At 71.9% G+C, this 56,617-nt stretch carries 50 protein-coding genes (1 of these 50 cut by a window edge); 9 read left to right on the top strand and 41 right to left on the bottom strand.

Annotated features, from left to right (window positions below; translation table 11 throughout):
* Together mftD and ABZ193_RS04340 are read left to right on the top strand one after the other, a co-directional pair.
* Nucleotides 1-876, top strand: the 3' portion of a protein-coding gene (gene mftD / locus ABZ193_RS04345) for a pre-mycofactocin synthase MftD (protein ID WP_020418891.1). Its footprint begins 306 nt before the window's first position; only the last 876 of its 1,182 coding nucleotides appear in the window; the start codon falls outside the window, past its left edge; the stop codon is at nt 874-876.
* A 230-nt stretch (nt 877-1,106) separates the two neighbouring features.
* Nucleotides 1,107-1,304, top strand: a complete 198-nt coding sequence (locus ABZ193_RS04340) for a hypothetical protein (RefSeq protein ID WP_237339113.1) — start codon at nt 1,107-1,109, stop codon at nt 1,302-1,304.
* Here ABZ193_RS04340 and ABZ193_RS04335 read toward each other — a convergent pair.
* Nucleotides 1,301-2,872, bottom strand: coding sequence for an SIR2 family protein (locus tag ABZ193_RS04335; protein WP_237339112.1), 1,572 nt, complete (start codon nt 2,870-2,872; stop codon nt 1,301-1,303). The two genes, ABZ193_RS04340 and ABZ193_RS04335, sit on opposite strands and share 4 nt — an antisense overlap.
* Before the next feature lie 177 nt (nt 2,873-3,049).
* On the opposite strand from ABZ193_RS04335, the gene ABZ193_RS04330 reads away from it, so the two are divergent.
* Nucleotides 3,050-4,918, top strand: a complete 1,869-nt coding sequence (locus tag ABZ193_RS04330) for an MFS transporter (protein WP_237339111.1) — start codon at nt 3,050-3,052, stop codon at nt 4,916-4,918.
* On the opposite strand, the gene ABZ193_RS04325 is transcribed toward ABZ193_RS04330, so the two are convergent.
* Complete coding sequence (locus tag ABZ193_RS04325; RefSeq protein WP_354708862.1) at nt 4,908-6,068, bottom strand: MFS transporter; 1,161 nt, start codon at nt 6,066-6,068, stop codon at nt 4,908-4,910. The genes ABZ193_RS04330 and ABZ193_RS04325 overlap by 11 nt on opposite strands.
* A gap of 59 nt (nt 6,069-6,127) precedes the next feature.
* Here ABZ193_RS04325 and ABZ193_RS04320 point away from each other — a divergent pair, with 59 nt between their 5' ends.
* Nucleotides 6,128-6,505, top strand: a complete 378-nt coding sequence (locus tag ABZ193_RS04320; protein ID WP_020418888.1) for a MerR family transcriptional regulator — start codon at nt 6,128-6,130, stop codon at nt 6,503-6,505.
* Here ABZ193_RS04320 and ABZ193_RS04315 read toward each other — a convergent pair.
* Nucleotides 6,487-6,993 carry a DinB family protein gene (locus ABZ193_RS04315; protein WP_237339110.1) on the bottom strand — a complete coding sequence of 169 codons (507 nt, stop codon included), beginning with the start codon at nt 6,991-6,993 and terminating at the stop codon, nt 6,487-6,489. The two genes, ABZ193_RS04320 and ABZ193_RS04315, sit on opposite strands and share 19 nt — an antisense overlap.
* Before the next feature lie 63 nt (nt 6,994-7,056).
* Between ABZ193_RS04315 and ABZ193_RS04310 the strand changes: the two genes are divergently transcribed.
* Nucleotides 7,057-7,932 carry an NAD-dependent protein deacetylase gene (locus ABZ193_RS04310; RefSeq protein ID WP_237339109.1) on the top strand — a complete coding sequence of 292 codons (876 nt, stop codon included), beginning with the start codon at nt 7,057-7,059 and terminating at the stop codon, nt 7,930-7,932.
* On the opposite strand, the gene ABZ193_RS04305 is transcribed toward ABZ193_RS04310, so the two are convergent.
* Nucleotides 7,929-8,543, bottom strand: a complete 615-nt coding sequence (locus ABZ193_RS04305; protein ID WP_237339108.1) for a class I SAM-dependent methyltransferase — start codon at nt 8,541-8,543, stop codon at nt 7,929-7,931. The genes ABZ193_RS04310 and ABZ193_RS04305 overlap by 4 nt on opposite strands.
* A 47-nt stretch (nt 8,544-8,590) precedes the next feature.
* On the opposite strand from ABZ193_RS04305, the gene ABZ193_RS04300 reads away from it, so the two are divergent.
* Nucleotides 8,591-9,388: an IclR family transcriptional regulator C-terminal domain-containing protein gene (locus tag ABZ193_RS04300; protein ID WP_354708860.1), complete on the top strand. Its 798-nt coding sequence runs from the start codon at nt 8,591-8,593 to the stop codon at nt 9,386-9,388.
* Between the two features lie 36 nt (nt 9,389-9,424).
* Here ABZ193_RS04300 and ABZ193_RS04295 read toward each other — a convergent pair whose 3' ends face one another.
* The 16 genes from ABZ193_RS04295 to ABZ193_RS04220 all read right to left on the bottom strand — a co-directional run bounded on the left by ABZ193_RS04295 (nt 9,425) and on the right by ABZ193_RS04220 (nt 31,436).
* Nucleotides 9,425-9,799: a VOC family protein gene (locus tag ABZ193_RS04295; RefSeq protein WP_354708858.1), complete on the bottom strand. Its 375-nt coding sequence runs from the start codon at nt 9,797-9,799 to the stop codon at nt 9,425-9,427.
* Between the two features lie 134 nt (nt 9,800-9,933).
* A complete protein-coding gene (locus ABZ193_RS04290) occupies nt 9,934-10,293 on the bottom strand; it encodes a hypothetical protein (RefSeq protein WP_020418882.1) in 360 nt (119 codons plus the stop codon).
* Nucleotides 10,290-11,150, bottom strand: a complete 861-nt coding sequence (locus tag ABZ193_RS04285) for an extradiol ring-cleavage dioxygenase (protein ID WP_020418881.1) — start codon at nt 11,148-11,150, stop codon at nt 10,290-10,292. The genes ABZ193_RS04290 and ABZ193_RS04285 overlap by 4 nt, the downstream gene beginning before the upstream one ends.
* A complete protein-coding gene (locus tag ABZ193_RS04280) occupies nt 11,143-11,937 on the bottom strand; it encodes a citryl-CoA lyase (protein WP_354708857.1) in 795 nt (264 codons plus the stop codon). The genes ABZ193_RS04285 and ABZ193_RS04280 overlap by 8 nt, the downstream gene beginning before the upstream one ends.
* Entirely contained in the window at nt 11,930-13,072 is a 1,143-nt protein-coding gene (locus ABZ193_RS04275; protein ID WP_354708956.1) for a CaiB/BaiF CoA-transferase family protein, read from the bottom strand. Before ABZ193_RS04275 ends, ABZ193_RS04280 begins: the two co-directional genes overlap by 8 nt.
* 5 nt (nt 13,073-13,077) lie before the next feature.
* A complete protein-coding gene (locus ABZ193_RS04270) occupies nt 13,078-14,517 on the bottom strand; it encodes an amidohydrolase family protein (protein WP_354708856.1) in 1,440 nt (479 codons plus the stop codon).
* Between the two features lie 3 nt (nt 14,518-14,520).
* On the bottom strand, nt 14,521-15,030 hold the full coding sequence (locus tag ABZ193_RS04265; protein WP_354708855.1) for a DoxX family membrane protein: 510 nt from the start codon (nt 15,028-15,030) through the stop codon (nt 14,521-14,523).
* 179 nt (nt 15,031-15,209) lie between these two features.
* Nucleotides 15,210-15,551: a hypothetical protein gene (locus ABZ193_RS04260; RefSeq protein ID WP_354708853.1), complete on the bottom strand. Its 342-nt coding sequence runs from the start codon at nt 15,549-15,551 to the stop codon at nt 15,210-15,212.
* A complete protein-coding gene (locus ABZ193_RS04255) occupies nt 15,551-16,081 on the bottom strand; it encodes a hypothetical protein (RefSeq protein WP_354708851.1) in 531 nt (176 codons plus the stop codon). Before ABZ193_RS04255 ends, ABZ193_RS04260 begins: the two co-directional genes overlap by 1 nt.
* A 73-nt stretch (nt 16,082-16,154) precedes the next feature.
* Nucleotides 16,155-17,444, bottom strand: coding sequence for an NAD(P)/FAD-dependent oxidoreductase (locus ABZ193_RS04250; protein WP_354708849.1), 1,290 nt, complete (start codon nt 17,442-17,444; stop codon nt 16,155-16,157).
* Between the two features lie 18 nt (nt 17,445-17,462).
* Nucleotides 17,463-18,257: an SDR family oxidoreductase gene (locus ABZ193_RS04245; RefSeq protein WP_354708848.1), complete on the bottom strand. Its 795-nt coding sequence runs from the start codon at nt 18,255-18,257 to the stop codon at nt 17,463-17,465.
* A 39-nt stretch (nt 18,258-18,296) separates the two neighbouring features.
* Nucleotides 18,297-18,779, bottom strand: coding sequence for a DUF1203 domain-containing protein (locus ABZ193_RS04240; RefSeq protein WP_354708847.1), 483 nt, complete (start codon nt 18,777-18,779; stop codon nt 18,297-18,299).
* Between the two features lie 54 nt (nt 18,780-18,833).
* Nucleotides 18,834-21,278: a beta-L-arabinofuranosidase domain-containing protein gene (locus ABZ193_RS04235; protein WP_354708845.1), complete on the bottom strand. Its 2,445-nt coding sequence runs from the start codon at nt 21,276-21,278 to the stop codon at nt 18,834-18,836.
* A gap of 326 nt (nt 21,279-21,604) precedes the next feature.
* A complete protein-coding gene (locus ABZ193_RS04230; protein ID WP_354708844.1) occupies nt 21,605-24,511 on the bottom strand; it encodes a glycosyl hydrolase in 2,907 nt (968 codons plus the stop codon).
* 307 nt (nt 24,512-24,818) lie between these two features.
* A complete protein-coding gene (locus tag ABZ193_RS04225; protein WP_354708843.1) occupies nt 24,819-28,142 on the bottom strand; it encodes a glycosyl hydrolase in 3,324 nt (1,107 codons plus the stop codon).
* A gap of 12 nt (nt 28,143-28,154) precedes the next feature.
* On the bottom strand, nt 28,155-31,436 hold the full coding sequence (locus ABZ193_RS04220; RefSeq protein WP_354708842.1) for a family 78 glycoside hydrolase catalytic domain: 3,282 nt from the start codon (nt 31,434-31,436) through the stop codon (nt 28,155-28,157).
* Between the two features lie 256 nt (nt 31,437-31,692).
* On the opposite strand from ABZ193_RS04220, the gene ABZ193_RS04215 reads away from it, so the two are divergent.
* Nucleotides 31,693-31,974: a hypothetical protein gene (locus tag ABZ193_RS04215; protein WP_354708841.1), complete on the top strand. Its 282-nt coding sequence runs from the start codon at nt 31,693-31,695 to the stop codon at nt 31,972-31,974.
* Nucleotides 31,975-31,995: 21 nt separating this feature from the next.
* Here the strand turns inward: ABZ193_RS04215 and ABZ193_RS04210 are convergent, their stop codons facing one another.
* The 13 genes from ABZ193_RS04210 to ABZ193_RS04150 are packed head-to-tail and all read right to left on the bottom strand — an operon-like array spanning nt 31,996 to nt 46,112.
* Nucleotides 31,996-32,208, bottom strand: coding sequence for a LuxR C-terminal-related transcriptional regulator (locus tag ABZ193_RS04210; protein WP_237339094.1), 213 nt, complete (start codon nt 32,206-32,208; stop codon nt 31,996-31,998).
* On the bottom strand, nt 32,205-32,801 hold the full coding sequence (locus ABZ193_RS04205; RefSeq protein ID WP_354708840.1) for a lactate utilization protein C: 597 nt from the start codon (nt 32,799-32,801) through the stop codon (nt 32,205-32,207). The genes ABZ193_RS04210 and ABZ193_RS04205 overlap by 4 nt, the downstream gene beginning before the upstream one ends.
* Nucleotides 32,798-34,258 (bottom strand): lactate utilization protein B, encoded by a 1,461-nt coding sequence (locus ABZ193_RS04200; protein ID WP_354708839.1) that lies wholly within the window; start codon nt 34,256-34,258, stop codon nt 32,798-32,800. The genes ABZ193_RS04205 and ABZ193_RS04200 overlap by 4 nt, the downstream gene beginning before the upstream one ends.
* Nucleotides 34,255-34,989 carry a (Fe-S)-binding protein gene (locus ABZ193_RS04195; RefSeq protein WP_354708837.1) on the bottom strand — a complete coding sequence of 245 codons (735 nt, stop codon included), beginning with the start codon at nt 34,987-34,989 and terminating at the stop codon, nt 34,255-34,257. The genes ABZ193_RS04200 and ABZ193_RS04195 overlap by 4 nt, the downstream gene beginning before the upstream one ends.
* Nucleotides 34,986-36,455: an FGGY-family carbohydrate kinase gene (locus tag ABZ193_RS04190; protein WP_354708954.1), complete on the bottom strand. Its 1,470-nt coding sequence runs from the start codon at nt 36,453-36,455 to the stop codon at nt 34,986-34,988. The genes ABZ193_RS04195 and ABZ193_RS04190 overlap by 4 nt, the downstream gene beginning before the upstream one ends.
* A complete protein-coding gene (locus ABZ193_RS04185; RefSeq protein ID WP_354708836.1) occupies nt 36,455-37,876 on the bottom strand; it encodes an L-fucose/L-arabinose isomerase family protein in 1,422 nt (473 codons plus the stop codon). Before ABZ193_RS04185 ends, ABZ193_RS04190 begins: the two co-directional genes overlap by 1 nt.
* 20 nt (nt 37,877-37,896) lie before the next feature.
* Nucleotides 37,897-39,933, bottom strand: a complete 2,037-nt coding sequence (locus tag ABZ193_RS04180; RefSeq protein WP_354708834.1) for a bifunctional aldolase/short-chain dehydrogenase — start codon at nt 39,931-39,933, stop codon at nt 37,897-37,899.
* A gap of 6 nt (nt 39,934-39,939) precedes the next feature.
* Nucleotides 39,940-41,115, bottom strand: a complete 1,176-nt coding sequence (gene rhaI, locus ABZ193_RS04175; RefSeq protein WP_354708833.1) for an L-rhamnose isomerase — start codon at nt 41,113-41,115, stop codon at nt 39,940-39,942.
* Complete coding sequence (locus ABZ193_RS04170) at nt 41,112-41,438, bottom strand: L-rhamnose mutarotase (RefSeq protein WP_354708832.1); 327 nt, start codon at nt 41,436-41,438, stop codon at nt 41,112-41,114. Before ABZ193_RS04170 ends, rhaI begins: the two co-directional genes overlap by 4 nt.
* Before the next feature lie 57 nt (nt 41,439-41,495).
* The gene (gene rhaS, locus ABZ193_RS04165) at nt 41,496-42,563 is read right to left on the bottom strand and encodes a rhamnose ABC transporter substrate-binding protein (protein WP_237339086.1); all 1,068 of its coding nucleotides are present in this window, start codon (nt 42,561-42,563) and stop codon (nt 41,496-41,498) included.
* A 15-nt stretch (nt 42,564-42,578) separates the two neighbouring features.
* Complete coding sequence (locus ABZ193_RS04160) at nt 42,579-43,565, bottom strand: ABC transporter permease (protein ID WP_020418859.1); 987 nt, start codon at nt 43,563-43,565, stop codon at nt 42,579-42,581.
* Nucleotides 43,558-44,580 (bottom strand): ABC transporter permease, encoded by a 1,023-nt coding sequence (locus tag ABZ193_RS04155; protein ID WP_237339128.1) that lies wholly within the window; start codon nt 44,578-44,580, stop codon nt 43,558-43,560. Before ABZ193_RS04155 ends, ABZ193_RS04160 begins: the two co-directional genes overlap by 8 nt.
* A gap of 14 nt (nt 44,581-44,594) precedes the next feature.
* Nucleotides 44,595-46,112: a sugar ABC transporter ATP-binding protein gene (locus tag ABZ193_RS04150; protein WP_237339084.1), complete on the bottom strand. Its 1,518-nt coding sequence runs from the start codon at nt 46,110-46,112 to the stop codon at nt 44,595-44,597.
* A 215-nt stretch (nt 46,113-46,327) separates the two neighbouring features.
* Between ABZ193_RS04150 and ABZ193_RS04145 the strand changes: the two genes are divergently transcribed.
* Nucleotides 46,328-47,329: a LacI family DNA-binding transcriptional regulator gene (locus tag ABZ193_RS04145; RefSeq protein ID WP_354708953.1), complete on the top strand. Its 1,002-nt coding sequence runs from the start codon at nt 46,328-46,330 to the stop codon at nt 47,327-47,329.
* Nucleotides 47,330-47,599: 270 nt separating this feature from the next.
* Here the strand turns inward: ABZ193_RS04145 and ABZ193_RS04140 are convergent, their stop codons facing one another.
* Nucleotides 47,600-48,478: a MurR/RpiR family transcriptional regulator gene (locus tag ABZ193_RS04140; RefSeq protein WP_354708831.1), complete on the bottom strand. Its 879-nt coding sequence runs from the start codon at nt 48,476-48,478 to the stop codon at nt 47,600-47,602.
* 38 nt (nt 48,479-48,516) lie between these two features.
* On the opposite strand from ABZ193_RS04140, the gene ABZ193_RS04135 reads away from it, so the two are divergent.
* Nucleotides 48,517-49,248 carry an Asp/Glu racemase gene (locus tag ABZ193_RS04135; RefSeq protein ID WP_354708830.1) on the top strand — a complete coding sequence of 244 codons (732 nt, stop codon included), beginning with the start codon at nt 48,517-48,519 and terminating at the stop codon, nt 49,246-49,248.
* On the opposite strand, the gene ABZ193_RS04130 is transcribed toward ABZ193_RS04135, so the two are convergent.
* The 7 genes from ABZ193_RS04130 to ABZ193_RS04100 are packed head-to-tail and all read right to left on the bottom strand — an operon-like array spanning nt 49,245 to nt 56,335.
* Complete coding sequence (locus ABZ193_RS04130; RefSeq protein ID WP_354708829.1) at nt 49,245-50,021, bottom strand: class I SAM-dependent methyltransferase; 777 nt, start codon at nt 50,019-50,021, stop codon at nt 49,245-49,247. The genes ABZ193_RS04135 and ABZ193_RS04130 overlap by 4 nt on opposite strands.
* Nucleotides 50,018-50,869: a sulfotransferase domain-containing protein gene (locus ABZ193_RS04125; RefSeq protein WP_157358582.1), complete on the bottom strand. Its 852-nt coding sequence runs from the start codon at nt 50,867-50,869 to the stop codon at nt 50,018-50,020. Before ABZ193_RS04125 ends, ABZ193_RS04130 begins: the two co-directional genes overlap by 4 nt.
* On the bottom strand, nt 50,866-52,128 hold the full coding sequence (locus tag ABZ193_RS04120) for an MFS transporter (RefSeq protein ID WP_354708828.1): 1,263 nt from the start codon (nt 52,126-52,128) through the stop codon (nt 50,866-50,868). The genes ABZ193_RS04125 and ABZ193_RS04120 overlap by 4 nt, the downstream gene beginning before the upstream one ends.
* Entirely contained in the window at nt 52,125-52,832 is a 708-nt protein-coding gene (locus tag ABZ193_RS04115) for a phosphocholine cytidylyltransferase family protein (RefSeq protein ID WP_354708827.1), read from the bottom strand. The genes ABZ193_RS04120 and ABZ193_RS04115 overlap by 4 nt, the downstream gene beginning before the upstream one ends.
* Nucleotides 52,768-53,460, bottom strand: coding sequence for a gamma-glutamyl-gamma-aminobutyrate hydrolase family protein (locus ABZ193_RS04110; RefSeq protein WP_354708826.1), 693 nt, complete (start codon nt 53,458-53,460; stop codon nt 52,768-52,770). Before ABZ193_RS04110 ends, ABZ193_RS04115 begins: the two co-directional genes overlap by 65 nt.
* Before the next feature lie 2 nt (nt 53,461-53,462).
* Nucleotides 53,463-53,969, bottom strand: coding sequence for an adenylyl-sulfate kinase (locus ABZ193_RS04105; protein WP_354708825.1), 507 nt, complete (start codon nt 53,967-53,969; stop codon nt 53,463-53,465).
* Nucleotides 53,966-56,335 carry a PEP-utilizing enzyme gene (locus ABZ193_RS04100; protein WP_354708824.1) on the bottom strand — a complete coding sequence of 790 codons (2,370 nt, stop codon included), beginning with the start codon at nt 56,333-56,335 and terminating at the stop codon, nt 53,966-53,968. Before ABZ193_RS04100 ends, ABZ193_RS04105 begins: the two co-directional genes overlap by 4 nt.
* Between the last annotated feature and the right edge of the window lie 282 nt (nt 56,336-56,617).

The following is a 56,617-nucleotide window of genomic DNA, read 5'->3' as shown; positions in this document are numbered from 1 at the left end:
ACCGCGATGGGTCTCAGCTCGTTCGCCAGCAAGTCCATCGAGGAGGTCGCGGCGGCCAACCCGCAGACCTTTTTCCAGATGTACTGGGTCGGCAGCCGGGACGTGCTCGTGCAGCGCATGGAGCGCGCCAGGGCCGCCGGCGCGGTCGGGCTGATCATGACGCTGGACTGGTCGTTCTCCACCGGCCGCGACTGGGGCAGCCCGGTCATCCCGGAGAAGCTGGACCTGAAGGCGATGATGCGGTTCGCGCCGGAAGGCATCACGCGGCCGAAGTGGCTGTGGGACTTCGCGAAGACACGCAAGCTTCCCGACCTGACCACCCCGAACCTGACCCCGCCGGGCGGCACGGCCCCGACGTTCTTCGGCGCCTACGGCGAGTGGATGCAGACGCCGCTGCCGACGTGGGAGGACGTCGCGTGGCTGCGGGAGCAGTGGGGCGGGCCGTTCATGCTCAAGGGCGTCATGCGGGTGGACGACGCCAAGCGGGCCGTGGACGCCGGCGTCACCGCGATCTCGGTGTCCAACCACGGCGGCAACAACCTCGACGGCACCCCGGCCCCGATCCGCGCGCTGCCCGCGATCGCGGACGCCGTGGGCGGCGACGTCGAGGTGCTGCTGGACGGCGGCATCCGGCGCGGCAGCGACGTCGTCAAGGCGATCGCCCTCGGCGCGAAGGCCGTGCTCATCGGCCGCGCGTACCTGTGGGGCCTGGCGGCGAACGGGCAGGCCGGGGTGGAGAACGTGCTGGACATCCTCCGCGGCGGCATCGACTCGGCCGTCCTGGGCCTCGGCAAGACGTCGATCCACGACCTCACCCGCGACGACGTGGTGATTCCGCCTGGCTTCGAGCGCGCCCTCGGCGTGCCGAAGAGCTGAGCCACCCCGGCGGCGGGCTTCGAGCGGACGAGCCCGCCGCCGGGGTTTCCAACGACGGCGGCCGGTAACGGAACGAGCGCGCCCGCGACTACCGGACGTACCCGTTCAGCCGCATCGCCCGGAGGAAACCCGGGCTTAGCCTGGATCCGCGACACACCGGTCGGCACTCGCGGTTCCGCGACGCGTTGCCGGTACTTTCACCGGACAGGGGAATCGAGGATGGATCACCGATGAGCTCTTCCATCGACAAGGGTTCCGACGCCGTCCGTGAGGTGCCGATCGCCGCTCCGGCCGACCGCGCCGAGTACCGGCGGTACCGCCTCGACCAAGTGCAACGGGAGCTCCCCCCGAACGCGGGCAAGGACCTCCGCAAGTGGATCAGCGACATCGAGAGCAAGCGGCTGGCGCAGGAACAGGGCGAGGGCTAACCGGCTTCCAGCCGTTCCCGGCCGGTGCCGGTCAGCAACCGGATCAGCGTGTTCATCCGCTCGTCGTCGTGCTCGTCGATGATCGAGCCCTGGCCCTGCACATTGGTCGAGAGAACGATGACCCCGGCCTGGAACTTCCGCGACTCCGACCCCACCCGGATCGGCACCGCCAGTGATTTCTTCCACCGGTCCCGCGGGCCGTTCGGCCCGGACTGCAGCTCGACGACACCGTTGCAGAAGGCCCGAACGGCGAGGAACTCGCTGTCGACGTCGATCTCCTCGTTCCGCATCGTCTGGTGGTCGAGCCAGGTGCCGGTCGAGGACGCCCACAGCTGAAGTCCCCGGCAGTGCGACGAAGGCTTCCAGCGCACCCACAGTTCGAGCTTGAGCCGCTCCCTGGCCCCGATCATGACGGCCGCGGTCTTCTGTATCCGGTCCAGAGCGCGTTTGAGCTCGTTGTGATCCTTGCGCTGGGCGTTCACGGTCGGCTTACCGGAGGCGTTCGAGCGGTCGCCGATCCAGCGCTTCCACCAGTCGGCGAGCCGGATGCCGTACTGGGACAGCTGGTAGGCGGCGTCCTCGTGCCCGCCGCGGGCGCACTCACTGGCGATGGCGAGTTCCTTGACGAACTGCGGCGCCTGCGAGTAGAAGTCCGGCGCCACCACCTGGACGCGGAACAGTTCGCACCGGCGCCGCTGCGCGTAGATGAGGTCGTCGTAGGTCTGCGGGTGGTTGCCGTACGCCCCGGGCGAGCCCCGGTAGTTCTGGCGTGGGAAGAGCGCCCACCGCCGGTGTCCCGCCGCCTTCGTCTTCCACAGTGCCCGCATGAGCGGGGCGTCCTCCAGGCTGGATCCGAGGATCAGCAGATCGTTGCGCTCCAGCATGCCGGTGAGGACCGCGCTGCTGCCCGCCTCTGTCCGGAGGTAGTCCACCTCGTCGAGCACGATGTCCTCGGCCACCGCGGCGTTGCGCTCCGGCAGGATCACCCCGTGCAGGTGCACCACCGGCAGGACGCCGCGGATCTCCTCCAGGAGACGACTCACCGCCTGCTCGTCGAGCGCGTGGTCCAGTGGCAGCACACGTGACTGGACCAGTTCGGCCGTCGCGGAGTCGCTGCTCGCGTCGCGCAGGCCGTTTTCGAGGTACTGGTCGTAGTTGGTGGTCACGATGGCGACTTCGTGACCGGAGGCGAGCTTCTCCTTGCAGAACTGCCCGATCGCGGCGGTGTAGTCGCCGCCCCGCCAGCGCGCCTCCTGGTAGAGCGCCCGGCGCAGGAGGTTCGCGACCACCCGCGACGCCGCGTCCGGCTCGGCGCGCTGGAAGTACTCGTTGGCGATGGAAGCTTGTTTCGGCAGGTCGAAGGTCTCTGCGATGGCTGCACTCGGTTCGGACCGCTCTCCCAGCTCTCCGAACAGCAGCTTGACCATGCTGCTCCAGCTGTGGCCGCTCTCGGTGATCGTGACACCGGCGCCGACGTAGATCACCAGGTGTTCCGACGCGGCGATCTCCTCGATCAACCGGATGGTCCGGGGCTGGTGGAAGAACGGCTCGCGGCTTCGTCCGGGCATCCTGCCGTCGGGCTCCATCCGTGCACCTCCGCACACCTTTCCCGACGAGTCGCCCGCTTCTTGAACTGCGTTACACCGCGTCCGGACGCAGTGAGCTTCGGGACAACTCACTCGGCACCGGACGTTCCGGAAGGTACTTTCACAAGGCAACCATCCGTGCACGAACTCCGGAGCCGCATGTCCTCGTCTCCCGGCCGCCTCACGGCGGTTCTCGCGCTGGCCGGTGTCGTCGTCGCCGTCATGCAGACCCTCATGGTGCCGCTGCTGGCCGACCTGCCGTCGCTGCTGCACAGCGACAGCTCCGACACCGCCTGGGTCATCACGATCACCCTGCTCACCGGCGCGGTCGCCACCCCGGTGCTGGGCCGCCTCGGCGACATGTACGGCAAGCGCCGCATGATGCTCGTCGCGCTGTCGTTGCAGGTCGCGGGTTCCCTGGTGTGCGGCCTGACGACCGCGCTGCTGCCCATGATGATCGGCCGTGGGCTGCAGGGCTTCGCCATCGGCGCGATCCCGCTGGGCATCAGCATCATGCGCGACGAGCTGCCGCCGGAGCGCCTCGGCGGCGCGGTCGGCCTGATGAGCTCGTCGCTGGGCATCGGCGGCGCCTTCGCGCTCCCGGTCGCCGCGCTGGTGGCCGAGCACTTCAACTGGCACATCCTGTTCCTCGGCGCGGCCGCGCTCGGGCTCGTCAGCCTGGTGCTGATCGTGCTCGTGGTGCCCGAGTCCGCGGTCCGCTCCCCCGGCCGCTTCGACCTGCCCGGCGCGATCGGGCTGTCCGCGGCGCTGGTGTGCCTGCTGCTGGCGATCTCCAAGGGCGGCGACTGGGGCTGGGGCAGCACCCGCACCCTCGGCTTCGGCGGCGCGGCGGTGGTGCTGTTCGTGGCGTGGGGGTTCCTGCAGCTGCGCACCGCCGAACCGCTGGTCGACCTGCGCACCACCGCCCGCAGGCCGGTCCTGCTCACCAACCTGACCTCGATCATGGTCGGCTTCGCCTTGTACGCGACGCAGCTGGTGCCGCCACAGCTGCTGCAGCTGCCGTCCGCGACCGGCTACGGGCTCGGGCTGTCGATGGTGGTCGCCGGGTTGTGCGTCGCGCCGTCGGGCCTGCTGATGATGGCGATGTCCCCGCTCGCGGCCCGCCTGATCGCCGCGCGCGGCCCGAAGGTCTCGCTGCTGTGCGGCATCACGGTGCTCGGCGCCGGTTACGGGCTCGGGCTGACGCTGATGGGCGCGGGCTGGCAGATGGCGATCTTCTCGGCGATGGCGGGCGCGGGCGTCGGGCTCGCCTACGCCGCCATGCCCAGCCTGATCATGAGCGCGGTCCCGGCCACCGAGACCGCCGCGGCCAACGGCCTCAACACGCTGATGCGCTCGATCGGCACGTCGTCGTCGAGCGCCGTGGTCGGCATGGTGCTCGCCGGCATGACGATCGACTTCGGCGGCACCCCGGTGCCCAGCCTGGACGGGTTCCGCACGACGTTCCTGATCGGCTGCGCGGCGTGCGTGGTCGCGCTGCTCGTCGCGTTCTTCATCCCCGGCCGCGCGCGCCCGGCGGAGACCCTGCTGCTGGGCGTCGTGCGCTCGCCGCGCGGCGTGCTCGAAGGCGCGGTGGTGACCCTGATCAGCAAGGACGGGCAGCAGACCGGCACCACCGCGACCGACGCGAGCGGCCGGTACTCGTTGAACGTCCCGGACGGCGAGCACGTCCTGGTCTGCTCGGCGGCCGGCTTCCAGCCGGAGGCGGCGCCGGTGAGCGGTCCGGGCGAAGTGGACTTCACGCTGTCGGCCACCGGCGCCATCACCGGCACCGTCGGGGTGGGCGGCGCGCTGCTGATCGCCACCGACGAGCGCGGCGAGGTCGCGGGCAGCGTCACCTCCCGCGCGGACGGCTCGTTCCAGCTGCCCGGCCTGCTCCCCGGCCGCTACGCGCTCGCCGTGGCCAGGCACGGCTACCGGACCGCCGCCGTTCCGGTGCGGGTCGGCGACGGCCCGGTGCGCTGCGAGGTCGTCCTCGTCCGGGAGGACGCCACGGTCACGAACTAGCCGGGAAGCCGTGCCGGCGTGCGCCGAGCACGACGGCCAGCACCGGCACGAGCAGCACCAGCACGGTCCACGGGAACACGCCGGGCCCGAACGCGTCGAGCAGGACCCCGCCGACCACGCCGCCGCCCGCCATGGCCGCGTTCCACAACGTCACCAGCGCGGCCTGCGCGGGGTCCGCCGCCTCGCCGCCCGCGTTCCCGGCGGCTGTCTGCAGCAGCGTCGGCACCCCGCCCCAGCCCAGCCCCCACAGCGCGGCCCCGGCGTAGACGAGCACCGCGTTGCCGGACAGCACGGCCAGGATCACCGCGGCCACGGCGACCAGCAGCGTCGCGACGACGGTCAGCGCCCGCAGTTGCCGGTCGATGCGCGCGCCGACGATCGCGATGCTCAGCACCGACGCGACGCCGAACACCAGCAGCACCACGTCGACCCGGACGCCGTGCAGGAACGTGGCCAGGTAGGTGTAGAGGACGTTGTGGGCCAGCACGAAGACGAGCGTGACGACCAGGACCGGCGCGACGCCCGGGACGGCGACCGCGCGCCGCACCGGGATCCGGCCGCCGTCGCGCTGCCCCGGCTGGTCCGGCACGGCCGCGACGATCCAGGCGATCAGCACGACGGCGATCACCGACATCACGCCGAACGTCACGCGCCACCCGACGACCTCGCCGAGGAACGTGCCCGCCGGGACGCCGAGCGACAACGCGAGCGGGATGCCGGCCATCACGACCGCGATCGCCTTGCCCTGCAGGTGTTCCGGCGCCAGCCGCCGCGCGTACCCCGCGAGCAGCGCCCACACCACGCCGGCCGCCACGCCTGCGGCGAACCGGCCGACCATGGTCAGCACGTAGGCGCCGGACACCGCGGTGACGGTGTTGGCGACGGCGAACCCGGCCACCCCGGCGAGGAGCAGGCGCTTGCGGCGCCAGCCCGCGGTCGCCGCGGACAGCGGGATCGCCGCGAGCGCGGTGCCGATCGCGTAGATCGTGACGGCCTGCCCCATCGCGGACTCGCCGACGCGCAGGTCGGCGCTCATCGCGGGCAGCACGCCGGCGGGCAGGGCTTCGGTGAGGACGGTGATGAACGCCGCGGTCGTCAACGCGAGCAGGGACCGCAGCCGGAGTCTGGGAGGGGTCAGCACATCGATCACGGCGTTATGCTGAAACCATCACACAGATGTGAAGGTCAAACCGCTGTGAGGGGGACCACATGCGCATCGGGGAGCTGTCGGAACGCACCGAAACGCCCCGCCGCCTGCTGCGCTACTACGAGGAGCAGGGGCTCATCGTGTCCCGGCGCCTGCCCAACGGCTACCGCGACTACGACGAGTACAACGTCGACCGGGTGCTGCAGATCCGCGGCCTGCTCGACGCGGGCCTGCCCACGCGCATCATCAAGCAGATCCTGCCGTGCCTGGACAAGCCGCGCACGATCTACTTCCCCGACGCCACGCCGGAGATGCTGGCGACGCTGGAACGCGAGCGCGACCGGATGACGCGGCGCATCGACTGCCTCACCCGCAACCGGGACGCGATCAGCGAGTACCTGGACATCGTGCGGCAGGGCCTTCAGCCCGACGTGGCCTGAGCCGCCCGCAGCAGGCGCAGCTGCCCGATCTCGGCCGCGTTCTTCATCAGCTCCGCGTTCACCCAGGCGGCCTGGTGCGCCACCGTGAGCCCGGCCTCGGCCGGCCACGGGAAGGCGGCGGGAGCGTCCGGATCGGACAGTCGGTCGAGGACGCCGCCCCAGTCGGCGGCCAGCTCGCGCAGCCAGGCCACGGCGTTCTCGTCACCGGGCCAGCCGACCGACTCGCGCTCGCGGGGCCGGCGGCCGTGCGCGTGGTCCAGCGTGACGCTCCACCACCAGCCGACGTGCCAGGCGATCCAGGCGATGGTGGGCACCGGCACCGGGTCCGGCTCGGTGTCCGCCCAGTCGATCGTCCAGCCGTCCCCGGCCTCACGGACGTGCCAGGTCAGCGGGCCCGGCTCCCAGCGGAAGTCCGCCGGGGTGAGGGCGCTCAGGTGGAGGTCGGCCAGCGACCAGGTCAGGTCGAACTGCCAGCGCAGGAGGGACACGGCCGGATGATCGCAGCGCCCGTGCCCGGCGGCCAACCGGATTTCCGCACGTACACTCGTGGGGTGCGGACGCGACCGACCCTGAGCTGGACGCCGGCCGGTGAGCCGCTGCCCCGGACGACCAGCCTGGACGAGGTGGTCCGCATCGCCGACGGGGGCGGCGTGGTCGTGCTGAGCGGCGCCGGGCTGTCGACCGAATCCGGGATCCCGGACTACCGCGGCGCCACCGGCAGCCTGCGGCGCCACACGCCGATGACGTACCAGGAGTTCGTGGCGGCCGAGCACGCGCGGCGCCGGTACTGGGCGCGCAGCCACCTCGGCTGGCGCACGATCGCGCGGGCGCGCCCCAACGACGGCCACCGCGCGGTGACGGCGCTGCGGGCCGCGGGCGTGGTCGGCGGCGTGATCACGCAGAACGTCGACGGCTTGCACCAGGCGGCGGGCACGCCGGACGCGGTCGAGTTGCACGGCAGCCTGGACCGGGTCGTGTGCCTGTCCTGTCGCGCGTTGTCACCCCGCGAGGAGCTGGACCGCCGCCTGCGCGAGGCGAACCCGCACTTCACGGCGACCGCGACGCGCGTCAACCCGGACGGCGACGTGGAACTGGCCGACGACGACGTGCGGGGCTTCCGCGTCGTGCCGTGCACCGCCTGCGCGGGCGTGCTGAAGCCGGACGTGGTGTTCTTCGGCGAGAACGTCGAACCGTCCCGTGTGGACCGTTGCTTCCGGCTGGTGGACGAGGCGTCCGCGCTGCTGGTGCTCGGCTCGTCCCTGACGGTCATGTCCGGGCTGCGGTTCGTCCGCCGCGCCGCCGAGGCCGGCAAGCCGGTGGCGATCATCAACCAGGGCCCCACCCGCGGCGACAAGTACGCGGACGTGCGGGTGGACCTGCCGCTGGGCCGCGCGCTCACCGAGCTGGTCGCGCGCCTGGCTGTCTAGGGCGCGACGGCGACCCCGACCGACTGCGCGCCGAACGGCCGCGGCGCGCCGGCCTCGTAGAACACGTCGAGCACCCGGATGGCGAACCCGGCCGCGGTCAGCAGGTCCGAGACGGGGTTGGTCAGGCGGCAGCCGAACACCGCGCGCTGCAGCGGGTTCAGCCGGCGTTGCCACCGCCGGACGCCCGCGTCCGGCGCGAGGCCGTGCTCGGCGAAGTGCAGTGTGCCGCCGGGTTTGAGGACCCGCCGGATCTCCCGCACCGCGGCGGCGGGGTCCGGGATGGCGCACAGCGTCCAGGTCGTCAGCGCGGTGTCGCAGCTGTCCGCGGGCACGGGCAGCGACTGCCCGTCCAGGCCGGCGCGCTCGACCGGCACGGCGGACGCGGCCAGCCGTCCACTCGCCAGCCGCCAGGCCGCGTCCGACGGCTCGATGGCGACGACCTCCGTGACCGCCGCCGGGTAGAAGGGCACGTTCAGGCCGGAGCCGAAGCCGATCTCCAGCACCCGGCCGCGCAGCCCGGCGCAGGTGCGTTCCCGGTGCGGGTGCGCCTGCGCGGCCCCGCAGGCAGCGTTGACGAGCCGTGGCCGGATGCGGTTCGCGTAGACGCCCATGGACGCCATTGTCCGCGACGCGGGGCCGTGGCGGCTAACCTGCTGGTATGCGTCGAGACGGCAATCCGGACTTCATCGAGGCCCTGGCCCGCGGCCTGGACGTCCTGTGCGCCTTCCGGCCCGGCCGCCCGGTGATGACGCTGTCCGAGGTCGCCACCGCGACCGGGCTGGCCCGCCCGACCGCGCGGCGCATCCTCATCACCCTCGAACAGCTCGGTTACGTGCGCGGCGGCGAACGCGGCTTCTCGCTCACCCCGCGCGTGCTCGACCTCGGCATGGCCTACATCGGTTCGGCGAACCTGTGGGACCTCGCCCGCCCGCACCTGGAGGACCTGGTCGCCCGGACGAACGAGTCGTGCTCGATCGCGCAGCTCGACGGGTCCGACATCGTGTACGTGGCGCGGGTGGCGGTGCCGAAGCTGGTCGCGCTGGCCGTCACGATCGGCACGCGGTTCCCGGCCGTGCAGACGTCGCTGGGCAAGGTCCTGCTCGCCGCGCTGACGCCGGACGAGCTGGACCGGGTGCTGGACGAGCCGAGCCGGTCCGGGGTCGAACCCCGCTGGCAGCCGGGCCGCGACGAGATCGACGCCCTGCTGCGCGACGTGCGCACGAAGGGCTGGGCGGCCACCGATCAGCAGCTGGCGCTGGGCATCCGCTCGGTGGCGGCCCCCATCCGCGACGGGGACGGCCGGGTGGTGGCCGCGGTCAACGTGAACGCCCACGCCGCCGAGACGACGATGGACACGCTGATCGGCCACCACCTGCCGCTGCTGCTGAAGACGGCGGGCGCGATCGGCTCCGACTGGGACGCCTGGCACGCCCGCCCCATCAAGACGGTTTCCTAGGCGACGTTCGCCGAGCGAGCCGCCACAGCACATCCACTACAGGTAGGGCCGCGTGATCAGCTCGATCGCGTGCCCCGCGGGGTCCTTGAAGTAGACCCCACGGCCGCCGTGCCCGTGGTTGATCTCGCCGGGCCGCGTGGTCTGCGGATCCGCCCAGTGCTCGATGCCCCGCTCGACGAGCCGCGCGTAGGCGCGGTCGAACAGCTCGTCGTCGACGAGGAAGGCGTAGTGCTGCATCTGGATCTCGACCGGCGGTTCGGCGAACTGCAGCAGCACGCCCTCGTCGAGCATGACGTTGACGAACGGCCCCCACGACGGTGCCTCGGCGACTTCCAGCAGTTCACGGAAGAAGCGGGCCGACTCGTGGCGGTCCTTGGCGGCGATGATGGTGTGGTTGAAGGTGACGGTCAAGGAAGTCCTTTCGATCGGTTGGGTGGACAGCGCGGAAGCGGATGCTCCCGGCGGTCCACGCGCGCCGATCAGACCGTCACCGGATCGCCTTCCCGTGTGTGGCGCGAGGCCGTTCCGGTGATCACGCCGTCAGCCTACGTGGTGATGTCCGGATATGGCAACGAGAAGTGCGCCAGCCGCCGCGCGTACTCCTTCTGGAACTCCAGCGGCCCGTGGTCCCGCTCGAACATCCCGATGAACAGCGTCAGCGTCAGGAACGGGTGCGCGCCCAGCTCGAAGAGCTTCACGTAGTCGTGCCCGGCCAGCGCCGCGCGCTCCTCCTCCTCGAACGCCAGCCACGTCGAGGATTCGGCGCCCACGCAGTTCAGGATCCGGTTCGCCTGCGTCTCCTCCCACCACTCGACCGTCCCGGCCGGGTCCTCGCGGTAGCGCTCGACCAGCTCCGGGTCGCGGTCGACGGTGAACAGGAACTTGTCCAGCAGGTACTTGCTCACCGCGGACCTCCCGGGTACCAGGTGAAGTAGGCCTCCATCGTGTGGAACAGGTCGTAGGTGTCGACGTAGTCGACCCGCTGCCCCTCCCCCGCCACACCCATCATCAGCATGAAGTCCATGAACCCGTGCGTGGCGTTGCCGGGCAGGTGCAGGCTTTCCAGCGTGACCTCGCCCAGGCACTTCTCGATGTCGCCGTTGGCGATCCAGTCGACGGCCTTGCGGTCGAACTCCGGATCCGGCCCGTGCGGCCCGAACTGCCGCGGACCGCCCAGTTCGAGCGAGAGGTGCCCGGTGCCGATGACGGCGACCCGCTGGTCCGACGGCCACGACTCGATCAGCTGCCGGATCGTCCGTCCCAGTTGGACGAACCGCTTCGGCTGCGGCAGCGGCGGCGCGAAGATGTTGGTGTAGATCGGGACGATCGGCAGGTCGTTCTGCGGCCGCAGCGTGATGATCGGGCACGTGATCGAGTGGTCGATGCGCAGTTCGTTGGAGAACGCGAGGTCGAAACCGGCGTCGAGACCTTCCCGCAGCACGTACGCGGACAGGTCTTCCTGCCCCTTCAGCAGCATCCGCGGCAGCCCGAACTCGCGTTCCTCGTTGTAGAAGTTCGCGTCGTAGAAGGGCGCCTTGCCGACCAGGAACTGCGGCATGTTGTCCAGCCACAGCTGGTGGAAGTGGTCCGAGCCGACCATCACGAGCACGTCCGGCCGGGCCCGGGTCAGGGTCTCGCGGAACGCCTCGACCTTGCGGACCCACTCGTCCGCGAAGTCCGGGCGGTCCGCGCCGGTGGCCGTGCTGGCCCGGTAGTAGAACGGGTGGTGCGTGGACGCGATCACCGCGACCAGTTCAGCCATGGTTGCCTCCTGCCGGTGGGATGGGCCGGTTGTTGAGGTCGACGGACAGGAAGATCTCGTTAGCGACGGGCGTGCGCAGTTCCTCGGCGAGCTGCCCGATGAGCCCCGCGGCGCGGGCCAGCAGGGCGAACCCACGCAGCAGTTCCAGCGGCAGCCCGAGGTCGGCCAGCGCCGCGCCGCACGCGCCGGCTCCGTTGAGCGGCAACGTCTTCCCGAGCACCTGCGGGTGCACGCGCCCGATGGCCTCGAACAACGCGAGGTGCGGCCCGAACTTGCCCTCCTCGCGGGCGATCTCGAACAGCCGCGGGGTGCGGGGATCGCCGTTCTTGTGGACGTGGTGGCCGAGCCCCGGGACGAACCGGCCCGCCGCACGCTCGGCCCGCACGATCTCCAGCGCCAGCTCGTCGTCGACCGGCCGGTCTGTTGTGGACAGTGCGTGGTGCAGGAACCGGCCGCAGTCCTCGGTCACGCCGAGGAACCGGGAGCCGCCGCCGAGCAGTCCGGCGGCCAGCGCGCCCTGGATCGAATCGGGCGCCGACAGATACGTCAGCCGCGTCACGATCGCGGTCGGGGTGAACCCGTGGTCGGCCAGCGCGGCGAGCACGGCCTCGAACACCCGCGTCTCGCCCTTGCTGGGCCGCCGCTGGGTGGCCAGCCAGAACGCCAGCTCGCCGAAGCCGACCTCGCCCATCACGTCCCGCGCCAGGTCCTGGCCCAGCAACGTGATCTTCTCCAGCGACGACGCACCCAGAGCTGTGGGGTACTGGGCTGTCGGATACTCAGGCACCTTCCTCCTCCAGCCACTTGCGGATCTCCGCGCCGTGCTCGTCCAGCTCCGGCGGCGGCAGGCGGTAGGACACCGGCGTCCGCGAGAACCGGATCGGGTGCCGTGTCGTGGGGATGCCGCCGACCGTCACGACCGGGTCCAGCTCGAACCGCTCGGCCATCGCGAACCCGCCGTCGATGGTGTTGATCGGCCCGCACGGCACCCCGGCCGCCACCAGCAGGTCGAACCACTCCACCGCGCCACGGTGCTTGAGCCGGTCCACGAGGATCGGCCGCAGCTCCTCGCGGTTGGCGGTGCGGTCGGCGTTGCGGGCGAACCTCTCGTCCTCCGCGATCTCCGGGATGCCCAGGACCTGGCAGAGCTTGACGAACTGGGCGTCGTTGCCCGCCGCCACGATCAGGTCGTTGTCCGCCGTCGGCAGCGGTTCGTACGGGAACACGCTCGGGTGCGCGTTGCCCATGCGGTACGGCACGGTGCCGCCCGCCGCGTACGCGGAACTGTGGTTGACCAGCCCGGTCAGCGCCGAGGACAACAGGTTCACCTCGACGTGCTGCCCCTGCCCGGTCGCCTCCCGGTGCCGCAACGCCGCCAGGATCCCGATCACCGCGTGGTTGCCCGCCATCACGTCGAACACCGAGATGCCCGCCCGGTACGGCGGCCCGTCCGGATCGCCGGTCAGCGACATCAGACCGGAGATCGCCTGCACCATCAGGTCGTAACCCGGCACGTCCCGGCCGGCGCCGGAGCCGAAGCCGCTGATCGAGGCGTAGACGATGCCCGGGTTGCCCTCCCGCACGGCCTCGAAGTCCAGGCCGTACTTGCCCAGCCCGCCCGGCTTGAAGTTCTCGATCAGCACGTCGGCCCGCCGCGCCAGCTCCCGCGCCACGCGGGCGTCGGCCTCGTCGCGGAGGTCCAGCGCGATGGAGCGCTTGCCCCGGTTGATGCCGAGGTAATAAGTCGACACGCCGTCGCGCACCGGCGGCATCCACGAGCGCGTGTCGTCGCCGGCCGGGCCCTCCACCTTGACCACGTCCGCGCCCAGGTCGGCGAGGAGCATGGTGGCGTACGGGCCCGCCAGGATCCGGGAGAAGTCCGCGATCAGGACACCCGAGAGCGGGCCGCTGTTCGGACTCATGTCCGTCATGCGTCCGCGTGCTGCACGGCGACGCCGTCGCCCGTGTAGTCCGTGTAGGTGTAGGGGTTGGGGATCACCTCCGTCGCCGGGATCTCCGGCTCGCGGGCCTGCTGCCAGGCCTCCTCGCCCATGGTGGACCGCGCGTAGGACACGGTCGCCTCGACCGCGGCCCGTGCCCGGTCCAGGCCCGGGACGACGAGCTGGTGGTCGCGTTTGACGACGGTCCCGTTGACCAGCACGGTGTGCACGTCGCCGCGCCCGGCCTGGTAGACGACGTGCCCGTAGGGGTGCAGGACGGGGAACATCACCGGTGAGCGGTCGTTCTTGATGAGCACGACGTCGGCCTTCTTGCCCGGGGTGAGCGAGCCGATCCGGTCGTCCAGGCCGAGGGCGCGGGCGCCGCCGATGGTGGCCCACTCGACGACGTCGCGGGCACGGAGTTTGTTGTGCACCACGGTTTCGCCCGCCGCGTGGGCTTCGAGGTGCTCGCGGGACCGGTCCGCGGACAGCGTCGCGCGCATGGCGGAGAACAGGTCGCCGCTCCACCACACGCTGGTGTCCATCGACAGGGACACCGGGATGCCGTGCCTGCGCAGCTGCCAGGTGGGCGGGTAGCCCTGGCCGGCGCTCTGCTCGCTCTCGGTGGAGACCGACGCGGTGCCGCCGGACGCCGCGATGCGCTGGTAGGAGTCCTCGCTCAGGGTCGCCGCGTGCACGTAGGTGACGCCGGGCGTGCAGAACCCGTTGTCCCACATGAGGCGGATGCCGTCGTCGCCGGTGGCGCCCCAGACGCCGGCGTGCGTGGTGACGCGCAGGTCGAGTTCACGGGCGGCCTCGAAGGCGCCCTTCTCGGGGAACGCCGCGTCGCCGGTGACGTCGAAGGCCAGCTGCAGGCCGAGCATGTCGTCGCGGGAGGTGAAGTGGCGGTCGACGAACGCCCGGAACTCCGCGGAGTTGGCCCATTCCCAGGGCGCGCCGAGGAGGTTGCCGTAGGCGAGGACGAAGCGGCCGGGCACCGCGCGCAGGGCCTCGACGGCGGCGTCCCCGTGTTCTGGGGTCTGCAGGCCGTGGGACCAGTCGACGGTGGTGGTGACGCCGGCGTCGAGTGCCTCGATGGCGGACAGCAGGTTGCCGGCGTGGATGTCCTCGGGGCGGAAGATCTTGCCCCAGTTCAGGTAGTAGAAGACGAAGTACTGGGACAGCGTCCAGTCGGCGCCGAGGCCGCGCAGGGCGGTCTGCCACATGTGCCGGTGGGTGTCGACCATGCCGGGCAGGAGGATGCCGCCTCGCGCGTCGACGACGGTTGTTCCGGGCGGTGCTTTCAGGTTGTGCCCGACCTGCTCGATGCGGTCGCCGCGGACGAGGAGGTCGCCGCCGTCGAGGTCGCCGATCGCCGGGTCCATGGACAGGATCGTGGCGTCGCGGAACAGGATGGGGCCGGTCATGGGTCACCTCGTGGTGGTCGTGGCCCGTGCGCGCAGCACGCGGGCGCGGGCGGTGAGGGGGACGGCGGCGGCGAGCAGCCCGAGCGCGAGCGCGCCGAGGCCCCACCACGGGCCGAAGTGCAGGTTCAGGGCGTGGTCCAGGGACCAGGCGCCGGGACCGGTGAATGCGAGGACGAGGGCGAGCGCGCCGTAGCAGAAGGGCACCTCGCAGCCGCCCCGCTGCGCCCAGAAGCCGTTGGGAGCGGTGGCGACCGCGGCGACGGCCATGGTGCCCACGATCACCGCGGCGCCGCCGAGGGTGAGCAGCCCCAGCGCGAAGCTCCCGGCGCCCGCGAGCTCGGCCAGTGCCGCGACGACGACGAGCCTGAGTCCCGGGACGAAGCCCCACTGTTCGAAGACCTGGGCGGTGCCCGCGCGGCCGGCGCCGTGGAACCAGCCCAGCAGCTTCTGCGTGCTGTGGCCGAACAGCAGCGCGGCGAGCAGGAGCCGCAGCAGCGCCAGACCGAGGTCCATCACCGCACCTCTTCACTTTCGGACCAGTGTCCGCCTGACGGACAGCTTGGTCCCGGGTGGCGCGGAAGTCAAGGGCGCGGGCGTCAACGGGTCGGAGGGCGTGCACATTCAGGCACACCGGCATTCGCGCGGATGCGCGCAGCGGGGAACCGCCGCGGGGAGGTGCTTGCGAACCGCTCTCAGGCCTGCAGGGGAACCGGACTGGCGCCGGCGCCCGGCGCCACAACCGCCACAGGGCGGCCCAGATACCGGCGCACCGTCGTCCGCAGATGGTCCGCGTGCTGGTAGATGTCCTCGGACGATTCGATGGGAATGCGCGTCTCGACCTTGTTCTCGTCGAACACGCCGAGGTACTTCTGGCTGCGGTTGAACCAGAGCCGCGCGACGGGCTTGCGGTTGTTGTCGAGCAGGACGCCGAAGCACGTCTTCGTGTCACGTCCCACGACACGAGCAGCCGCAACTTCGCCGCAGACGACCGCGCGGACGATCCGGTAGCCGTCCAGCTCGTCCTCCGTCGTCATCACGTCCCGCGGTCCGGTCCACCCACCGCGTTCTTCAACCTGTCGTTGACCTGCTCGTTGAGGAACTGCCGCATGGCCTTGTCGACCAACGGCACGAACTGGTCGCGGACCCGCTGAGTGAAGGAGCCGTCGTAGACCCGGGTGGTCAGGAAACGCACCCATTCGTCCTCCGGCTGTTTGAACTGAGCCGCCAACACGCGCTTCAACTGGCCGATGTACTTCAATTCACCGGCGGCGCTGATGACCGATTCGAGGTTGAAGGAGTCCTTCGCCAGCTTGGCGAGCTCCGGCAGGAGGGTCTCGTCGATGTCCGAGAAGTTCAGCACCAGGAAGGGCTTGGAGTCCATGCGGTTGGGCGCGTCAAGGTCGGTATAGAACTCGTAGACCTCACCGTTCGTCAGAATGGCGATCCGCGCGTTCGTGACCGCGAAGTACCGGAAGAGCTGCGATGCGTGCTCGATGCGCAAGGGGTCGTTGATCTTCTTGACCTCGATGCGCACCTGGACCTGACCATTGGCTTCCACCAGCACTTTGATGGTCCGGTTTGCCGGTGCCCGCAATCCCAGTCGACCGGGGCCGAGTCCCAGAGTCCAAAGAAGGCGGTCAACGCACCTGCGACGTCTCCAGTGGCACCTCGTCCGAGCGCACCAGCCCGAGCTGCACCGTCTGGCGGCCGATCGTCGCGTCGAGGGCCCAGTCCACCGCGGTCCGGATGCGGTTTCCCGGCATCGCCATCAGGTGATAGCCGCGGGTGACCGCCTTCGCCGGCAGGCCCGACAGCGGGACGTGCAACGGGTTGGCCGCCGCTTGGGCGCCGCCCAGGTCGACCACGAAACCGAGGTCGTGGTGCTTGTACTGGCGCACCTCGCCGTACCCCAGGGTCGCCGCCACGTTGAGCCCGGCCAGCGTGCCCTGCCGCGTGGCGTGCTGGGCCGTCATCGCCGTCACCTCGCCCGGCCGGGTCAGGTCCGGCACCGCCGCGGCGTCCCCGCAGGCGAACACCTCCGGGTGGCCGGGCACGACCAGCGTGGGCTCGACGCAGAGCCGCCCCCGCTGGGTCGCGACACCCGCGGACTCCACCAGCGGGTCGGGGCGCACACCGACGCACCACGCGAGCGTCCGGGTGGGCACGAAATCGCCGGTCGTCAGCAGCACGCCGTCGGTCGTCGCCTCCTTCACCGACGTCTCCGTCATGATCTCCACACCCCGCCGCAGCAGCACCCGGTCCGCGGCGCGCGACAGCCTGCGGTCCAGCTCGGGCAGCACCTTGGGCGCCAGGTCCAGCAACAGCCACCGCATCCGCTGCCCGTCCAGCTCGCGGTGGTGCCGCGCGATGGCGCTGGTGAACAGCGGCCCCTGCGCGGCCACCTCGGTCCCGGTGTAACCGGCGCCGACCACGACGAAGGTGCAGCGCGCGTCCCGCTCCGCCGGGTCGTCCGCCGCGGCCGCCAGCTCGACCTGCCGGATCACGTGATCACGCAGGAACAACGCCTCCGACACGCTGCGGAACCCGTGCGCGTGCTCGGCGATGCCGGGGATCGGCAGCAGCTTGTTGACGCTGCCGACCGCGATGATCAGGCGGTCGTACTCGAGCCCACGCGACGTGCCCTCCGGGTCCACGTACGTCAGCTTGCGGTCGTCCAGCGCCAGCGCCGTCACCTCGCCGAGCGCGAGCCGGATTCCGGGCAGCGCGGCGGGCAGCGACACGGTGACGCGCCGCGGGTCGATCACCGCCGCCGCGACCTCGGGCAGCAGCGGCAGGTACAGGAAGTAGTCGGTGCGGTTGACCAGCACGATCTCCGTGCCGGAATCCGGCGGGAGGGTCTTGAGCAGTGCACGGGCCGCCGAGAAGCCGGCGAAACCACCGCCGACGATCACGATGCGCTTGGTCATGACGCCTCCCCCGTCCGGTCAGGGCACGATCGAATCCACGTATCCGCCGTCCACGCGCAGTGCCGCCCCGGTCGTCGCCGACGCCTGCGGCGAGCTGAGGTAGACCACCATGTTCGCGATCTCCTCCGGCTCGATCAGGCGCTGCAGCAACGACTGCGGTCGGTGCACGCGCATGAACTCCTTTTGCGCCTCGTCCCACGGCAGGTCGCGGTCGACGAGCTGGTACACGAAGTCCTCCACGCCGCCGGTGTGCGTCGGCCCGGCGATCACGGCGTTCACGGTCACCCCGGTGCCCGCGGCGGCCTTCGCGAAACCGCGGGAAACGCCCAGCAGCGCCGTTTTCGACATGCCGTAGTGGATCATCTCGGCCGGGATGACGATCGCCGAGTCGCTCGCGATGTACTGGACGCGGCCCCAGCCCCGCTCGGTCATGCCGGGCAGGTAGGCGCGGGTGAGCCGAACCGCGGCTAGCACGTTCACCTCGAAGTACCGGCGCCACTCGTCGTCGCTGATCTCCAGCGGATCGGCCGACCCGAAGATGCCCAGGTTGTTGACCAGGATGTCGGCGCGCGGCAGCTGGTCCAGCGCGTCGCGCGCGCCCTGCTCGCTCGCGATGTCGGCGACCACCGGCACCACCTGGGCGTCGGGCACCTCGGCGGTCAGCTGCTCGATCGCCTTCGTCACCTTGTCCGCGCTGCGGCCGTTGACGGCGACCCGGGCGCCCGCCCGTGCCAGCCCGAGCGCGATCGCCGCGCCGATGCCCTGCGTCGAACCGGTGACCAGTGCCGTCTTCCCGCTCAGATCGAGACGCATGCAGCGATGGTATGGGCGGCGGGCCGGGGCCGCAGGGCTTCACCCGGCGGTCGCGGCGAACATGAAGCAGCCGTAAGCGACGTTGCGGCTGTGCACCTCGACCACCCCGGGCGCGGCCAGCACCTCGCCGAGCGCGGCGATCGGGTCGGTGCCGTCGTGCACCGTCGTCGCGGGGTGGATCCAGCCGCGGTGGTCGTACGCGCGCAGCACCTGCGGCCGGCCCAGCCACTCCCGCGGGTACTCGTCCGTGTGCGCGGGCCCGCCGCAGTCCCTGGCGTGCACGAACACGGCGCCGATTTCGCGGTAGGGGCTCGCTTTCCCGGGCAGCCGCGGCTCGTACCCGAACAGCAGGCAGCGTTCACCCGTCCTGGCGTCGCGCAGGCAGCACCGCAGCGGTTCCCCGCCGTCGGCGTAGATTCGCTCGACCGGGCGACCCGACACGTCGAGTCCGCCGGCGCGCACGCAGTTCAGCTCGCCGGGGTCGATCGGGTGGACCCGGAACCGGACAGCAGCAGTGGTCATGGCACCAGCCTGGCCGCACGGGAACGGCCAGGCTGGCGGTTTTCCGACGTCGCGTCAGCTCGCCGCGGCCACCTCCCGGATCTCGGCGGCGGTCAGCTCGCGGCCGTACAGGCGGAAGTCCGCGACCGCGCCGTCCAGGTAGGGGTGTTTGACGTTCTGCGAGCGGCCCAGGTAGTTCAGCTGCGTCGCGCCGAGCAGCAGCGGCCTCATGCGGGGCGCCGGGTTCTCCCCGGTCAGCTCGCCGTCGAAGTACAGCCGGATCCGCTCGCCCAGCGTCACCGCGACGTGCGTCCACACCCCGGCGGTCAAGGGCACCGCGGCGTCTGCGAAGTCCTCGCTTTCCATGCCGGCCAGCTTCATCGCGAAGCGGGCCCGACCGAGGCCGGTGCGCGGCGTGAGGAAGGCGTAGGACTGGGCGTTGAATCCGAGGTCGAAAACGCGCGTGGAGTTCACGATGGTGTCGGCCCGCACCCACATCGCGATCGTCGCCGCGGTGAGGTTCCCCAGCAGCCCGGACGGCAGCCGCACGTGCGCACCGGCGCCGTCGAGCTCCACGCCGCGATCGCCGAACACCGCGCCGCCGGCGAGCTCCGCGTCCGGCCACCGGCCGGTGCTCTCCCGCGCGTCGCGCAGCGGGAACACGGCGACCGCCCGCGGCGCGGGACGCGACGGCGGCAGCGCGAAGTAGACGCTGTAGTGCTCGTGGTGCACGTCCAGGAACGGGCTCAGCCGCAACCGCCGGTCCCCGGCCTGCACGCTGAACTCCGCGCGCCCCGGCTCGCGCCGCAGCGACCGCGGGTCGACCGTGGGGATCACTGCGGGCACGGAGTCGCCGTGGCGGGCGGCGAGCACCAGCGGGCCGTAGGTGAGGGCGTGCACGGCCGGGTTGTCCGGCGCCGGCCGCCACCGAACGGTCATCGGCAGCCGCAGCTCCACCACGTCACCGTCGCGCCACCGCCGCCGCACCACGGCGAACCGGCCGGGCTCGGCGCGCATCGCCTCGCCGTTGACTGACAGCTTCGCGTGCGTCGCCCAAGACGGGATCCGCACCCGCAGCGCGAAAGCACCGGCGCCGGCTACGTGCAGCCGCACGGTTTCGTCGTAGGGGTACTCGGTCTCCAGCCGGATCCGGACACCGCGGTAGTCCACTTCGGACGGTATGAACTGGTTGACCCACAGTCCGTCGTCGGCGGCGTAGTAGATGTTCTCGGCGTACTTCACGTGCGTCTCCAGGCCGGTGCCGTGGTCGCAGGTGAAGTTGCGGTAGTCACTGGAGTACGTGCCGGGGTCCGACACCACGCCTTCCTTGCCCTTGCGCTGCGCGCCGGGGACGAGGCCGGTGTAGTAGGTGACGAACCCGTGCGCGGAGTCCGGGTCCTGCTCCCCCAGCATCTGGTTGAGCAGGGTCCACTCCGAGTAATCCAGGTAGTCGGTGCGCGACGGATCCCGCAGGAACAGCAGACGGCTCAGCTTGAGCATGTTGTAGCTGTTGCAGTTCTCGCAGGTGTTCTCGCCGAGCTGGCTGACGATCTGGTCCGGCGGGCCGAAGAACTCGGCGTTGGCGTTGCCGCCGATGACGTAGGTGTGGTGGTGCACGACCTGGTCCCAGAAGTAGGTCGCGATCGTGCGGTAGTACTCCTCCCCGGTGGCGTCCCATTCGACCGCGGCGCCGACGATCTTGGCGATGTCGGTGTTGGCGTGCCGCCCGGCGAGCGTGTCCCGCCGCTGGGACAACGGCACAAAGATCTCGTCGTGGTCGAACAGCTTCGCCGTCTCCAGGTGCTGCCGGTCGCCGGTGACCAGGGCGAGGCTCGCCAGGGTCTCGTTCATGCCGCCGAACTCGGTGTGCAGCACCTTCTGCTGCGCCTCGCGCGTCAGGTTCACCATGCGGGCGCGGGCCCACCGCGCCATGCCGAGCAGGACGTCGAGCGCCTGCCGGTTGCCGAGCAGGCGGTACTGGTCGAGCAGCCCGGCCATGATCTTGTGGATCGTGTAGTAGGGCGCCCACACGACCTTGCCCGCTTCGAGATCCACGAACGCCCGCTCGGGAAAGGCCGAGAGGTAGCCCTCGGTGAACCCGGCTGCGGGTGCGGCAGCCTGGCATTCGGCCAGCGCGGCGACGATGCTCGCGCCCTTGGCGGCCAGCTCGGTGTCGCCGGTGTTGGCGGCCGCCAGCGCGAGACCGGACAGCAGGTGGCCGGTGGTGTGGCCGCGCAGCTGGATGTCCGGCGCCTCCCAGCCGCCACACGGTTCGGCCGTGCTGGGCAGGCCCGCGGTGACCCGGAACATGTGCAGCAGCCGGTCGGCGTCGACGAACCGCAGGTACGCGACGGTCCGCTCCATGTTCTGCCGGTAGCGCGAGTCGAGCAGGCGGACGCGGCCGAGTTCGAGCGGGCGCGGCCGGGCGGTGTCCGCGACCGCGGTGGCCGGTGGCAGCGCCGCGACCAGCCCCGCCGCCGCAACCAGCCCGAAGACACCGCGCCGGGTGAAGGCCGTCATCGGATGTCCTCCCCGGGATACGGCACCAGCCGGGCGGTGTGCGCGGCCGCGGCGGCGGAGGGCAGCCCCGCAACCAGCCCGAACACACCACGCCGGGTGAACACCGTCATCGGATCTCCTCCCCGCGATACGGCACCAGCCAGGCGATGTCCGCGACCACCATGGCGGGTGACAGCGCGACAACCAGCCCGAACACGCCACGCCGGGTGAACACCGTCATCGGATCTCCTCCCCGCGATACGGCACGGGCCGGGCGGTGTGCGCGGCCGCGGCGGCGGAGGGCAGCCCCGCAACCAGCCCGAACACACCACGCCGGCTGCACACGGTCATCGGATTTCCTCCTGGCGGTACGGCACGAGCCGGGCGGGCCCGACCAGTCCGTAGGCCTGGCGGGTGGCGATGCCGAACACCGCGGGGTTGCTCACGCGCAGCCGGTTGAGCAGCGTCGTGGCGACCTCGACCTCGATGCTGTTGCGGCCGGGGCGCAACCACGGCCCGACCTCCACCACCGGGTCGAGCACGTCGGCCGGCGGCAGGGCGCGGCCGTTGACCTTGACGCGGTAGGTGTCGAACACCTCGCCGAGTTCGAGGTAGGCGCCGAGGCCGGGACGCCACGAGCCGAGGTCGACCGTCGTGCGGTAGCGGCCGACACCGGAGACGTCCTGCAGTTCCGGGATCGCCGTCCACGCGGCCAGGGCGGTCAGGCTGAGCCGGTGCGTCGTCTTGACCGTCTCGGTGGGCGTCGCGCCGGGCTGCCAGTCCTCGACCTCGAGGTCCCACGCGGTGAGCGGCACCGGCGCGGGCACCGCGTCCACGGTGGTGCGGACGACACGACCGGTGGACAACGTGGTCGAGTAGGCGCCGGCCGCGGTGGCGCGCAGGACCAGCTTGCCGCCGTCGAACCGGACCTCGCCGTCGGAGGCGGTGGCGTGCGGGGCGCCGGCCGGGCCGAAGCCGATCAGCATCGACTGCCCCGGGTTGAGGGCGACCCGCACCCGCACCTTGTCTCCGGCGCGCTCGAACCGGCCGATGCGCTCGACGCGCCCCGTCCACGCGTCGAGCAGGTACGGCACCGCCGAGCGGTCGCGGGAGGTGAGCCAGACGTCCTGGTCCACGGCCGTGATCCGGCGGTTCTCGGCGTGCCGGGCATTGGCGACGTAGTAGTAGTCCACGCCGTCCTCGACCCGGTGCACGGTCATGATCGTCGACCGGTCGTACTCGACGTCGCGGGTCACGCCGAGGTCGGCGAGCGCGCCCGGGATGCCGTTGGCGTCCGTGGCCACCCGCACCCGCGGCAGGGCGGCGAGCTGGGCCAGCAGGGTCCGGAGCTGGTCGTTCTCGCCGGGCAGGGCGATGCCGGCCGCGTGCACGTCGGTCCAGCTGCCGACCACCACGATCGGCAGGCCGGCGCGGGCGAGGTCGAGCAACCGCCGCGCGGCGTGCACGGACAGGGTGTGTTCCTTGTTGCGGAAGATGTCGCCGTCGAGGACCAGCGCCTTGTACGCGGGACCGTCGGGGGCGAGGCGGCCGTCGCGCACGACCGCGCTGGGCAGGTCGAGCATCGCCTCGCTGAGGAAGCCGTGGGTCCAGCCGACGGGGATGCCGTCGTTGGTCGCCCACGGCGCGCCGATGCCGGTGGAGGTCCAGCCCTTCTGCCGGAAGAACGCGATGTCGGTCTTCTGCACACCGGCGCGCAGCACCAGTTGCGTGCGGGCGAACCAGCCCGCGATGTCGGGCACGTGGCCCCACGTCGGCTGGCGGGGGCCCCACGCCTCGGCGTAGCCGATGCCGTTGCCGTTGTACGGCGAGAACGCCGCGAAGCCCGGCCACGCCGCGCCGGGCGCGGACGCGTAGGAGAACCCGTGCAGGACGGCCTGGTTGACGCCACCGGCGAAGACGCTGCCCATGGTCTGCAGCACCTTGTCCCAGGTGGTGCTGTAGGCGCCGTTGGCGTAGGCGGCGGACTCGCAGGACAGCAGCTGCCGCCCGCCCATGTCGCGGCCGGAGGCGAGCACGCGGTAGTCGTCGAGGTTCTTGAAGCCCAGCGACTCGCTCTCCGGCACGTCGAGCAGCGCGGCGCTGCGGATCGCGTCGGTGGGCAGGCCGTAGGGCTGCACGCGCAGGGTCATGCCGAGGCTGTGCGCGAAGTCGCGCAGCGGGAGCAGGTGGTTGTCGTGGTAGAGGTCGGAGAGGACCTGGTTGTGGTCGTCGCGGACGTGGTTGGTCGTCTCGGCGTCGAAGGTGAACGGGTACTTCTCGTTGCGCTGCACGATGACCGGCAGGTACGGCAGCAGGTCGTAGCCGGCGCGGCGGCGGAACTCGGCGAGGTGATCGGGTGTCCAGGGGGTCGCCTCGGTCTCGATCTCCAGCGAGTCCTCGAACAGGTCGCCGCCGGTCTCGCGGAGCAGGCGGCGGATGGCCGGGGTGAGGATGACCGAGTTCCACACGTCGATCACGGCCTGCACGCCGGCGCGGCTGAAGTGGTCGACGACGTAGGACGCCGGCTCGGTGTGCGGGCCGGCTTCCGGTTGCTGCGCGGAGCCCCGCAACCAGTAGGCGATGACGGCCCAGGTGCCCTCGGGCGCGGTCCAGGTCTCGCCGTCGCCGAGGGTGCGGACGGTCGCGGGGTCGAGGGTGACGGTGGCGGCCGTGGTGGATCCGATGACCTTGGCGACCTGGACGGCGAGGAGGTCCTGCTTGTGCACGCCCTCCTCGGGCGGCTCGACGGCGGCGGGTGGCGGTCCGGAGTAGACGGTGCCGCCCTGCACGTAGGTCACACCGTGGGCGAGTTCCTTGCAGGCGGCCGGGTCGTCGGGGGTGATGGTGGGGACGGCGGTCGGCCAGCACGGGCCGAGCGCCAGATCGACGCGCAGGTGGCGGTCCTTGGCGCGGCGCAGGGCGGTCTCCACGGCGGCGAGCCAGGCCGGGGTGCCCCAGCCGTGGCCGGCGGGGTCGAGGTCCGCGCGGACGCTGTGGTGCACGTCCTGGATCTCGACGCCGCCGAAACCGGCGTCGGCGATCTGGTCGACCTCGCGGGCGATCTCGCCTAGGTCGACCAGGCCGTGCGGCCACCACCAGCGGAACTTGGCGGCGGTGTCGGTGCCGGGGGCGGCGAAGCGCTGCGCGAACGGTCTGCCGGGCGCGGCCAGCGCGGGCGGGATGGAAGGAAGCGCCGCGGCGAGCCCGAAGGCGGCGCTGGCGCCGAGGAAGGTGCGGCGGGTGAGTCTGGTCATGGGGAACTCCGGGGGTTGAGGATCGAAGGAGGCGCCGGTGCTGCCCCCGACGCCGAGGGCAGCACCGGTTCAGTGGATCGAGCCGGTCAGCGGCCCTGGTCCAGGCGCGCGGTCACCACGGCCTGCGGCCGCAGCACCATGGGGCCGACCAGGCCAGGCGACAGGATCGTGTTCTCGCCAGGCTTCAACGGTGTGGCGTCCACTGGGTAAAGGTGCAGCGGTTGAGTACGGTCATTGGGGAGACTCCGGGGATGGGGAAATCGAGCCGGTGCTGCCCCCGGACAACGCCGAGGGCAGCACCGGGGCCTCAGCGGCCCTGGTCCAGGCGCGCGGTCACCACGGCCTGCGGCCGCAGCACCACGGGGCCGACCAGGCCCGACGGCAGGATCTTGTTGCGCGAATTGGCCAGCGTGTTGGTCACCCGCACCGCGATCGTGTTCTCGCCGGGCTTCAACCACGCTGTCGCGTCCACTGTGTACGGTCGCCACAGCGCTGTGGGCAGCGCGGAGCCGTTCACGGTCACCGTGGCCAGGTCGTGCACCTCGCCCAAGTCCAGGACCAGGCGGCGGTTCGCCAGGTCCTGCGCGGTCAGCGAAACCGTCGTCGAGTAGACGGCGCTGCCGGAGAACGTCGGGTCGAAGGCCGTCCACGAACCTAGTGGCCGCTCCGCCTCCACGGCGCCAGGCTTCTCCAGCCGCACCCGCCACGAGCCCGCCAGCGGGATCGGGGTCAGCGCGTCCGTCACGGTCGCCACCCCGCCGTAGCTCCGGCCGTTCGCCGCGCCCGACAGGCGGTACTCGCCGGGCTTGTCGGCGATCACCGTGGCCTGCAACGACCGTCCGTCCACCGTGACCACCTCCGCAGGCAGCGTGCCGTCGGTCAGGTGCGCGGTTTCCCGGACGCCGTGGCGGAAGACCACCGCGAGCGTCTCGTACGGCTGCAGCCGCACCGGCACCGCCACGCCGTCCCGCTCCGCCCGGTACGCCGTCGCCGTGCGGGTCGATCCGGTGCGCGGGTCCCAGATCTCCGGGACGCCCCCGCTGGGGAACGTCGCCGTCGTCGTCACGACCTGGTCGCTCTCGTTGTTCAGCAGGTACGCGACGTCCTTGCCACGCGCGGTCCGCGAGACCCGCACGCTCGGCGCCGCCGGCTCCAAGCGAGCCGCCGCGTACGCCCGGGCCAGACCCGGCAACGCTTCGGCATCATCGACGACCGCGACCGAACCGGCGCCGCGACGCTGCCACTCCGCACCCGCGTCACCGAACAGGCGGCGCAGCTCGCCCGCCAGCTCGGCGTCCCGGCCGCGCGCCTCCCGCGACGGCAGCGGGCCGACCGCGGCCACGTGCCCGCCGACCTGCACGAACCGCGCCAGCGTGCGCACCGTCTCCACGTCCAGCACCGGCGTCTCCGGCAGTACCACCAGCTGGTAGGACGCCTCGCCGACGTGCAGCTGGCCGGCGCGTGCCACGGCCTGGAACCGCGCCACCGGATCGCCGGACAACGACGAGTCACTCACCAGGTCGAAGTCGACCTGACCCCGCTCCAGCGCGTACGCGGCATCCGCGAACTGCCCGTCCAGCGAGTGCTCGGCGTCGGCCACCCGGGTCTGCTCGGCCGCTCGCTGCGGCTGCACGAGCACGGTCCGCGCCAGGTTCTCGCCGCGGCCCAGCTCCATCACGCGGCCGATCCACTCGTCGACCGCGGGCATGTCCGCCCAGAACGTGCTGCGCGGACCGAACGGCGGCGGGAAGTTCACCGAGTTCTCGTCCGTCCACATGGCGTGCAGGAACGTCAGGTTCACGCCGCGCGCCGCGAGCGCGCCCGTCGTGGCGTGCATGAACTCCGGCGCCACCTGCCAGCCCGAGTTGCCGAACGTCTCCATCGCCACGCGCGGCGCGCCGCTCTGGTGTGCGGCCGAGGCTGCGTTGCGGCCCAGCATCGTCTGCTCGCCGAGCGTGTAGTCGCCGGTGATCATGTCGCTGCCCGGCACCTGCGCCCACTGGTTGTCCTTGCTCAGGTCACCGGTGGAGTGCATGCGCTGCTGCGGGCCCTCCTCGTCCAGCAGCGGGTTCGTCAGCAACTGCAGCCCGTGCCGCGCCATCCAGTCGGCCTCGCGCTGGTAGTAGTTCGTGGCGAACAGGTTGTTCACCGCGCGCCAGTAGTAGCCGGCGGCCGGGTCGGTGGTGGGGTCCAGGCCGTCCGCGGCGCCCATGTAGGCGACACCGGGCGTGCCGCCCGCGGCGACGATCGCCTGAGCCAGGCCCGGCGAGGCGGGCAGCCGCTTGAACGGGTGCGGCTGCGCGGAGGCGATGAACGGCTCGTCGTCCCAGAACCCGGGCACCACGGTGCCCATCGCCCACGGGAACCGCCGCACGTACTCGCCGGGCACGGTGTCCATGAACGCGTCCGTGGCCGCCGGGTCGAGCAGGTCCAGGTAGCCGCGCACGTAACCGCTGGAGTCATCGCGCAGCAGCGCCTGCGAGTACACGTCGACCTGCCACTGGCCGGCCGGGACCTGCCAGGTGCCCTTCGCCGGGTCCAGCTCGACCGCGGTCCGGTGGTCGGCCGTGCCCGCCGGGCGCGCCGCCGCGGCGGTGATCCCGGCGAGGTTGACCCGCGTCGCCGGGAAGTCCGCGAGCACCCGGGCGTCGTCGAAGTTCGACGACCACAACAATGTGCCGCCGGGCGCGGTCACCGACAGGTTGTCCCACTGCGACCGCTGGGTGCCCTCGGCCGACACCGCGACCGAGCCGGTGGCGTAGGTGGCATCGGTGGCCGCGGGCTGCACGGTGTTGTTGATCTTCGGCGTGATCGTGTTCCCGGAGACCGTCACCGTGACCGTCTGCGCGCGGGTGGCGGAGAACCCGGGCGTCGGGATGCCGGTGGTGAGCCGGGTGCGCCGGTCCCCGTCGACCCGCCACACGCTCGTGTTGCCCTTGACGTCCACGTCGACCAGGTAGCCGTTCGTGCCGTCGCTGCGCACCATCAGCTGGGTGCCGCCGGTGGTGAGCGTGACCTTGCCGGTGACCGTGTAGTCGGTCCAGCCGGCGCCGGTCGTGATCGCCGCGCCGCCCGGCTTGGTCGCCGGGTCGACGACGAGCTTCCCGGTGTCCACGGCCAGCCCGGTGGTCTCGGCGAGGGTCACCGTCGCCGGTCCGGTCACCACCCGGCTGGACCGCAGCAGCCCCTTGAGCCGCAGCTCCGGGTGCTCTTCGGCGACCTTCAGGCCGGCCCGGCCGCTCGGGAAGTTGTTGTCGTTGAACAGCCACATCTTCATGCCCGTGCGCTGCGCTTCACGCAGGACGTGCTCGATGAGCGTGAACCACTCCTCGGTGAGGAAGGCCGGCTGCATCGACGCGCCGCCGTACGGGAAGACCACGGCCTCGTAGATGCCCTTGTCCCGCATCTCGGCCATCTGCCGGTCGGTGATCTCCGGCGTGATCGTGTTGTTCCAGTACCAGTAGACGCTCGGGCGGCTGTCCTTCGGCGGGTTCGCGAAGGCGGCCGGGTCGAAACGGGACAGGTCGGTGGTCGCGGCGGGCGGGCGATCGGGGGTTTGGGCCACGGCGGGCGCGGCGGCCAGTCCGGCCGCCGTCACAGCCGCGAGCAGGACGGAGACGAGTCTTCTCATGGTGTCGTCCTCTCAGGACACTCGCGAGCGGAAGGTCCAGGAGCCGGAGCCGGCCTCGAACACGGCTTCGCCGCCGTCCACGCGGACGAAGCGGGCGCCGTCGGCGACCGGCGGGACGTGACCGGCGAACGGCACGTGCACCTCGGCAGTGGCGCCCACCGGGACGGTGACCTCCAGCCGGTACTCGCCGCCGGTGCGCGTCCAGGAGGTGCGGACCTCGCCGTAGGTGCTCTCGTACTTGCCCGACGCCGAGGTCAGGTCGCCGACCACCGCCGGGTCGATCAGCAGGCGCCGGAAGCCGGTGGAATCGGCCGTCTGCTCGATGCCGGTCAGCCGCGTCTGCAGCCAGCCGTCCATCGCGCCGAGCATGAAGTGGTTCTGCGACTGGCCGCTGCCGCCGTCCCAGGTCTCGCCGAGCGCGGTCAGCCCGGCCTTGACCTGGAAACCGAGGCTGGGGCTGGTGGTCTGGGTCGCGATCAGGTAGACGACGTCGTCGCGCCCGGCCGCGGACAGCACGCGCAGCACGGACGGGAACGAGATCTCACCCATGATCAGGTGCCAGCCGGTGGCCTGGATGCTGTCCACGAGGTGCTGCACCTGCGCGGCCCGCAGGTCCGCGGGCACCGCGCCCATGTCCAGTGCCAGTGCGGTCGCGCCCTGCCCGCCGCCGCCGAACAGGCCGGTGGCCGGGTTGTAGTACTTCACCCACACCTTCCGGGCGAGGTCGTCGGCGCGGGCGCGGTAGGCGGCCGCGTCGGCGTCACGGCCGAGCGCCTTGGCGACCTGCGCGAGCCCGTCGGCGATGGCCCACACCCCGAACGTGCCGGTGATCGCACGCGGCATCACGGGCTTCTCCGTGGTGATCCAGTCGCCGAGGCTGTAGTCGTAGACCCCGCCGTCGATCCAGCGCGCGGCCTGTCCCTCCAGATAGGACAGGTACCGCTGCATCGCCGGGTAGTAGGTGCGCAGCAGCTCGTCGTCGCCGTAGGTGCGGTAGGCCTTGAGCGGCAGCAGGACCAGGGCGCCGCCCCAGTTCGGGTCGTCGCGGTAACTGCCTGCCAGCGTCACGTAGTCCGGGACGGTGCTCGGCACCATGCCGGAGGCCTCCTGGCCGTCGGCGATGTCCTGCACGATCTTGCCGAGGTAGGCCTCGACGTCGTAGTTGCGGGCGATCGTGTCGAACGCCAGGTGGTCCTGCTCCAGCCAGCCCAGCTTCTCCCGGCTCGGGCAGTCGGTGAGCACGCTCTGCATGTTGTTCTCCAGCGCGTGGCGGGTGAGGCGGTGGATGCCGTTGACGATCTCGTCGGACGTGGTGAACTCGCCCGCGGAGTCGTTGTCGGCCATGATGCGCAGGCCGGTGACCGACAACCGCGCGTCGTCGGGGACGCCGACGACCTCCAGGTAGCGGAAGCCGTGGTAGGAGAACTCGGGGTGCCAGGTCTGGGTGCCGCCCTTGCCGGTGAAGCTGTCCCAGATGGGCGCGCCGACGTTGGACTTCGACTGGTCGACCCGCCCGTTGCGCAGCGCCTCGGCCGGGAAGACGCGGACCGTGGTGCCCGCCGGGGCGGTCAGCGTGATCTGCGGGATGCCGGCGATGTTGCGGCCGAGGTCGAACACCCGCACGCCGGGCGCGGGCCGGGACACCTCCGCGCCGGGCAGCTGCTCGACGACGCGGACCGGCTCGCCGCTGCGCGCGGTGAGCTTGGTGGTCGGCGCGGGCGGGGCGACGGCGGTGGCAGGCGTCCACGCGGCGCGGTTCGCGTCCGGCGCGTCCCAGCCCGGGATCTCGCGGCGGGCGTCGTAGTCCTCGCCGCCGTACCAGTTGGACGCCGTCGTCGGGCCGAGCGTGGTGCGCCACGATGGGTCCGTGACGATGCGCTGGACACTGCCGTCGGCCATGGTCAGCTCGAGCTGCGCGATCACCTGCGGGTCGCTGGCGGTGCGGGCGAACTTGCGGTAGCGGCCGGAGGTGTGCAGCGCGTCCGCGGTGCCGTTGCCGACCGCGATGCCGATCGTGTTCGCGCCGCCGCGGAGCTGGCCGGTCACGTCGTAGGCGGCGTAGGTGACGCGGTCGGCGTAGTCGGTGTTGCCGGGTTCGAGGACGGCGTCGCCGACGCGGGCGCCGTTGAGGCTCGGCACGTACACGCCGAGGCCGCTGACGTACAGGCGGGCCTGCTGCACGCGGCCCTGGACCGTGAAGTCCTTCGCGAACAGCGGCAGGGCCTCGGGCAGCCAGTTCTCCGGCGTGGGCTGGTCCTTGACGGTGGCGGCGACGGTGAACGGGCCGGTCGCGGCCGTCGCGGTCTGGATGGTGTAGTCGACGGGGAAGTTGGGGGTCCTGCCGTCGGCGGTGAGGGTGTCGGTGCGCGGGTAGAGCACTACCTGGTCGAAGGTGCGGTCGGCGCCGAGATCGATCGTCACCCACACCGGCGCGTCCGGGTTGTCGTGCGCCGCGCTCTGGTAGCCGGCGTTGCTCGCCTCCTCCGGGTTGGAGGTGGTGAGGCCGTCGGCGATCAGGCCGGGCTCCCACTCCTTGCGGATGGTCTCGGTCTCCGAGGCGGTGACGAACTTTTCGCGCCCGGCGGCGAAGTTGACCGACGGGTTCGCGGAGTCGCGCACCTGCACCTCGGCGAGCTGCAGCCGGTAGGTCAGGTCCGGGAAGCGGCGCGGGGTGCCGGTGGTGACGAGGCGGTTGTTGCTGTCGATGGGCTGCTCGGCGAGCGGGAGGCCGAGCTTGGTGACGTCGAGGCGGACGTAGCGCGCGGTCCGCGCGGGGAGGGTGACGACCACGGGCTGCGCCGGCTTGCGGCTGAGCTGCCAGTCGTGGTTGGTGATCCAGCCCGCCGTCCAGTCCTCCTGGTCGGTGAGGCCGGTTTCGAACCAGGTCGGCTCGCTCCACGCCGAGGGCGCGGGGCCGGACCAGGTGCGCACGCGCCAGTAGACGCGCTGGCGGCTGGTGAGGGCCTTGCCGGCGTAGGTCGCTTCGACGTCGGCGCTGGGCACGCGCCCGGTGTCCCACAGGTCGGCGCGGCCGCGGTCGAGGGCTTCGCGCGAGGTGGCGGCCTGGATCTGGTAGGCGGACTGTTCGCGGTGACGGGCTTGAGCGGTGTTCTGCCAGGACAGGACGGGAGTGGTGTCGTCGGTCCCAAGTGGACGGTCCTGGTGCGCGGTGCGCAGATCGGTGACGGAGACGAGCCCGCCCTGCGCGACGCCCGGCGGGGCGACCCCGGACACCAGCGCCGCGGCGACGGTGACCGGGATCAGGATTCTGCGGAGACGAGAACCAGAGCGCATCGGTGCTGCTCCTCCTCGGCCGGTGGGGAGACGGCCGCTGATTCGACGGTGAATCGTTTCAAACCTGAGGGAACGTTACGGGGACTTCACGTCCGGAACAAGATCGGTGTCCGAATCCGGTCACCACGTCCCTCACGCGGGGGCCGTAGGAAACCCGTAGCCGCGCCCGGTACCGCCTGCTTGCGCACTTCTGTTCGTGCCAGGTTCACGACACACAGCTGCGCCACGATGGTTTTTCACCACTGGGAGGTTCATCATGCAACGAAGCTTGAGAAGGCTGGCCACGGTGTCGGCGCTGGCGGTCGCGGTGACGTTCACCGGCTGGACGGCCACCACCGCCTTGGCGGGCGCCAGTCCCGCCCCCACGGACATCGGGACGGTGACGACCCAGGACGTGTGGGTCCCGTGGAAGGTCTACGCCACCTACGAAAAGTGCCGGCAGCAGGGCCGGGACATGATCGGCGTCGGCGCGGTCGTCGACTACCGGTGCAGCTACGACAGCCCCGGCTGGCTCCTCGAACTCCGGATGGTCAGCTAGCGGCGTGCCTCCGGCGGGGATCTACAGCAGTCCCCGCCGGGCGGCCCACACCACGGCCTGGATGGGCGCGGCGAAGCCGAGGCGGTCGCAGATCGCCCGCAGCCGGCGTCGCACGGTGCGCTCCGACAGGTCCAGGCGGCGGGCGATGGCGTCCAGCGGGAGGCCGTCCGCGAGCAGTTCCAGCAGCTCCAGGTCCGCCCGCGGCAACGTGTCCGGGCGCTGCGCGGTCGTCACGGCGACACCAGCAGCACGTGCAGCGTCCGCGGCCCGTGCACGCCCTCGACCCGGTTCAGCTCGATGTCGCTCGTCGCGCTGGGGCCGCTGATCCACGTCTGCGGCCGGTCCGGGGACAGCGCCGCCACGGCCTGCGGCACGCCGGGCACGATCTGGTCCGTCCGCAGCACGCACACGTGCCGGTCCGGCACCAGGCTCACCGCCCGGCGCCCCTGCCCCGGCCCGTGGTCCAGCACGATCGTGCCCGTCGTCGCGATCGCCAGCGCCGCCAGCGTCACCACCGCGTCCAGCCGGTCCAGCTCCGCCGCGGACTGCCCGGTGTCCGGGACACCACCGGGCACCTGCCACGGGAAACCGTCCGGCACCAGCACGGACTCCGCGGAACCCAGCGCCTCAGCGAGCGCCGCGGGCAGCGTGTCCTCCGTGCACCGCGTCAGCTCGGCCCGGTAGTCGACCAGCCGCTCGGCGAACAGCTCCACCACGTCACCGGCCGGAACCACCGAACGGTAGCCGCGCGGCACCGGCGCCTCCGACGGGTCCGCCGCGGCCAGCGCGGACCGCACCCGGCCGAGGATCTCCTCCCGCGCGCTCATCGCCGTCCCTCCCGCCGCCACCACGACCGGAACGACTCCACCGGCGGCGCCGGCACGTCCCGCGCGTTGCTCCACAACGAACCCGGCCACGGCAACCGGCCCAGGGCACGCCGTCCGCCGGGCATCACCTTGCGCCCGAACCGCCCTAGCAACCGCCCGGCGACACCCATTCCGCGCTCGGCCAGGCCAAGGCGCTTCGAGTCCGCCAGCACCCAGGACGCCGACTTCATCGCCACCGCCTCGGCCTTCGGCGAAGACCGGTGCGCGTCGACCACTTTGGACCGCAGGTGCACCAGCACCTCGGGGATGTCGATCCGCACCGGGCACGCCTCGAAACACGCGCCGCACAGGCTGGACGCGTACGGCAGCGAGTCCACCTGGTCGTCCACGCCCGTGCCGCGCAGCAGCGGGTTCAGGATCGCCCCGATCGGCCCCGGGTACACCGAGCCGTACGCGTGCCCGCCGGTGCGCTCGTACACCGGGCACACGTTCAGGCAGGCCGAGCACCGGATGCAGCGCAGCGCCTGCCGCCCGACCTCGTCGGCCAGCGCGCGGGTGCGGCCGTTGTCCAGCAGCACCACGTGCGCCTCCTGGCCCTCGGTCGCGCCCGACCACGTCGAGGTGTAGGGGTTCATTCGCTCCCCCGTGCTGGAGCGCGGCAGCAGCTGCAGGAACACGTCCAGATCGGACCAGGTGGGCACGATCTTCTCGATCCCGACCACCGACACCAGCACCTCGGGCAGCGTCAGGCACATCCGCCCGTTGCCCTCGGACTCGACGACGACGAGCGTCCCGGTCTCGGCGACCGCGAAGTTCGCCCCGGACACGGCCATCCGCGCCCGCAGGAACTTCTCCCGCAGGTGCAGCCGCGCCGCGCCGGCCAGCTCCGCAGGCCGGTCCGACAGGTCGTCGGGCGCCGGGCGCCCCGCGGCGGCCATCTTGTCGCGGAAGATCTCCCGGATCTCCGCGCGGTTGCGGTGGATCGCGGGCACCAGGATGTGCGAGGGCAGGTCGTCGCCGAGCTGCACGATCAGCTCGGCCAGGTCGGTCTCCCACGCCGTGATGCCCTGTGCGGCCAGTGCTTCGTTGAGCCCGATCTCCTGCGTCGCCATGGACTTGACCTTGACGACCTCGTCGACGGCGTGCTGCTTCGCGATCCCCGCGACGATCTCGCACGCCTCGGCGGCGTCCCGCGCCCAGTGCACGGTCGCGCCCCGGTCGGTCAGCGACTTCTCCAACCGCAGCAAGTGCTCGTCGAGGTGGCGCAGCGTGTTGTCCTTGATCGCCGCGCCGGCCAGGCGCAGCTCCTCCCACTCGTCCACCTCGCCGACGACGGCCGCGCGCTTGGCGCGGATCGTGCCGGTGGCGTGCGCGAGGTTGCGGCGCAGCTGCGTGTCCGACAACGCCTCCCGGGCCGCCGCCGGAAAAGCGGGCATCCCAACGAAAGTGGCGCTCATGCGTCCTCCGTCCCGGCGAGCACTTCGGCCAGATGCATCACGCGCACTCCGGTGCGCTGCCGCGACAGCAGCCCGCCGATGTGCAGCAGGCACGAGTTGTCCCCGGCCACCAGCACCTCGGCGCCGGTGTCCAGCACGTGCCGCGCCTTGTCCGCGCCCATCGCGGTCGAGGTCTCCGCGTTCTTCACCGCGAACGTGCCGCCGAAACCGCAGCACTCGTCCGCGGCGGGCAGCTCCACCAGGTCCAGCCCGCGCACCTCGCGCAGCAGCCGCAGTGGCCGGTCGCCGACGCCCAGCATCCGCAGCGAGTGGCAGGTCGGGTGGTAGGTGACGCGGTGCGGGAAGTACGCCCCCACGTCGGTCACGCCGAGCACGTCGACCAGGAACTCGGTCAGCTCGTACACCTTCGGCGAGGTCTCCGCGACCGCCTCCTGCAGCCGGCTGTCCCCGCTGCGCCGCGCGACGATCGAGTGCTGGTGCCGCACCGATCCCGCGCACGACCCGGACGGGGTCACGATCGCGTCGTACCCGGCGAACGCGTCGACGAAGTTGCGCACCACCGGCACGGCCTCGTCGAGGTAGCCGGTGTTGACCATCGGCTGGGCGCAGCACGTCTGCGCGACCGGGAAATCCGCCTCCACGCCGAGCCGCCGCAACAGCGTGAACACCGCCTTGCCGGTGTCCGGGAACATCGCGTCGTTGATGCAGGTGACCTGCACGGCGACCTTCATGCCACCACCTTCGGATCGATCCGCGCGGCCGCCAGCGCCCACTCGGCCTCGCGGCCGGACGGTTCGTAGCGGCGCAGCTCGTGCGTGTCCCGGATCAGCGCCCGCATCGCGGCCAGGTCCGGCAGGTCCGCGCCCAGCGCGCGGGCCTGCACGAGCACGTTGCCCAGCGCCGCGGCCTCGACCGGCCCGGCCAGCACGGGCACGCCGCAGGCGTCCGCGGTGAGCTGGCACAACAGCTCGTTGCGGACTCCGCCACCGACCACGTGGACGACGTCGACCGGCCGTCCGGTCAGCTCCGATGCCTGGCGCACGGTCCGACGATAGGCCAGCGCGAGGCTGTCCAGCACGCACCGGACGATCTCCCCCGGCGTCTCCGGGACCCGCTGCCCGGTCTCGGCGCAGGCCTGCCGGATCCGGGACGGCATGTCGCCCGGCGGCAGGAACACCGGCGCGTCGATGTCCACGACCGCGGACAACGCGGGCACCTCCGCAGCCTGCGCCAGCACCGACGGCAGCGCGACCGGCGTGCCCTGCGCCTCCCAGGTGCGCAGCGACTCGGACAGCACCCACAGGCCCATCACGTTGCGCAGGAACCGGATCCTGCCGTCGACACCGCCCTCGTTGGTGAAGTTGGCCGCCAGCGCGGCGTCACCCAGCTCCGGCTCGTCGAGCTCCAGGCCGACCAGCGACCACGTGCCCGAGGAGATGTAGGCGAAGTTCGCGCCCGGCTCGGCGGGCACCCCCACCACGGCGGACGCGGTGTCGTGCGAGCCGACCGCGACCACCGGCAGCTCCGGCAGCGCCAGCTCGGCGGCCAGGTCCGGCAGCAGCGTGCCGACCACCGTGCCCGGGTCGCGCAACGGCGGCAGCAACCGCGGCGGGATGCCGACGCGGGTGGCCAGGTCCACTGCCCACTCCCGCGACCGCACGTCGTAGAGCTGCGTGGTGGAGGCGTTGGTGCGCTCCGCGCCGCGCACCCCGGTCAGCCAGTAGTTCAGCAGGTCCGGGATCAGCAGCATCGTTTCGGCCGTGCTCAGGTCACGCTCGGCCAGCAGCTGGTAGAGCGTGTTGAACGGCAGCTGCTGCAGGCCGGTGACGTCGAACAGCTCCCGCGCCGGCACGGACTCCAGGACCCGCTCGGCCACGCCCTCGGTGCGTGCGTCGCGGTAGTTGACCGGGTTGCCCAGCAGCGCCCCGGAGGCGTCGAGCAACCCGTAGTCCACGGCCCAGGAGTCTATGCCGAGACCGTCCAGCGCACCGGCCTTGTGCGCGGCCTGCACCCCGGTCAGCAGCTCGCGGTAGAGGCCGAGGATGTCCCAGTGCAGGGTCGATCCACCCGCGTGGGCGACCCGGACGCCGCCGTTGGGGAAGCGGTGCACCTCCTGCACCGACAGCACGCCGGGCCCCACCGTGCCGGCCATGACGCGCCCGCTGGACGCGCCCAGGTCGACGGCCGCCAGTCGCATCACACCCGCACCACGCGCAGTTCGAGACCGAGCAGGTCGGCCACCGCCTCCAGCTCCGCGACGCGGTGCCCGGTGCCCAGCGCCCAGTGGTGGTTGACCCCGGCGGCCGACCACGCGTCGGTCCACTCGCCGGGGTTGCCGCCGAAGTCGACGCGGGAGGTGGTGTTGCCGATCTCCAGCAGCGGGCCGGGCACGACCTCGCCCTCGGACGCGACGAGCGTGAACCGCCCGTCGCGTTCCTGACCGAGGCCGAGCAGTGTCACCGGGCCGTGCTTGACGTCGAACTCGACGGACACGCCCCAGCCGCGCTTGCCGTGGTAGACACCCAGGCCGCGCAGCAGCGGCCGCCGCGCGCTGATCGCCAGGTGCGCCGGGCCGTCGTGGCCCATCTCGACCACGTTGTCCCGGAAGTTGAGCGCCTGCAGCTCGGTGAACGAGCCGCCCGCGCCGAGTCGGTCCATCACCAGCATGGCCAGCGAGTTGCGCAGCTCGAACTCCCCCGCCGCCGGGATGCCGCGCGCGGTGAGCAGCGACGCGCCGAGGATGAACCCGGCGCCGACCCGCTCGTGGGTCTCGCCGTCCAGGCCGCGGTGGTAGTAGGCCAGCGTGTCCAGGGAGAAGTCCTCGACCAGCCGGTCCAGCGCCACCGAGACGCGAGCGCCCCACGCGAAGTCCTCCTCGACGACCGAGTCGTCCAGGTCGAACACCTTCCGCGCGAGATCCATCCGCGCGGCGGTCTCGTCGTCGGTGACCTTCTCGACCCGCACCCGCAGGTCGTCGATCTCCAGGATCTCCACGTGCCCGCCGAGCTGTGCGGTCACCAGCGTCGGATCGGTCGAGACGTCCATCATGCCCGGGTAGAGGTGGCCGAGCAGGCCGTGCCGCCCGTGCCGGAACGCGGCGCGCACCCCGGCGGCCTTGATCCAGCGCTCGATGCGGGTCCAGGCCCGCTCGTCCTCCAGGTACCCGGACACCGACCGGAACTCGACGCCGACGCGGCGGAAGGCGTTGGCCATCTCCGGCAGCGGGCAGGCGCCGCAGTAGGCGAGCCAGGCGCCGGTGTTGAAGTTCGCGTGGTCCATCGCCTCGGTGGGCTGCAGGTTGAGCAGCAGCACCGGCGCTCCGCTGCGCTGCGCGACCGGCGCGAGCATGCTGGACGTGAGGTAGGTGGTGAGGAAGCCGATGATCAGGTCGCAGTCGGCGACCCGCAGCTTCTCCGCGGCGGCCGCGCCCTCCCGCTCGTCCGAGACGAACCCGGCGTCCACCACCTCGCAGTCCATTCCGGACAGTCGCTCGGCCACCCGCCGCGCGGAGGCCTGGAGTTGCGGCAGCAGCTCCGGGAACTGTGGCCAGTACGCCCCGAGCCCGCCTGCGACGAGGCCGACGCGGGTGCGCCTCGGGGTGATCCGCTCCAGGTCCATGGTGAAGGTCCCTTCCTGCTTCAGCGGAGGAAAGCGGCCGCGACACCCGCGTCAACGGGCACGTGCAGGCCGGTCGTGTGCGTCAGGTCGCCGCCGGTGAGCGCGAACACCGCCGCGGCGACGTGCTCGGGCAGCACCTCGCGCTTGAGGATGGTGCGCTGGGCGTAGAACTTGCCCAGGTCCTCCTCCGGCACGCCGTAGACCGCGGCGCGTTGCGCGCCCCAGCCTCCGGCGAAGATGCCGGAACCGCGCACCACACCGTCCGGGTTGACGCCATTGACCCGGATGCCGTGCTCGCCGAGTTCGGCGGCCAGCAGCCGGACCTGGTGCGCCTGGTCGGCCTTGGCCGCGCCGTAGGCGACGTTGTTGGGGCCGGCGAACACCGAGTTCTTCGACGAGATGTAGACGATGTCACCGCCGAGGCCCTGCGCGATCATCGCCTTCGCCGCGGCCTGCGAGACCAGGAACGAGCCCTTGGCCATCACGTCGTGCTGCAGGTCCCAGTCCTTCTCGGTGGTCTCCAGCAGCGGCTTGGAGATCGACAGGCCGGCGTTGTTGACGACCAGGTCGATGCCGCCGAACGCCAGCACGGTCGCGTCCACCGCGGCGGCGACCGCATCGGCGTCGACGACGTTCGCGACCACCGAAACCGCCTTGTCCGTGTTCCCGATGGAGCGCGCGACCTCCTCCGCGGCGTCGCCGTTCAGGTCCGCGATCGCCACGCACGCGCCCTCGGCGGCGAGCCGTTCGGCGATGGCGCGCCCGATGCCCGAACCAGCGCCGGTCACCAGGGCAACGCGCCCGGCCAGCGGCTTCGGCTTGGGCATGCGCTGGAGCTTGGCCTCCTCCAGCGCCCAGTACTCGATGCGGAACTTCTCGCTCTCCGGGATCGGCGCGTAGCGGGAGACCGCCTCGGCGCCGCGCATCACGTTGATCGCGTTGACGTAGAACTCGCCGGCCACGCGCGCGGTCTGCTTGTCCTTGCCGAAGGAGAACATGCCGACACCGGGCACGAGCACGATCGCCGGGTCGGCGCCGCGCATCGCGGGGCTGTCCGGGGTGGCGTGCCGCTCGTAGTAGGCGCGGTAGTCCTCCCGGTAGGCCTCGTGCAGTTCCTTCAAGCGCGTGACGACGTCCTCCAGCGGGGCGGTCGCGGGCAGGTCGACCACGAGCGGGCGGACCTTGGTGCGCAGGAAGTGGTCCGGGCACGACGTGCCGAGCGCGGCGAGCGGCTGCAGCTTCTCCCGGGACAGGAACTCCAGCACCACGTCGCTGTCGTTGTAGTGGCCCACCTGGCGCTGGTCGGTCGACGCCAGCCCGCGGATCACCGGCGCCAGCGCGGCGGCCCGCTTCCGCCGCTCCTCCTCCGGCAGCGGCTCGAACCCGCGCACGACCGCGCCGAAGGGCTCCGCGGAGCCCCGCTCGGCGAGGAACTTCTCCGCGGTCCGGATGATCTCCAGCGAGTTCCGCCGGCACTCCTCGGACGTCTCGCCCCACGCGGTGATGCCGTGCCCGCCCAGGATCACGCCGATCGCCTGTGGGTTGGCCTTCTTCACCGCAGCGATGTCCAGGCCCAGCTGGAACCCGGGGCGGCGCCAGTCCACCCACACCACGCGGTCGCCGAAGCACTCCTTGGTCAGCGCCGGTCCGTCGGCCGCGGTGGCCAGCGCGATGCCCGAGTCCGGGTGCAGGTGGTCGACGTGCGTGGCCTCGACCAGGCCGTGCATCGCGGTGTCGATCGACGGCGCGGCGCCGCCGCGGCCGTGCAGGCAGTAGTCGAACGCGGCGACCATCTCGTCCTCGCGCTCGACACCCGGGTAGACGTCCACCAGCGCGCGCAGGCGGTCCAGCCGCAGCACGGCCAGCCCGGCCTCGGTCAGCGTGCCCAGGTCACCCCCGGATCCCTTGACCCACAGCAGTTCCGCCGGCTGCCCGGTGACGGGGTCGGTCTCGCTGCCCTTGGCCGAGGTGTTGCCCCCGGCGTAGTTGGTGTTGCGCGGGTCGGCGCCGAGGGCGTTGCTGCGCTGGATGAGTTCGGCGGCGGGATTGTTCGTCATGGTGGTTCAGGCTCCCCAACCGGCCTGCCGGCCGTCGGCTCGTTCGGCGACGATCTTTTCCTGGTAACCGCTGCGGTGGTAGGCGGCGATCGGGTCCGGGTCCAGCCCGGCCTCCTCGCGCAGCTCGGCCAGCAGCGGCCGCACGTCGGTGTTGTAGGCGTCCATCAGCACGGCGTTGGCGCCGAGCACGTCCCCGTTCTGCTGCGCGGCGAACAAGGCGTCCTTGTCGACCAGCAGGGCCTTCGCGGTGGCCTCCTGCACGTTGAGCACCGAGCGGATGATCGCCGGGATCTTCGCCTCGATGTTGTGGCACTGGTCGAGCATGAAGTTGATGCCGTAGGACGGGTCCAGCGCGTCGGCGCGCACGATCTCCCACATGATGCGGAACAGCTGGAACGGGTCGGCGGCACCGGCCATCAGGTCGTCGTCGGCGTAGAAGCGCGAGTTGAAGTCGAACGCGCCGAGCTTGCCCTGGCGCAGCAGGAACGCGACGATGAACTCGATGTTGGTGCCCGGGGCGTGGTGGCCGGTGTCGATGCACACCGTCGCCTTCGGACCGAGCTCGACGCAGTGCGCGTACGAGGTGCCCCAGTCCGGCACGTCGGTGGCGTAGAAGGCGGGCTCGAACAGCTTGTACTCCAGCAGGATCCGCTGGTCGTCGCCGAGCCGGTCGTAGGCCTCGCGCAGCGCGGCGGCCAGCCGGTCCTGCCGGGTGCGCAGGTCGTCCTGGCCCGGGTAGTTGATGCCGTCGGAGAACCAGAACTTCAGGTCCTTGCTGCCCGTGGCGTCCATGATGTCGATCGCCTCGATCAGCTGATCGGTGGCCTTGCGGCGGATCCGCGGGTCGGGGTTGGTGACCGAGCCCAGCTTGTAGTCCTCGTCCTGGAAGACGTTGGTGTTGATGGCGCCGATCTCGATGCCCAGGTCGTGCGCGTACTTGGTGAGGGCGCCGTAGTCGTCGACCCGGTCCCACGGGATGTGCAGCGCCACGCTCGGCGCGATGCCGGTCAGCTCGTGCACCTTCGCCGCGTCGGCGATCTTCTCCTCCGGCGTGCGGGGCACCCCGGGCTGCGGGAACACCTTGAAGCGGGTGCCGGAGTTGGCGTAGGCCCACGAAGGCGTCTCGATCCGCTGAGCGCGCAGGGCTGCTTTCACGGCGGTCAGGTCGGACAACAGGATCACTTTCCTTCCAGGTGGAAGACCTCGGTGAGCAACTGGAACCCCTCGTCGGGGCCGCGCCCGTCCAGGCCCGTGAAGAATTCGGCCATCTCGGCCTGCCAGCGGGCGTTGACCTCGGTGCGGGCCATGGCCGCCTGCGCGGCGTCGAGGTCGTCGGCCTCGACGTAGCCGATCAGCAGGCCGTCGTCCCGGAGGAACAGCGAGTAGTTGCGCCATCCGGTGTCCGTCAGCGCCTGCCGCATCTCCGGCCACACGGCACGGTGCCGCTCGGCGTACTCGGCCATCCGCTCAGGCTTCACCTGCAGGCAGAAGCAGTATCGGGCCACGATCCGTCCTCGGTGGAGCCCCGGCCGGGCCGCCGGTGCGGCCCGGCCGGGAGACTGTCAGAAGTTGTACTGGTCGATGTTGCTCGCGTCGAACACCGTCGGCGGGCCGAGGACGATCTCGCCGTCCTTGCCGATGGTGTACTCGCCGAGCTTGCCCGCCTTGAACTTCTGGCCCTCGACGCCGGTGATCTGGCCGGAGGCCAGTGCGACACCCGCGTAGGCGGCCAGGTAGCCGATGTCGGCCGGGTTCCACAGCGCGAACTTGGTGACGGTGCCGTCCTTGACGTACTCGCGCATCTGGTTCGGCGTGCCGAGCCCGGTCACCGCGACCTTGCCCTTGTAGCTGGAGGAGCTGATGTAGCGGGCGGCCGCGGCGATGCCGACGGTGGTCGGCGCGACGATGGCCTTCAGGTTCGGGTAGGACTGCAGCAGGCCCTGGGCCTCCTGGAACGACTTCTGGTCGTCGTCGTTGCCGTAGGCGACCTTCACCAGCTTCAGGTTCGCGTACTCGGGCTTGGTGAGCTGCTGCTTGAACACCTCGATCCAGGCGTTCTGGTTGGTGGCGTTCGGGGTCGCCGACAGGATCGCGATCTCACCCGAGCCGCCCGCCAGCTCGCTGGCCATCTTCGCCAGCTGCTCGCCGATGCCCTCGGTGGTGGCCTGGTTGATGAACACGTCGCGGCAGTCCTTGGCCGCGTCGGAGTCGAAGGCCACGACCTTGATGCCGGAGCTGCGTGCCTGGTTCAGCGACGGGCACACCGCGTTCGGGTCGTTCGCCGCGATGCCGATGACGTCCTGCTGCTGCTGGATCAGCGTGTTGATGTAGCTGACCTGCGAGGAGGCGCTCGCGTCGTTCGGGCCGACCAGCTTGTACTCGCCCTTGAGCTCGTCCAGCGCGGTCTTGCCGCCGCCCACCTCGATGTCCGAGTACGGGTTGTTGAGCTGCTTGGGCAGGAAGGCCATCTTGACGCCTTCCTTGGTGGCGGCGTTCGGGTCGGCCTGCGCGGTCGACTGGGCGCCACCGCCGCCGGACGAGCTGCTGTCGTTCTTCGTGGTGCCACCGCACGCGGACACCGTCAGCACGAGCGCTGCCGACACCGCACCGGCGAGGAGTCGTCTCTTCATGGGCGTTTCGCCTTTCTATGTGGTCGCCCGGCGCCGCAGGGCAGCCCGGAACCTGATCACGATGTTGGGCAGGAGCACCGAGATGATCAGCAGCACCCCGGTGACGATGTTGAGCGCCTCGTTCGACACGTCCTGCAGCCGCAGCGCGTTCTGCAGCGTGGCCAGCAGGACCACCCCGGCGAGCACACCCGGCAGGGTGCCCTTGCCGCCGAAGATGGAGACACCGCCGAGCAGGACCGCCGCCACGACGGCGAGTTCCATGCCGAGGCCGTTGTCGGCGCGGGCGCTGGAGTACCGCAGCGTCCACAGCACGCCGGCCAGGCCGGCGACGAGACCGCTGACGACGTAGAGCCAGAACTTCAGCCGCGCCACGCGGATGCCGGCGAAGCGCGCGGCCTGCTCGCTGGCGCCGGCGGCGTACACCGAGCGGCCGACCGGCGTCGCGTGCAGCACCAGGCCGAACACCACGGCGAGCACGACGAGCGGGATCAGCACGTTCGGGATCGGGCCGTCGCCGATCGTGCCGGTCACCCACGAGGTGTAGGCACGCGGGAAGTCGGCCACCGCGCCGTCGCCGAGCACCACGAACGCCAGGCCGCGGTAGAGCGCGAGCGTGCCGATGGTGACCGCCAGTGACGGCAGTTTCAGCACGGTCACGAAGAACCCGTTGAGCGCGCCCAGCACCGCGCCGAGCACCAGGCACAGCGGGATGATGGTCTCGATGGGCAGGCCGCGGTTCCACAGGTCGCCCATCACGGCCGAGGTGAGGCCGAGGGTGCTCGCCACCGACAGGTCGATCTCGCCGGTCACGATCACGAACGTCATCGGCAGCGCGATCAGCGCGATGGGCAGCAGGTCCAGCAGCAGGAACGTGAAGTTGCGGCTGCTGCCGAAGTTCTCCACCACGCCGGAGGCGATGAGCAGCACCAGCACCGTGATCACGATGACGGCGGCGTCCCAGCTCGCCAGGCGGGACAGCCAGGCCGGCCGCTTGTCAGACATGGGAATCCCTCTTCTTCAGTGACTTGGCCACCCGCACCGCGACCAGGCGGTCGGCCCCGATCGCGAGCAGGATCAGCGCGCCGACGATGGCCTGCTGCCAGAACTGGTTGATGTCGAGGACCGCCAGGGAGCTCCCGATGACCGTGAGCAGCAGGGCGCCCAGGCCCGCGCCCCACACGGTGCCGCTGCCGCCGAACACCGCGACCCCGCCGACCACCGCGGCGGCGACCACGTTCAGCTCGTAACCGTTGCCCGCGGCCGCGTCGATCGTGCCGAACCGCGCGGCGAACAGGACACCGGCGACACCGGCCAGCGCGCCGCTCACCAGGAACGCGGCGATGGTGTTGCGGCCGACCTTGATGCCGGCCAGCTCGGCGGCCTGCGGGCTCGACCCCATCGCGTACAGCTCGCGCCCGGCGCGGTAGTTGCGCAGCACGACCCCGGCGACGACCAGCACGATCACCGCGATCAGCACCAGCCACGGGATGCCCAGGATCGAGGAGTTGCCGAACTTGAGGAAGTGCCCGGGCAGCTCGTCGGCGTTGATCTGCTCGCCGCCCGCCCAGAAGTAGGCCGCGCCGCGGAAGGCGTAGAGCGTGCCGAGGGTGACCACCAGCGCGGGCACCTGGCCGAACCGGACCAGGAACCCGTTGACGACACCACACGCGGCGCCGACCGCGACGCCGACGACCAGCGCGACGATCACCGGCATGCCCTGGTTGGCCTGCAGCAGCGAGCCCACCGCGAACGCGGACAGGCCGAGCACCGAGCCGACCGACAGGTCGATGTTGCGGGTGATCATCACCGTCGCCTGGCCGACCGCGAGCACGGCCAGGATCGCGGTGCCGAGCAGGATGTCGCGGATGCTCTGCGCGGACAGGAACCGCGAGTTCTGCGTCGCCGTGAACGCGACCAGCGCGATCAACGCGAGGACGATGCCCGCCTCACGCGCCTTGAACAGGCCGCCGACGGAGAACTTCCGGGGCGCCGACCGGCTCGTCGTCGTGGGAGCCACCACCTTCGTCGCGTTCACGCCGCCGCTCCCTGACCCATCGCTGCGAACATCACCGAGTCCTCACTCGCGTCCTCGCGGGAGATCTCCGCGACGATCCGTCCCTCGCGCATCACCAGCACGCGGTCGGCCATGCCGAGCACCTCGGGCAGCTCGGAGGACACCATGATCACGGCGACGCCCTCCGCGGCCAGCGACGACATCAACCGGTGCACCTCGGCCTTCGTGCCGACGTCGATGCCCCGCGTCGGCTCGTCGACGATCAGCACGCTCGGCGCCATCGACAGCCACTTGGCCAGCACGACCTTCTGCTGGTTGCCGCCGGACAGCGTGCCGACGGCGTCGCTGAGCCGGCCGTACTTGGTCTGCAGGCGCTCGGTCCAGCGCAGGGCTTCCTTGCGCTCGCCGCCGCCGAACAGGAAACCCAGCTTCGCCAGCGCGCCCGAGCGCGGCAGGGTCACGTTCCGCTCGATGGAGAGGTCCATGACCAGGCCCTGCTGGCGCCGGTCCTCCGGCACCAGGGCCATGCCCGCGGCCATCGCGGCGCGCGGCGAGCCCGGCTTGAGCTTCTTCCCGCGCAGCTTCACGGTTCCCGCGTCGCGCTCGTCCACTCCGAACACCGCCTGGACCACTTCGGACCGTCCACTGCCGACCAGCCCGGCGAACGCGACGATCTCGCCCGCCCGGACCTCGAACGAGACGTCCCGGAAGACGCCCTCGCGGGACAGGCCCTCGACCTCGAGCACGACCTCGCCCGGGGTGACGTCCTGCTTGGGGAACAACGCGTCCAGCTCGCGGCCGACCATGCGGCGGACCATCTCGTCGACGGTCAGGTCGTCCATCGGGTCGGTGGAGACGTGCTTGCCGTCGCGCATGATCGTCACGCGCTGGCACAACTCGGTGATCTCCTCGAAGCGGTGCGAGATGAACATGATCGCCGCACCCTCGTCACGCAGGTTGCGCGCGACCGAGAACAGGCGCTCGACCTCGACCAGCGACAGCGCCGCGGTCGGCTCGTCCATGATCAGCACACGCGCGTCGGCGGACAGCGCCTTGGCGATCTCCACGATCTGCTGGTCGGCGATCGACAGGCCGCGAGCCGGGCGGCCCGGGTCGATCCGCACGCCCAGGCGGGCGAACAGCTTCTCCGCCTCGGCCCGGATCGCGCCGCGGTCGATCATGCCCAGCCGCTTGCGCGGGTGGCGGCCCATCACGATGTTCTCCTCGACCGTGAGGTCGGGGAACAGCGTGGGTTCCTGGTAGATCACCGCGATCCCGGCGGCCTTGGCGTCGGCCGGGGAGGAGAACTCGACGGGCTGCCCGTCGACCAGCAGCGTTCCGGTGTCCGGGCGGTGGACCCCGGCGAGCATCTTGACGATGGTCGACTTGCCCGCGCCGTTCTCACCCACCAGCGCGTGGGCCTCGCCGGAGTGGAGGGGGAACGACACCCCCTGCACGGCGGCCACCGCGCCGAACGACTTCGTGACGCCGCGGACCTCCAGCAAGGGCACGCTGCCCGGGTCCTGCCGCACCATCGCGACCTCCGAAATGAAAGGTTTCACAAACCTGGCGCGCTGACGCTACTATGCGCTGGATCACGAAGTCAACGACAAGTTTTTCGCCCAGTTCAGGCGGGTTTTCTCGGTCGCAATCCGATAACATCGATGCTTGTTACACGTTTCAACGGGAGGGTCACGTGGCACGCACGACCACGGGTGGGGCTGCTGTTCCGGAGCCCCGGGCGGCGGGGATCAAGGACGTCGCGGCGGCGGCGGGCGTGTCACTGGGGACCGTGTCGAACGTGCTGAACCGGCCGGATCGGGTCAGCCCCCGCACGCGGGCGAAGGTCGAGGCGGCGATGGCCGAGCTGAAGTTCGTGCGCAACGAGACGGCGCGGCAGCTGCGGGCGGGGCGCAGCCGGATCCTGGCGTACGTGATGCTCGACGGGAGCAACCCGTTCTTCACCGACGTGGCCGAGGGTGTCGAGGACGCGGCCGACGAAGCCGATCTGTCGTTGTTCCTGTGCAACAGCGCGAACCGCGCCGAGCGCGAGCGCGACTACCTGAGCCGGCTGGAGCAGCAGCGGGTGCAGGGCATCCTGATCACGCCGGTCGACCCGGACGCGCCGGTGCTCGCGGAGACGGCGGCGCACGGGATCCCGCTGGTGATCGTGGACCGGACCGGGCAGTCGGGCGACCACTGCTCGGTCGCCGTGGACGACGTGCTGGGCGGGCTGCTCGCGGTGCAGCACCTGCTGGAGCTGGGGCACCGGCGGGTGGCGTTCATCGGCGGCCCCGATTCGCTCGGCCAGGTGCGCGACCGGCGCGAGGGCGCGTTGCGGGCGATGAAGGAGGCCGGGCTGGGGCCGGAGGACCTGGTCGACCTGAGCACGTCCGCGTTGACGGTCGCGGAGGGCCGGACCGCCGGGCAGCGCTTGGCCGGGTTGCCGTCTTCGTTGCGGCCGACGGCTGCGTTCTGCGCCAATGATCTGCTGGCTCTGGGGTTGCTGCAGACGTGCGTCAGCCTGCGGCTGCGGGTGCCGGACGACCTGGCCATCGTGGGGTACGACGACATCGACTTCGCCGCGGCGGCGGCCGTGCCGCTGACTTCGGTGCGGCAGCCACGCAGGCAGCTAGGCCGGACGGCGGCGGAGCTGCTGCTGCAGGAGACGACCGACCCCGGCCACGAGCACCAGCAGGTAGTGTTCACGCCCGAACTGGTGGTACGAGCGTCGACGCGCCACGGCGCCTGATCTCGGGGCACCCCTCCCCCGCCCCTCGACGCGGTCCTCCACCCGCCACCGCACCTGATCCCCGGCGCGCTCCTCCCCCACCACCACGAGCCGGCCCCCGCTCAGAACCGGTGCTCGCTCAGCACATCCGCCACCAAAGCCTGCGCCGCAGCAGACCGGTCGGGCTCGGCGAGCAGCAGGCTCACGAACAACGCGTCCAGCACCACCAGCTGGTGCCCACCCAGAGCTGGTGGTACGAGCCTCGACGCGCCACGGCGCCTGACGCCTGCCTCAGAACCGGTGCTCGCTCAGCACATCCACCACCAAAGCCTGCGCCGCAGCAGACCGGTCGGGCTCGGCCAGCAGCAGGCTCACGAACAAAGCGTCCAGCACCACGAGATGCGCCAGCCTGCTCGTCATCGCCTCCACGCGGTACCTCGTCTCCAGCCCGCCCGCGACCAGGGCGGCGTCGGCGACCTCCGTCAGCGGCGTCGTCGCGAAGCTGGTCACCGCGACCACCGCCGCGCCGGACTCCTTCGCCCGCCGGGCCGCGCTCACCGTCTCCCGGGTCGCCCCGGTGTGGCTCACCGCCACCACCACGTCCCCCGGCCGCAGCAACCCCGCGCGGACATGCTGGACGTGCACGTCGGCCGGGGCCTCGGCCGCGATTCCCAGCGTCAGCAGCCGGTAGGCGGCGTCCTGCGCGAGCGGCGCGCTCGTCCCGACCCCGAGCACCAGCACCCGCGGCGCCGCGGTCAGCAACCCGACCGCCCGCTCCAGCGCCGCCGCGTCCACGCTCGACCGGGCCCGCTGCAGCGCGTCCGCACTGCTCGCGGCCAGCTTCGCCAGCACCTCGGCAGGAGGATCGCCGCGGTCGATGTGCTCCGGCGAGGAGCCCCCGACCAGCGGCGCGAGGTCCTGCGCGAGCGCGATCTTCGCGTCCTGGAACCCCTTGAACCCCAGGCTCTGGCACGCCCGCACCACGGTCCCCACCCCGGTGCCCGCGGCGGCGGCGATCTCGCTGACCGACATCCGCACCACGTCGGACCCGCGTTCCAGCAGCACCTGCGCGGCCCGCGCCTCGCTCGGCGGCAGGGACCGCAACGCGGCCCGCGCCCGCTCGGCCACCGATCCGGGCACCCGGGCCGCCTCGTCGATTCCGCCGGTCACGGGCGCAGGATACGGGACGGTTCGGGTACCCTGCGCGTATGAAACGCCACGTTCAGGGGCCGGAACCCCAGACGGGCGTCGGCATCGTCGCGCCCTACGACTTCGCCCGTGACCGCGAGCTGTGGCGGTGGGTGCCGCCGACCGTGAGCCTGTTCATCGCCCGCACCGGCGGCTCACCCGAGGGCGACAACCTCGACTCGGTGTCGGCGCTCAACCGGCCTGCCACCGTCCGCCGCCCCACCCGTGAGGTGTGCGCGGTCGGCGCCGAGGTCGTCATCTACGCCTGCACCGCGTGCAGTTTCGTCGGCGGCACGCTCGGCGAGGCCGCGCTGCGCCAGGCCATGCTGGACGCCGGCGCGCCCCGCGCGCTGACCACCTCGGGGGCGGCGGTGTCCGCGCTGCGCACCGTCAAGGCGCAGCGGGTCGCGGTCGTGCACCCCTACGAGCGCCCGGTGGGCAACCGCCTGCGCGACTACCTGTGCACGGCCGGGTTCGACGTCGTCGCGTGCACGCCGCTGGGCATCCCGGTGCGCGAGGTGCTGAGCGCCGGCTACGCCGAGGTGGCGGAGCTCATCCGCGCCGGCGACCGCCCGGACGCGGACGCGATCTTCGTCAGCTGCACCGCGCTGCCGACCTACGACCTCATCGCGCCCCTGGAAGCGGAGCTCGGCAAGCCGATCGTGACCGCCAACCAGGCGACCGTCTGGGCGGCGCTGCACGCGCTGGACCTGAACGCGACCGGGCCGGACCAGACGCTGCTCAACCTCTAAGCCAGCCGCTGCACCGCCCACGCCCGGGTCAGGTATGTCGTCTCCACAACGTCGTGCTCGGCGAGCGCCTCGCGCGCGTGATCGAGGAACTTCGCGAACGCCTCGGGGCCGAGCTGGGCCTGCACGTCGTTCGCCGAGCGCCACACGCCGAGGTAGTGCTCGACCGTCTGCCGCACCACGTGGCGGCCCTCCAGGTAGAGCGGCGGGCCGTAACCGGGCTCGGCCGCCAGCCGCGCGGTCAGCGTCGCGGTGATGCCGGATCGCCCCGAGGACACCCGCCGCAGGCCGGGCTTCAGCCGCCGGATCTCGCCTTCGATCCCGGCGAGCAGCGGGTTCGCCTCGACCTCGCGCGGGTTCCACAGCGCGGCGAACCACCCGCCCGGCCGCAGCACGCGCCGGAACTCCCGCAGCCCGGCGTCGAAGTCGACCCAGTGGAACGACGACGCCATGGTCAGCAGGTCGGCCGACGCGTCGTCCAGCCCGGTGTGTTCCCCGCTGCCCGCGCGCCAGGTGATCCGCAGCCCGTGGCTGTCCTCGACGCCCTGCTCCCGCATCGCTCCGTTGGGTTCGACGGCGGTCAGCGACGCGGGCCGCCGCGCGGCCAGCATCCGGCTCCAGATGCCGGTGCCCGCGCCGACGTCGGCCACGTCGAGGCTGCACACCGGGCGCGCGCACAGGCCGAGGATCGCGTCCCGCACCGCGGGCGAGTAGCCCTCGCGGTAGCGCGAGTAGCTTTCCGCGAGCGTGGTGAAGTCACCCTGCGCCAGGGTCATGATCGTGCCCTTTCTCCGAGGTGGTAACCGAAGCGGCGGGCGAGCGCGGCGACGTGCGCCCGTCCGAAGAGGTCCGCGGTGGACGGGCTCATCCACGTCCGCCATTCCTCCGGCTGTCCCCGCCGGAGGATGCCGGGACCGTCGCCGCCCTGGTCGCGTTCGCGGCGGCGCACCGTCTGGAAGTCGCTGCGCAGCACCGCCGCGGCGATCTCCCGGTCCGGAATGGACAGTCCGAACGCGCGCAACCCGGCGCGCAACGTGGGCAGCGGATCGCGTTTGAGGTCTTCGAACGTGGTGATCGCCGACCGGGGCAGGCGGCCGGCGTCGCAGACCCAGCGGCGGTAGAAGTCCGCCCAGTCGTCGAGCCGGTCGAGACCGGTCGGGCCGGGGCGGCACAGCCAGTCCTCGAACGAAGTGGCCAGCCGGTCGAGCGGGTCCCGCACGAACTCGGTGCGGAAGCGGTACCACGAGTACAGCGCGTCGCGGGGATCGCGCACCAGGATCCACACGCCGAGCAGCGGGCGGCCGGTGAAGAACCGCGGCGTGAGGTGGGTCTTGACGAACCGGGGCCAGGGCTCCCGCGGCTTGTCCGGGGTCGCCAGGCGCTCGCGGTAGTCGTCGTAGGCGGGGACGGGTTCGCTGTCGCCGTCCTCCAACAGGGCCTCGGTGTAGGCGTCGGCGTAGTTGAGGCCCAGTTCGGCGAGGATGCCGCCCAGGTAGGACTGCCCGGAGCTGCCGATGCTGGCGACGAGCACGTCCCGCGGGCCGAGCCGGGCGATGTTGTCCTGGTACAGCGCGTTGTAGCGGTCCTGCAGGCCGTGCAGCAGGTAGAACACCTTCTCCGTCATGTCGCCCGCCACCCCAGCGCGCACCCGGCGAGCCCGCCGAGCACCGCGACCGCGGCGGCGAGCAGGAAGGCGAACTCGTGGCCGCGCTCCAGCGCGGTCGCGAGCACTGCGACGACCAGCGCGCCGCAAAGGTACTTCGCCGTCTCGTAGCAGCCGTAGGCGCTGCCGCGGTCCGCGGGCTCGGCGTGCCGCCCGGCGACGCCGTTGAGCGTGACCGCGGAGACGGCCGCGCCGAGGCCGACGAGCACCAGCCCGGGCAGGACGTGCTCCAGCGCGAGCAGGACGAGCCCGGCCGCGCAGAACGCCTGCGCCCCACCGAAGACCGTCGTCCACACGCGACGGTTGAGCAGCCGCGCGGCCAGTGGCGCGCCGACGAGGACGGCGATGCCGAGCGAGGTGAAGGTGAGCCCGGCCTGCAACGGGCTGAGGTCCTGCTGCAGGAACAGGAGCCCGACGAAGACCGTGCCGTCGTACGCGAAGACGAACCCGGGCAGCCCGGCCACCGCGGCGCGCAGCGACCGGTCCCGCACGACCCCGCGCGGCAGGAGCCGCACGACCGGCACGACGAGCACGAGCCCGACGGCGGCGACGGCGAGGTCGTGGTTGGTGATCGCGTACACCAGCAACGCGGCCGCGGTGACGGCCAGGGCAGCGCCGAGCAGCCCGGGCCGGGGCGCGCCGCGGCGGCGGTCCTCGTCGAGGACCCGCGCGGCGGTGATCGCCGCGGCCGCGACGACCGGCGCGGTCAGCAGGAACAGGAAGCGCCAGCCGAGGCCCTGCGTGATGAGCCCGCCGGTGATCGCGCCGCCCGCCGCGCCGAGCCCGCCCGCGACGGCGACCGCGGCGAACACCCGGTCGCGCACCCCTTCCGGGCGCAGGGCGCTGATGGTGGCGAAAGCGTTGGGCACGGCGAAGGCCGCGCCGAACCCCTGCACGGCCCGCGCCGCGAACAGCACCCACGCGTCCCAGGCGACGCCGGCGAGCAGCAGGCCGGCAACGAACACGGCCAGCCCGGCGACCAGCATCCGGCGCCGCCCGAACGCGTCCCCGCAGCGGCCGCCGGTGAGCAGGGTCCCGCCGAGCGCGACGGCGTAGGCAGTCAGCACCCACTGCCCGTCGACCGGCCGGAGCCCGAAGTCGGACTGGATCGCGGGCAGCGCCACGGCGACGACGAGCCCGTCGAACACCGCGACGAAGTTGGTCAGCGACAACACGATCGCCACCACGAACGTCCGGCCGGGCGCGTGCACAAGCGTCACGACGCCACCTCCGCGCCGGACAGCACCTCGTCCAGCTCCCGCAGCACCGGCTCCCCCACCACGCAGTCCCGCGCGGAGTCGAACTCGTGCCACGGCCCCGGCACCGGGACGGCCCGCACGGCGAACCCCCGCGCGATCAGCCGCCGCAGCAGACCGGTCGTGTCGCGACGGGTGTCCGAACGCGACAGCTCCGCGGACAGCTCAGCCCACCCCGCCGGCTCCAGCTTGAGCAGCCCCAGGTACTGGCCGGCCACCTCCTCCACGGTGGACGGTGTGCCGCCGATGTCGGTCAGCCTGCCGCCGGTCACCGCGAACGTCTCCGCGTCGATCAGGGGGTCGCCGAAGCGGCGGGACCACTGCGTGAGCCAGTCCGGGTCGTACCCGACCACCAGCGGCCCTGGCGCCGACGCCACCGCGGTCACCGCGGCCGGGGTGAACACGATGTCGCCGTAGGCCACCACGACCGGGCCGGCTTCGAGCCATTCCCGGGCGCAGGCGAGCGAGTCCACCATGGACGACTCCGCCCACGTCGCGTTGTGGAAGCGGGTCAGCGGCACCCGCTCGAACTGCCACGAGCACCACCCGGTCACCACCGCGACGTCCCGCACCACGGCCAGCGCCAGCGCGGAGACCTGCCGGTCAAGCAGCGTGCGGCCCGCCAGTTCGACGAGGCACTTCGGCCGGTCGCCGGTCGCCGCGCCCATCCGGGATCCGCGTCCCGCGGCCAGGATCACCGCCCGCATTCCGACCTCCGAACACCTCGCTGAACAGTTCGACGTCCTCGTCGTGCACCGGGTCCGCGCGCTCGGGGTGCCACATGATCCCGGCCAGCGGCAGCGAGAGGTGCCGCACCGCCTCCACCACCGGCCCGCACCGCGCGGTCACCTCGAACTCGGGCGGCGCCTGCAGCACCGCCCAGTCGTGGTAGCTGTTGACGGTCCGCTCGCCGCGCGGCCCGGTCACCCGGTGTTCGACCGCCACGTGCCCGCGCACCCGCCGCAGCCGGGCGCCGAACGCGTCGAGCACCAGCTGCATCCCGCGGCACACCCCGATCACCGGCAGGCCGCGTTCCAGGGCGCGGCGCAGCAGGTAGCGTTCGAGGGCGTCCCGCTCGGGGGCCGAGCCCAGGTCGTTGCCGCCGGTCAGCACCAGTCCGCGGCACCCGGTCCGCCACAGCAGCTTCGCCGCGGCGGCCGGGTCGAGCGGCATCGGCACGCCGTCGAACCCGCATTCGGCGAGGAACGACCACCACCGCACGTCGAGGGCGAGCCGCACCTCGCCGTGTTCGTTGGCGGGCAGCAGCCGCTGGGTCACCGCGAGCAGTCCGGACATCGTCACCACAACCCCGTCCGGGCGCAATAGGTGTAGATCTGCTCGGCGGCGGCGCGCGACGAGGTGGACCCGTAGTTGGTGATCCGCAGGTCGGGGGCCACGGGGAACTCGGCGGCCTGCCCCGCGCCGACCACCTCGGCGCCGTCCGCGTAGATCCCCTTCGGATCGCGGCGGCGCAGCTCCTCCAGCGGCACGTCCAGGAACACCTCCGCGTACCGGGTCAGGTGACGCCGGTTCCACTGGTGCACCTCGTGCCGCAGCGAGATCGTCGCGCACACCACGATGTGCCCCTGTTCGGCCAGCAGCCGGCACAGCCGCCCGTAGGTGACCGCCAGCTGCCTGCGTGCTTCCGCGCCGAAGGACCGGGCGTCCAGCGCGGCGCGGACCGCGTCGCCGTCGAGCAGCACCGGCCGCACCCCCGCGCGCCGGAGCCGCTCGACCAGCTGCACCGCCACCGCCGACTTGCCGGCGCCGGACAGGCCGGTGATCCACACGACCCCGCCCGTCACGACGCCCGCGCTTCCGGCTCGGGCCGTCCCGCGACGGGGACCGGGCGCACCAGCTTCGCGGCCGCGTCGACTTCCAGCGCCCCGGCGCGCAGCCAGTTGCGGAACTGCGTCTCGCCGACGCCGATCGCGGCCGGGGTGCCGAGTTCCAGCGCGCGGATCGCCATGTGCGAGTTGGCCCCGCCGAACGCGGTGACCAGCCCGGCGATGCCCTTGGTGAAGATCCAGTCGTAGCCGGGGTCGGCCGCCATGATCATCGCGATCGCCCCGGTGGGGTCGTCCCCGGCGCCCACGTCCGCGACCCGCGCCGCGACCCGGGACTGGGTCACGAAGTTCGCTTCGCCGGGCAGCGCGACGAACGACGCCAGCTCGGCCGCGCCGGTGATCACCGCGGGCGCGCACAGCGATTCGGTCAGGGCGTGCCGGGAGCTGCCGCGTTCGATGGCCTCGTGCAGGACGGCCGAGTCGGTCCGCGTCGAGCCGGTGAGCTGGGACAGTGCGTCGACGGTGGCGTAGGACAGGTCGTCGGGGGTGAACCCGAGCCGCTCGCCCGCGCGGCGCGCCTCGACCAGGATTTCGCTGAGGACGCGGGAGAACTGGAGTTTGCCGTACTCGCGGGCGGACACCGCGGCGGTGACGAAGCGGAACAGGTCGCGCTCGGTGCCGGGCATGCGGTGGGCGGCCAGCAGTTCGCGCACGTCCCGCGCCTGCGCCGCGGTGGGGTGGAAGACCGGCGGGCGCGGCGGGGCGTCGCGGACCGACCAGTCGAAGTAGCGGTCGGGCTCTTCGTCGTAGCGGGCGGAGAGGATGTCGTAGGTGCCGGGGCGGAGGTGGCCGTAGCGGTCGAGGAAGGTGCGGCGGTCGACGGTGCAGAAGTCGCGCTGCATCTCGGCGCTGACCGTGGTGGCGCTGCCGAGCAGGGCGTCGGCGTCCGCCGGGGACAGCGCGCCGGCGTCAACCAGGCTGCGCACCAGCGCCGTCGCGGCGAACGCGGCGCGGGCGGCGCCGGCGAAGGGCAGGGTGCCCTGGGTGCGGCAGAGGCGGACGAGCTCGCCGATGCGGTCCGGCGACCAGCGGGGCGGGCGCCGCACCTGCCACCGGGACAGCTGGTCCAGTTCCGCCAGGTCGCGAGTGAACGGGCCGGATGGGCTCATCATGCGCACGGTCAGCACGCGCAGGGCCCGCACCAGCGCGGCGGCCTCGGCGTGGTCGAGCACGTTCGCCTCGCACAGCCGGGCCGCGTCGCCGGGGGTGCCGAAGTGGAACGACGACAGGGCGATCTCGAACTCGACCTTGTCGTGCAGCCGCGGGTTCGCCCGCAGCCGCGTCAGGTAGTGGCGGACCAGCCGGGTGGCGGTGTGGTCGTCGAGCGCGGCGGGCACGAGTGAGCTGAAGCTGGCGCGGGTCTCGATGTAGGCGAGCCCGCCGAGGTCGACCAGCAGCGGGGTGCCGCGCAGGTCGCGGTAGCCGTAGCGGAACCGGGAGTCGGCCCAGATGCGGTCGGTGATGAGGCGGCGGTAGAGCGACAGCGCGAGCGGGCGGGGCCGGACGCCGATCATCTCGGCGGGGTTCCAGTCGGGCATGACGCCGAGGACGGTGTCGCGGCTCAGCGCGGGCGGGCCGGCGCTCTGCAGGGTCGCGACCTGGGCCTGGCAGGCGGCGACGGCGGCCCGGTGCCGCCGGCGGGACAGCGGCAGCCGGGCCGTCGCCAGCGGCCGGACCTGGAACAACACGAGCCGCCCGTCCCCGGCGACGCCGAACTCGAACTCGAACGGCTCGTCCCCGCTGAGCTGTTCGAGCTCGGCGATCAACCCGGGCAGCCCGGCGAGCAGCGGCGTCGGGGGCAGCGGGTCGGGGCCGGGCAGGAAGTACCAGGTGCGCACCCCGGCCCGGCCGGAGGTGACCTCGGCGGTGTCGGCGCTCTCGGTCCAGTTCACCACGCGGTAGGGCGCGCCACCGCTGGGTTCGCACGAGGCGACGACGCCGCTGGCCACCGGATCGCGCAGCTGCGGCTGGACCAGGACCTGGTTGTCCGGGTGGTCGTCGAAGGACCGGACCACGATGTCGATCGCGCGCCTCAGCTCCTGCCAGCCGTGCACATCGGACAGTGACAGGTAGCGCCCCGCGTTGGAAAAGCCGGCCTGGTCCTCGTCCCGGCTGCTGCTGCGCACGATCAGCGGCGCACTCGACCAGCTGTGCCCGCGCACCCGGTCCAGCACGCCCAGCGGATCAGCCCGCCACCGGTCGACGGTGAAGGACTCCATCGGCAGCACAACGGCCGACCGGACCAACGGTGCGAGCCTGGCGAGCGTTTCGGCCTTGGTGCCGAACGCGAAGGGCTCCGTCGCCGCGGAGACAGGCGCGTGCATGGGCCGCTCCCTCACGGTTCGATGACAACGCCGCGACACCGACCTCGCCGCGACGTACCCGCCAAGGTAACGCCGGAAGAAGCCGAACCATCGGGGGCGATCTCTGCCAGGGAGCGCAAAGCGCATGCACTTGATCTTTGAACCCAAAGGTAGCTGGGTGGTCATCCCGTCGCCTGACACGTGACGATCACCTTGAGCCAGGGCCGCAACCCGCGTGCTTTCCGGCGGCCGAACATGCCAACCTTGCGGCCCTGGCTCAAGGTGATATGCACAAACCGGAAG

The sequence above is a fragment of the Amycolatopsis sp. NPDC006125 genome (assembly GCF_040614195.1).
GTDB lineage: Bacteria > Actinomycetota > Actinomycetes > Mycobacteriales > Pseudonocardiaceae > Amycolatopsis_E > Amycolatopsis_E tucumanensis.
Note: the sequence above shows the minus strand (reverse complement) of the source record. Positions and strands in the feature narration are given on the sequence as shown.

Bases quoted from the DNA above. Each gene is read 5' to 3' on its own strand.
- ABZ193_RS04340 (WP_237339113.1), top strand. From the start codon at position 1,107: ATGAGCTCTTCCATCGACAAGGGTTCCGACGCCGTCCGTGAGGTGCCG.
- ABZ193_RS04335 (WP_237339112.1), bottom strand. From the start codon at position 2,872: ATGCCCGGACGAAGCCGCGAGCCGTTCTTCCACCAGCCCCGGACCATC.
- ABZ193_RS04330 (WP_237339111.1), top strand. From the start codon at position 3,050: ATGTCCTCGTCTCCCGGCCGCCTCACGGCGGTTCTCGCGCTGGCCGGT.
- ABZ193_RS04320 (WP_020418888.1), top strand. From the start codon at position 6,128: ATGCGCATCGGGGAGCTGTCGGAACGCACCGAAACGCCCCGCCGCCTG.
- ABZ193_RS04305 (WP_237339108.1), bottom strand. From the start codon at position 8,543: ATGGGCGTCTACGCGAACCGCATCCGGCCACGGCTCGTCAACGCTGCC.
- ABZ193_RS04300 (WP_354708860.1), top strand. From the start codon at position 8,591: ATGCGTCGAGACGGCAATCCGGACTTCATCGAGGCCCTGGCCCGCGGC.
- ABZ193_RS04285 (WP_020418881.1), bottom strand. From the start codon at position 11,150: ATGGCTGAACTGGTCGCGGTGATCGCGTCCACGCACCACCCGTTCTAC.
- ABZ193_RS04275 (WP_354708956.1), bottom strand. From the start codon at position 13,072: ATGAGTCCGAACAGCGGCCCGCTCTCGGGTGTCCTGATCGCGGACTTC.
- ABZ193_RS04270 (WP_354708856.1), bottom strand. From the start codon at position 14,517: ATGACCGGCCCCATCCTGTTCCGCGACGCCACGATCCTGTCCATGGAC.
- ABZ193_RS04265 (WP_354708855.1), bottom strand. From the start codon at position 15,030: ATGGACCTCGGTCTGGCGCTGCTGCGGCTCCTGCTCGCCGCGCTGCTG.
- ABZ193_RS04260 (WP_354708853.1), bottom strand. From the start codon at position 15,551: ATGACGACGGAGGACGAGCTGGACGGCTACCGGATCGTCCGCGCGGTC.
- ABZ193_RS04250 (WP_354708849.1), bottom strand. From the start codon at position 17,444: ATGACCAAGCGCATCGTGATCGTCGGCGGTGGTTTCGCCGGCTTCTCG.
- ABZ193_RS04245 (WP_354708848.1), bottom strand. From the start codon at position 18,257: ATGCGTCTCGATCTGAGCGGGAAGACGGCACTGGTCACCGGTTCGACG.
- ABZ193_RS04240 (WP_354708847.1), bottom strand. From the start codon at position 18,779: ATGACCACTGCTGCTGTCCGGTTCCGGGTCCACCCGATCGACCCCGGC.
- ABZ193_RS04235 (WP_354708845.1), bottom strand. From the start codon at position 21,278: ATGACGGCCTTCACCCGGCGCGGTGTCTTCGGGCTGGTTGCGGCGGCG.
- ABZ193_RS04230 (WP_354708844.1), bottom strand. From the start codon at position 24,511: ATGACCAGACTCACCCGCCGCACCTTCCTCGGCGCCAGCGCCGCCTTC.
- ABZ193_RS04225 (WP_354708843.1), bottom strand. From the start codon at position 28,142: ATGAGAAGACTCGTCTCCGTCCTGCTCGCGGCTGTGACGGCGGCCGGA.
- ABZ193_RS04220 (WP_354708842.1), bottom strand. From the start codon at position 31,436: ATGCGCTCTGGTTCTCGTCTCCGCAGAATCCTGATCCCGGTCACCGTC.
- ABZ193_RS04215 (WP_354708841.1), top strand. From the start codon at position 31,693: ATGCAACGAAGCTTGAGAAGGCTGGCCACGGTGTCGGCGCTGGCGGTC.
- ABZ193_RS04205 (WP_354708840.1), bottom strand. From the start codon at position 32,801: ATGAGCGCGCGGGAGGAGATCCTCGGCCGGGTGCGGTCCGCGCTGGCC.
- ABZ193_RS04200 (WP_354708839.1), bottom strand. From the start codon at position 34,258: ATGAGCGCCACTTTCGTTGGGATGCCCGCTTTTCCGGCGGCGGCCCGG.
- ABZ193_RS04195 (WP_354708837.1), bottom strand. From the start codon at position 34,989: ATGAAGGTCGCCGTGCAGGTCACCTGCATCAACGACGCGATGTTCCCG.
- ABZ193_RS04190 (WP_354708954.1), bottom strand. From the start codon at position 36,455: ATGCGACTGGCGGCCGTCGACCTGGGCGCGTCCAGCGGGCGCGTCATG.
- ABZ193_RS04185 (WP_354708836.1), bottom strand. From the start codon at position 37,876: ATGGACCTGGAGCGGATCACCCCGAGGCGCACCCGCGTCGGCCTCGTC.
- ABZ193_RS04180 (WP_354708834.1), bottom strand. From the start codon at position 39,933: ATGACGAACAATCCCGCCGCCGAACTCATCCAGCGCAGCAACGCCCTC.
- rhaS (WP_237339086.1), bottom strand. From the start codon at position 42,563: ATGAAGAGACGACTCCTCGCCGGTGCGGTGTCGGCAGCGCTCGTGCTG.
- ABZ193_RS04160 (WP_020418859.1), bottom strand. From the start codon at position 43,565: ATGTCTGACAAGCGGCCGGCCTGGCTGTCCCGCCTGGCGAGCTGGGAC.
- ABZ193_RS04150 (WP_237339084.1), bottom strand. From the start codon at position 46,112: ATGGTGCGGCAGGACCCGGGCAGCGTGCCCTTGCTGGAGGTCCGCGGC.
- ABZ193_RS04135 (WP_354708830.1), top strand. From the start codon at position 48,517: ATGAAACGCCACGTTCAGGGGCCGGAACCCCAGACGGGCGTCGGCATC.
- ABZ193_RS04130 (WP_354708829.1), bottom strand. From the start codon at position 50,021: ATGACCCTGGCGCAGGGTGACTTCACCACGCTCGCGGAAAGCTACTCG.
- ABZ193_RS04125 (WP_157358582.1), bottom strand. From the start codon at position 50,869: ATGACGGAGAAGGTGTTCTACCTGCTGCACGGCCTGCAGGACCGCTAC.
- ABZ193_RS04115 (WP_354708827.1), bottom strand. From the start codon at position 52,832: ATGGGCGCGGCGACCGGCGACCGGCCGAAGTGCCTCGTCGAACTGGCG.
- ABZ193_RS04110 (WP_354708826.1), bottom strand. From the start codon at position 53,460: ATGTCCGGACTGCTCGCGGTGACCCAGCGGCTGCTGCCCGCCAACGAA.
- ABZ193_RS04100 (WP_354708824.1), bottom strand. From the start codon at position 56,335: ATGCACGCGCCTGTCTCCGCGGCGACGGAGCCCTTCGCGTTCGGCACC.